General features: G+C 59.6%; 54 protein-coding genes and 2 riboswitches (1 of these 56 running past the window's edge). Of the genes, 30 read left to right on the forward strand and 24 right to left on the reverse strand.

The window, feature by feature from the left end; all coding sequences use genetic code 11:
* Positions 1-102 precede the first annotated feature (102 nt).
* Positions 103-885 carry a siderophore-iron reductase FhuF gene (gene fhuF / locus E8M77_RS10910; protein ID WP_137130677.1) on the reverse strand — a complete coding sequence of 261 codons (783 nt, stop codon included), beginning with the start codon at positions 883-885 and terminating at the stop codon, positions 103-105.
* A gap of 398 nt (positions 886-1,283) precedes the next feature.
* Between fhuF and repA the strand changes: the two genes are divergently transcribed.
* The 3 genes from repA to repC all read left to right on the forward strand — a co-directional run bounded on the left by repA (position 1,284) and on the right by repC (position 5,087).
* Entirely contained in the window at positions 1,284-2,543 is a 1,260-nt protein-coding gene (gene repA, locus E8M77_RS10915; RefSeq protein WP_137130678.1) for a plasmid partitioning protein RepA, read from the forward strand.
* Positions 2,544-2,562: 19 nt separating this feature from the next.
* Positions 2,563-3,603, forward strand: a complete 1,041-nt coding sequence (gene repB / locus E8M77_RS10920) for a plasmid partitioning protein RepB (RefSeq protein ID WP_137130679.1) — start codon at positions 2,563-2,565, stop codon at positions 3,601-3,603.
* 278 nt (positions 3,604-3,881) lie between these two features.
* Positions 3,882-5,087, forward strand: coding sequence for a plasmid replication protein RepC (repC, locus tag E8M77_RS10925; protein WP_137130680.1), 1,206 nt, complete (start codon positions 3,882-3,884; stop codon positions 5,085-5,087).
* A gap of 23 nt (positions 5,088-5,110) precedes the next feature.
* Here repC and E8M77_RS10930 read toward each other — a convergent pair whose 3' ends face one another.
* Positions 5,111-6,610, reverse strand: a complete 1,500-nt coding sequence (locus E8M77_RS10930; protein WP_137130681.1) for a globin-coupled sensor protein — start codon at positions 6,608-6,610, stop codon at positions 5,111-5,113.
* 234 nt (positions 6,611-6,844) lie between these two features.
* Between E8M77_RS10930 and E8M77_RS10935 the strand changes: the two genes are divergently transcribed.
* The 5 genes from E8M77_RS10935 (at position 6,845) to E8M77_RS10955 (ending at position 13,792) form a co-directional block, all read left to right on the forward strand.
* Entirely contained in the window at positions 6,845-7,576 is a 732-nt protein-coding gene (locus E8M77_RS10935; RefSeq protein ID WP_137130682.1) for a LuxR C-terminal-related transcriptional regulator, read from the forward strand.
* A gap of 242 nt (positions 7,577-7,818) precedes the next feature.
* Positions 7,819-9,558 (forward strand): PAS domain-containing methyl-accepting chemotaxis protein, encoded by a 1,740-nt coding sequence (locus E8M77_RS10940; RefSeq protein ID WP_246659219.1) that lies wholly within the window; start codon positions 7,819-7,821, stop codon positions 9,556-9,558.
* 509 nt (positions 9,559-10,067) lie between these two features.
* Entirely contained in the window at positions 10,068-12,266 is a 2,199-nt protein-coding gene (locus E8M77_RS10945) for an ATP-binding protein (RefSeq protein WP_137130683.1), read from the forward strand.
* The gene (locus E8M77_RS10950; protein ID WP_137130684.1) at positions 12,259-12,717 is read left to right on the forward strand and encodes a response regulator; all 459 of its coding nucleotides are present in this window, start codon (positions 12,259-12,261) and stop codon (positions 12,715-12,717) included. The genes E8M77_RS10945 and E8M77_RS10950 overlap by 8 nt, the downstream gene beginning before the upstream one ends.
* The gene (locus E8M77_RS10955; protein WP_137130685.1) at positions 12,704-13,792 is read left to right on the forward strand and encodes an HWE histidine kinase domain-containing protein; all 1,089 of its coding nucleotides are present in this window, start codon (positions 12,704-12,706) and stop codon (positions 13,790-13,792) included. Before E8M77_RS10950 ends, E8M77_RS10955 begins: the two co-directional genes overlap by 14 nt.
* Here E8M77_RS10955 and E8M77_RS10960 read toward each other — a convergent pair.
* From E8M77_RS10960 to ytfQ, 6 genes are all read right to left on the reverse strand, one after another.
* Complete coding sequence (locus E8M77_RS10960) at positions 13,748-14,140, reverse strand: response regulator (protein WP_246659220.1); 393 nt, start codon at positions 14,138-14,140, stop codon at positions 13,748-13,750. The two genes, E8M77_RS10955 and E8M77_RS10960, sit on opposite strands and share 45 nt — an antisense overlap.
* 262 nt (positions 14,141-14,402) lie before the next feature.
* A complete protein-coding gene (locus E8M77_RS10965; RefSeq protein WP_137130687.1) occupies positions 14,403-15,185 on the reverse strand; it encodes a FadR/GntR family transcriptional regulator in 783 nt (260 codons plus the stop codon).
* Positions 15,186-16,172 (reverse strand): galactofuranose ABC transporter, permease protein YjfF, encoded by a 987-nt coding sequence (gene yjfF, locus E8M77_RS10970; protein WP_137130688.1) that lies wholly within the window; start codon positions 16,170-16,172, stop codon positions 15,186-15,188. It lies immediately after the preceding gene.
* Positions 16,169-17,200, reverse strand: a complete 1,032-nt coding sequence (locus E8M77_RS10975) for an ABC transporter permease (RefSeq protein WP_137130689.1) — start codon at positions 17,198-17,200, stop codon at positions 16,169-16,171. The genes yjfF and E8M77_RS10975 overlap by 4 nt, the downstream gene beginning before the upstream one ends.
* Entirely contained in the window at positions 17,200-18,726 is a 1,527-nt protein-coding gene (locus tag E8M77_RS10980; RefSeq protein ID WP_137130690.1) for a sugar ABC transporter ATP-binding protein, read from the reverse strand. The genes E8M77_RS10975 and E8M77_RS10980 overlap by 1 nt, the downstream gene beginning before the upstream one ends.
* Positions 18,727-18,876: 150 nt before the next feature.
* Positions 18,877-19,836 carry a galactofuranose ABC transporter, galactofuranose-binding protein YtfQ gene (ytfQ, locus tag E8M77_RS10985; RefSeq protein ID WP_137130691.1) on the reverse strand — a complete coding sequence of 320 codons (960 nt, stop codon included), beginning with the start codon at positions 19,834-19,836 and terminating at the stop codon, positions 18,877-18,879.
* Between the two features lie 319 nt (positions 19,837-20,155).
* Between ytfQ and araD1 the strand changes: the two genes are divergently transcribed.
* From araD1 to E8M77_RS11025, 8 genes are all read left to right on the forward strand, one after another.
* Entirely contained in the window at positions 20,156-21,145 is a 990-nt protein-coding gene (gene araD1, locus E8M77_RS10990; protein ID WP_137130692.1) for an AraD1 family protein, read from the forward strand.
* Between the two features lie 23 nt (positions 21,146-21,168).
* The gene (locus E8M77_RS10995; protein ID WP_137130693.1) at positions 21,169-22,095 is read left to right on the forward strand and encodes a Gfo/Idh/MocA family oxidoreductase; all 927 of its coding nucleotides are present in this window, start codon (positions 21,169-21,171) and stop codon (positions 22,093-22,095) included.
* A 39-nt stretch (positions 22,096-22,134) separates the two neighbouring features.
* Positions 22,135-23,967 (forward strand): IlvD/Edd family dehydratase, encoded by a 1,833-nt coding sequence (locus E8M77_RS11000; RefSeq protein WP_137130694.1) that lies wholly within the window; start codon positions 22,135-22,137, stop codon positions 23,965-23,967.
* An 87-nt stretch (positions 23,968-24,054) separates the two neighbouring features.
* Positions 24,055-25,119 (forward strand): multiple monosaccharide ABC transporter substrate-binding protein, encoded by a 1,065-nt coding sequence (chvE, locus tag E8M77_RS11005; protein WP_137130695.1) that lies wholly within the window; start codon positions 24,055-24,057, stop codon positions 25,117-25,119.
* Between the two features lie 62 nt (positions 25,120-25,181).
* A complete protein-coding gene (gene mmsA / locus E8M77_RS11010; protein ID WP_137130696.1) occupies positions 25,182-26,747 on the forward strand; it encodes a multiple monosaccharide ABC transporter ATP-binding protein in 1,566 nt (521 codons plus the stop codon).
* Complete coding sequence (gene mmsB, locus E8M77_RS11015; RefSeq protein ID WP_137130697.1) at positions 26,744-27,934, forward strand: multiple monosaccharide ABC transporter permease; 1,191 nt, start codon at positions 26,744-26,746, stop codon at positions 27,932-27,934. The genes mmsA and mmsB overlap by 4 nt, the downstream gene beginning before the upstream one ends.
* Before the next feature lie 143 nt (positions 27,935-28,077).
* The gene (locus E8M77_RS11020; RefSeq protein WP_137130698.1) at positions 28,078-28,356 is read left to right on the forward strand and encodes a ribbon-helix-helix protein, CopG family; all 279 of its coding nucleotides are present in this window, start codon (positions 28,078-28,080) and stop codon (positions 28,354-28,356) included.
* A 24-nt stretch (positions 28,357-28,380) separates the two neighbouring features.
* On the forward strand, positions 28,381-28,635 hold the full coding sequence (locus E8M77_RS11025) for a type II toxin-antitoxin system RelE/ParE family toxin (protein ID WP_205910471.1): 255 nt from the start codon (positions 28,381-28,383) through the stop codon (positions 28,633-28,635).
* Between the two features lie 44 nt (positions 28,636-28,679).
* Here the strand turns inward: E8M77_RS11025 and purU are convergent, their stop codons facing one another.
* On the reverse strand, positions 28,680-29,564 hold the full coding sequence (gene purU / locus E8M77_RS11030) for a formyltetrahydrofolate deformylase (protein ID WP_137131075.1): 885 nt from the start codon (positions 29,562-29,564) through the stop codon (positions 28,680-28,682).
* 316 nt (positions 29,565-29,880) lie between these two features.
* On the opposite strand from purU, the gene E8M77_RS11035 reads away from it, so the two are divergent.
* Positions 29,881-31,395 carry an acetyl-CoA hydrolase/transferase family protein gene (locus E8M77_RS11035; protein WP_137131076.1) on the forward strand — a complete coding sequence of 505 codons (1,515 nt, stop codon included), beginning with the start codon at positions 29,881-29,883 and terminating at the stop codon, positions 31,393-31,395.
* 115 nt (positions 31,396-31,510) lie between these two features.
* Here E8M77_RS11035 and E8M77_RS11040 read toward each other — a convergent pair whose 3' ends face one another.
* The 4 genes from E8M77_RS11040 to E8M77_RS11055 form a co-directional block, all read right to left on the reverse strand.
* Complete coding sequence (locus E8M77_RS11040; RefSeq protein WP_137130699.1) at positions 31,511-32,068, reverse strand: TetR/AcrR family transcriptional regulator; 558 nt, start codon at positions 32,066-32,068, stop codon at positions 31,511-31,513.
* A complete protein-coding gene (locus tag E8M77_RS11045) occupies positions 32,068-32,595 on the reverse strand; it encodes an HPP family protein (RefSeq protein WP_246659221.1) in 528 nt (175 codons plus the stop codon). Before E8M77_RS11045 ends, E8M77_RS11040 begins: the two co-directional genes overlap by 1 nt.
* 163 nt (positions 32,596-32,758) lie before the next feature.
* Positions 32,759-33,136, reverse strand: a complete 378-nt coding sequence (locus E8M77_RS11050; protein ID WP_137130700.1) for a PIN domain-containing protein — start codon at positions 33,134-33,136, stop codon at positions 32,759-32,761.
* Positions 33,133-33,423: a type II toxin-antitoxin system prevent-host-death family antitoxin gene (locus E8M77_RS11055; protein WP_137130701.1), complete on the reverse strand. Its 291-nt coding sequence runs from the start codon at positions 33,421-33,423 to the stop codon at positions 33,133-33,135. The genes E8M77_RS11050 and E8M77_RS11055 overlap by 4 nt, the downstream gene beginning before the upstream one ends.
* A 261-nt stretch (positions 33,424-33,684) precedes the next feature.
* Positions 33,685-33,927: riboswitch (cobalamin riboswitch) on the forward strand.
* 185 nt (positions 33,928-34,112) lie between these two features.
* On the opposite strand from E8M77_RS11055, the gene E8M77_RS11060 reads away from it, so the two are divergent.
* From E8M77_RS11060 to E8M77_RS11070, 3 genes are read left to right on the forward strand one after another with little or no spacing between them, the layout of a single operon-like run.
* Complete coding sequence (locus tag E8M77_RS11060) at positions 34,113-35,147, forward strand: ABC transporter substrate-binding protein (RefSeq protein WP_137130702.1); 1,035 nt, start codon at positions 34,113-34,115, stop codon at positions 35,145-35,147.
* Between the two features lie 23 nt (positions 35,148-35,170).
* Positions 35,171-36,169, forward strand: coding sequence for an iron ABC transporter permease (locus tag E8M77_RS11065; RefSeq protein ID WP_137131078.1), 999 nt, complete (start codon positions 35,171-35,173; stop codon positions 36,167-36,169).
* Complete coding sequence (locus E8M77_RS11070) at positions 36,166-36,945, forward strand: ABC transporter ATP-binding protein (RefSeq protein ID WP_137130703.1); 780 nt, start codon at positions 36,166-36,168, stop codon at positions 36,943-36,945. Before E8M77_RS11065 ends, E8M77_RS11070 begins: the two co-directional genes overlap by 4 nt.
* A 44-nt stretch (positions 36,946-36,989) precedes the next feature.
* On the opposite strand, the gene E8M77_RS11075 is transcribed toward E8M77_RS11070, so the two are convergent.
* Complete coding sequence (locus E8M77_RS11075; protein ID WP_137130704.1) at positions 36,990-37,649, reverse strand: peroxiredoxin; 660 nt, start codon at positions 37,647-37,649, stop codon at positions 36,990-36,992.
* A gap of 239 nt (positions 37,650-37,888) precedes the next feature.
* On the opposite strand from E8M77_RS11075, the gene E8M77_RS11080 reads away from it, so the two are divergent.
* From E8M77_RS11080 to atzF, 4 genes are all read left to right on the forward strand, one after another.
* Positions 37,889-38,404, forward strand: a complete 516-nt coding sequence (locus E8M77_RS11080; RefSeq protein WP_137130705.1) for a MarR family transcriptional regulator — start codon at positions 37,889-37,891, stop codon at positions 38,402-38,404.
* Between the two features lie 83 nt (positions 38,405-38,487).
* Positions 38,488-39,426 carry a glutaminase gene (locus E8M77_RS11085; RefSeq protein WP_137131079.1) on the forward strand — a complete coding sequence of 313 codons (939 nt, stop codon included), beginning with the start codon at positions 38,488-38,490 and terminating at the stop codon, positions 39,424-39,426.
* A gap of 286 nt (positions 39,427-39,712) precedes the next feature.
* Positions 39,713-40,687: a threonine/serine dehydratase gene (locus tag E8M77_RS11090; protein ID WP_137131080.1), complete on the forward strand. Its 975-nt coding sequence runs from the start codon at positions 39,713-39,715 to the stop codon at positions 40,685-40,687.
* 114 nt (positions 40,688-40,801) lie between these two features.
* A complete protein-coding gene (gene atzF / locus E8M77_RS11095; RefSeq protein ID WP_137130706.1) occupies positions 40,802-42,112 on the forward strand; it encodes an allophanate hydrolase in 1,311 nt (436 codons plus the stop codon).
* Positions 42,113-42,137: 25 nt separating this feature from the next.
* Here atzF and E8M77_RS11100 read toward each other — a convergent pair whose 3' ends face one another.
* The 10 genes from E8M77_RS11100 to E8M77_RS11145 all read right to left on the reverse strand — a co-directional run bounded on the left by E8M77_RS11100 (position 42,138) and on the right by E8M77_RS11145 (position 51,511).
* On the reverse strand, positions 42,138-42,788 hold the full coding sequence (locus E8M77_RS11100) for a GntR family transcriptional regulator (protein WP_246659222.1): 651 nt from the start codon (positions 42,786-42,788) through the stop codon (positions 42,138-42,140).
* Between the two features lie 28 nt (positions 42,789-42,816).
* Positions 42,817-43,191, reverse strand: a complete 375-nt coding sequence (hpxZ, locus tag E8M77_RS11105) for an oxalurate catabolism protein HpxZ (protein WP_137130707.1) — start codon at positions 43,189-43,191, stop codon at positions 42,817-42,819.
* Positions 43,191-43,979 (reverse strand): 5-formyltetrahydrofolate cyclo-ligase, encoded by a 789-nt coding sequence (locus E8M77_RS11110; RefSeq protein ID WP_205910472.1) that lies wholly within the window; start codon positions 43,977-43,979, stop codon positions 43,191-43,193. The genes hpxZ and E8M77_RS11110 overlap by 1 nt, the downstream gene beginning before the upstream one ends.
* Entirely contained in the window at positions 43,972-44,655 is a 684-nt protein-coding gene (locus tag E8M77_RS11115) for a cysteine hydrolase (RefSeq protein WP_137130708.1), read from the reverse strand. The genes E8M77_RS11110 and E8M77_RS11115 overlap by 8 nt, the downstream gene beginning before the upstream one ends.
* A gap of 10 nt (positions 44,656-44,665) precedes the next feature.
* Positions 44,666-46,207, reverse strand: coding sequence for an ABC transporter ATP-binding protein (locus E8M77_RS11120; protein WP_205910473.1), 1,542 nt, complete (start codon positions 46,205-46,207; stop codon positions 44,666-44,668).
* Positions 46,204-46,938, reverse strand: a complete 735-nt coding sequence (locus E8M77_RS11125; RefSeq protein WP_137130709.1) for an isochorismatase family cysteine hydrolase — start codon at positions 46,936-46,938, stop codon at positions 46,204-46,206. Before E8M77_RS11125 ends, E8M77_RS11120 begins: the two co-directional genes overlap by 4 nt.
* 9 nt (positions 46,939-46,947) lie before the next feature.
* The gene (locus E8M77_RS11130) at positions 46,948-47,880 is read right to left on the reverse strand and encodes an ABC transporter permease (protein ID WP_205910474.1); all 933 of its coding nucleotides are present in this window, start codon (positions 47,878-47,880) and stop codon (positions 46,948-46,950) included.
* Complete coding sequence (locus E8M77_RS11135) at positions 47,877-48,986, reverse strand: ABC transporter permease (protein ID WP_137130710.1); 1,110 nt, start codon at positions 48,984-48,986, stop codon at positions 47,877-47,879. The genes E8M77_RS11130 and E8M77_RS11135 overlap by 4 nt, the downstream gene beginning before the upstream one ends.
* Before the next feature lie 314 nt (positions 48,987-49,300).
* Positions 49,301-50,407, reverse strand: coding sequence for a BMP family ABC transporter substrate-binding protein (locus E8M77_RS11140; protein ID WP_137130711.1), 1,107 nt, complete (start codon positions 50,405-50,407; stop codon positions 49,301-49,303).
* Positions 50,408-50,734: 327 nt separating this feature from the next.
* Positions 50,735-51,511, reverse strand: a complete 777-nt coding sequence (locus E8M77_RS11145; protein WP_137130712.1) for a DUF1194 domain-containing protein — start codon at positions 51,509-51,511, stop codon at positions 50,735-50,737.
* A gap of 268 nt (positions 51,512-51,779) precedes the next feature.
* A riboswitch (guanidine-I (ykkC/yxkD leader) is annotated at positions 51,780-51,887 on the forward strand.
* A 73-nt stretch (positions 51,888-51,960) separates the two neighbouring features.
* On the opposite strand from E8M77_RS11145, the gene E8M77_RS11150 reads away from it, so the two are divergent.
* The 6 genes from E8M77_RS11150 to E8M77_RS11175 all read left to right on the forward strand — a co-directional run.
* The gene (locus tag E8M77_RS11150) at positions 51,961-53,034 is read left to right on the forward strand and encodes a putative urea ABC transporter substrate-binding protein (RefSeq protein ID WP_137130713.1); all 1,074 of its coding nucleotides are present in this window, start codon (positions 51,961-51,963) and stop codon (positions 53,032-53,034) included.
* Positions 53,035-53,100: 66 nt separating this feature from the next.
* A complete protein-coding gene (locus E8M77_RS11155; protein WP_137130714.1) occupies positions 53,101-53,919 on the forward strand; it encodes an ABC transporter permease subunit in 819 nt (272 codons plus the stop codon).
* Positions 53,916-54,704 carry an ABC transporter ATP-binding protein gene (locus E8M77_RS11160; protein WP_137130715.1) on the forward strand — a complete coding sequence of 263 codons (789 nt, stop codon included), beginning with the start codon at positions 53,916-53,918 and terminating at the stop codon, positions 54,702-54,704. The genes E8M77_RS11155 and E8M77_RS11160 overlap by 4 nt, the downstream gene beginning before the upstream one ends.
* A 33-nt stretch (positions 54,705-54,737) precedes the next feature.
* Entirely contained in the window at positions 54,738-55,568 is an 831-nt protein-coding gene (locus E8M77_RS11165; protein WP_137130716.1) for an urea amidolyase associated protein UAAP1, read from the forward strand.
* A 13-nt stretch (positions 55,569-55,581) separates the two neighbouring features.
* Entirely contained in the window at positions 55,582-56,235 is a 654-nt protein-coding gene (locus tag E8M77_RS11170) for an urea amidolyase associated protein UAAP2 (RefSeq protein WP_137130717.1), read from the forward strand.
* On the forward strand, positions 56,235-57,671 hold the beginning of the coding sequence (locus tag E8M77_RS11175; protein ID WP_137130718.1) for a 5-oxoprolinase/urea amidolyase family protein. The gene runs 2,280 nt beyond the window's last position; only the first 1,437 of its 3,717 coding nucleotides appear in the window; the start codon lies at positions 56,235-56,237; the stop codon falls past the right edge of the window. The genes E8M77_RS11170 and E8M77_RS11175 overlap by 1 nt, the downstream gene beginning before the upstream one ends.

Here is a 57,671-nt window from a genome sequence, read left to right on the forward strand (position 1 = left end):
GCATCGGCACCGGCGACCCGTGCGCCGCAACTGCGCAGCCAGGGCAATGCTGCCGTGGCAAGCGCACAGGACTGGGAAGAGTTCTGAGGGTTGTGTGGTCAGTCAGGCGACGGAGGTCACCTCAAGCAGGCGACCGTCCGGGACCGGGCAGATTGAACCGCATCCACCAATACCGGGAACCAGATAGCGCAGGCAACAGATGCGGCGGTTTCCGATATACTCGCCTTTGCGGCCATGCGTGACCCGCACCAATCCGCGCATGGGGTTGCGCCAGCCATCCGGCCAGTGGGAAATATCGGTGACGGAGCGTGCCTGGCTGTTGCTTGCACCGTTGGAATTGCGGGCCACCTCGGCAAGGATCCAGGACAGATAGGCACTGGCATTGGTCCAGAGCGTTTTGCGCCCAAGTCTGGAATGGGATGCCATTGCCTCGATCAGCGCGTCGAGATGATCGCGGATTGCGGGGCGTAACCCTTCGAGGATGTCGAGCTTGCCATCCACATGTCCGGCATGTTTCAGTCTGAAGCCGCGCGGTAGACCGCTCTGTCTGTCGATCAGCATGTCCATATCGTCAAGTGCGAGAGGCAACTGGCGTTGCAGTTCCAGGAGTGCAATCGTCGGCGTGATCAGAAGATTGCTCAAATATTGTAGCGACCAGACCGAAACGATCGCGCGGCGATCGGTTGTCGTCGGATAGCGCGTGGCAAGCCTGTCTATCGCAGCATTGAAACTGCTTTCCTTCAGTAGGTCTCGGCAGGCCATCGCCTCCGTTCCATCGGGGACTTGCAAAAGATGGCGCCCTCTGCAGTAAGCCGAGTAGCGCCGTGCCGTGGCAGCCACGATCAGATCGCCGATATCGCGGCAGGCGGACGGATCAGGGGACATATCGGCTGCCTTTGCTGTGTGTCTTGGGGTGCTGCTTGCCCATTTGGCCAGGGCTTGCGGGCGACGCGAATGCTTTCGGTCTCAAACATGTGTCGGTTTGTCAACTTTAATTCTCGCACAATTGTTTTTGCGCGCAACACGCCTGTCTCAACCAAATATTAAATCTTCCTGGGGGTGCAGCGTTCGGCAACCTCTATGCGGGTTGACGCGACTCAGATGCTGGTTCAAGTCTGTAACGGTAATTATGCGAAGCTTGCGTGCATAGCGTTACTGAAGTCACCCTCTGTTATGAGGGTGCCTTGGCGTATAAGCTGCATTATGCGAATCAGAATCGCGTGCGGCTTTCCGCGTGAAGATCGATAGGCGGAGGACGCTCCGCAGGACAGGGGATTGCGTCAATGGCGCGTAACACGGCAAAGATTTCGACAGCACAGGGGGCAGGTGAGCCACGCCAGACCGCCGATGCCACGATTGCGGCCGATGCTCAGGCTTTGTCGGAACAGTTGAAGGCCATGCGGGAGCGTCTTTTCCCGCCGACCGCCAGTAAGACCCTGCGGGCTTTTTCTTCCGGCGAGGCTGCAAAGCTGATCGGCGTGTCCGATGGCTATCTTCGTCAGTTGTCGCTGGCAGGCGAGGGCCCGCAGCCGGAGACCGGTGCCGGTGGCCGACGCTTCTATTCGCTGGCGGACATCAATGCCCTGCGCCACCATCTGGCCGATCAGGCGCTTGCCAAGGGCAATATTGCCAAGGCCCGCTCCTATCTGCCCAGACGCAATGCAGCCGGCGGCGAGCATATGCAGGTCATATCGGTGACCAATTTCAAGGGCGGTTCCGGCAAGACGACATCTGCCGTGCATCTTGCCCAATATCTGGCGCTCAGTGGCCACCGCGTGCTGGCCATTGATCTCGATCCGCAGGCCTCGCTGTCTGCGCTGTTTGGCTATCAGCCGGAGCTGGATCTGACCGGCAATGATACGCTCTATGGTGCGATCCGCTATGATGCGGATGTGCGCCCGCTCTCCGATATCATCCGGGGCACCTATTTCCCCGGTCTCGATATCGTGCCGGGCAATATCGAGCTGCAGGAATTCGAGCATGAGACGCCGCAGGCATTGGCGCGGCGCCAGAGCGGCCAGGATTCCGGCCCGCTATTCTTTGCCCGCATTCAGGAAACATTGAAAACCGTCGCCGATGACTATGACGTTGTGGTGATCGATTGCCCGCCGCAACTGGGCTATCTGACACTCTCGGCACTCTGCGCCTCGACATCGGTGGTCGTGACTGTCCATCCGCAAATGCTCGACGTCGCATCGATGAACCAGTTTCTGTTCATGACATCGGATCTGCTATCGGTTGTGCGTGAAGCCGGCGGCACGCTTAACTTCGACTTTTTGCGCTATCTGGTGACCCGTTTCGAACCCAATGATGGACCGCAAACGCAGATCGTCGGCTTCATGCGCTCGCTGTTCGGCGATCGCGTGCTGACGGCACCCATGCTGAAATCGACGGCGGTTTCGGATGCAGGTCTCACCAAGCAGACGCTCTATGAAGTCGGCCGGGAGAATTTTACGCGCGCGACCTATGATCGCGCTCTGGAGGCGATGAACGCCGTCAATCAGGAAGTTGAAGTGCTGATCCATGCGGCCTGGGGCTGGTAACCCCAGCGGGAAGGATAACATGATGGCTGGTAGCCGGAAAAACGAACTGAAGGCCTTGTTTGCTGGCGGGCTCCCGCCTGCGGCTCCTTCACCTGCGCCCACGCCTGCGCCTGAGCGTAAGGACGTGGCAGCCGTTGCGCGCAGTTCGTCCGGTGCGATCAAGGCCATGGGCCTGTCGCTCGGTTCGATTGCCAAGGATGCCGAGGAGGTTCGCGTGCTGCGCCAGGCCTTGAGCGAAGGCGAGCGCGTCATCTCGGTGCTGCCGGAACATATCGAGGCCTCGTTTGTCGAAGATCGCTTGGAACTGGCGGATCGCGATGATGAGGATTTTTCAGCGCTGGTGGACAGTATCCGCGAGGGCGGCCAGCAGGTTCCTGTGCTGCTGCGTCCACATCCGTCCAAAGAGGGCGTCTACCAGACGGCCTATGGCCATCGCCGTATTCGTGCGGCCAAGCGCCTGGGGATTGCGGTCAAAGCGGTCATCCGGCCGCTGTCCGATGATGAACTGGTTCTGGCACAGGGCAAGGAAAATGCCGAGCGGCGCAACCTATCCTTCATCGAGCGCGCCATTTTTGCCCGCAACCTCTCCCAGCGCGGTTTTGACCGCAAGGTGATCGGCGAGGCGCTTTCGGTGCAGAAAAGCGAGCTATCGCGCCTGATGCAGGTGGTTGAGGCTGTGCCGGAGCGCTACGTGCGCCTGATTGGCGCTGCACCGAAGGCCGGACGCGACCGGTGGATGAAGCTTGGCGAATTGCTGCAGGGCAAGGATTTGCAGCTTAAGGCTGATCAGGTGGTTTCTGATCGCCGGTTTCTTGCATCCGACAGTGACCAGCGTTTCCAGCTGGTCTTCGACCGGTTGTCGGCTGTACCGGAAAAACCTGTGGCATTGGCTGAGGACCTGAAGGACAGCGCTGGGCGGATTTTCGCGCGTATGAAGCGCGACGGTCGCACAGCCCGCATAGATTTTGCCGCCAATATCGATCCGGCCTTCCTCGACGAGGCTATGGAGCTATTGGCTGAGCGCTACGAATTGTTCTTGTCGTCCCGCAAGACCGGGTAAGGGCAGGGGGGGCCCGACAACGCGGCTCCCTGGACGACAGAGACAGCGCCGCCCCTTGCGGGACGGTATCTTAGACGACGATCTGAAAGGAAATCGAGAGCAAGAAAAAAGGCCTCCAAAACGTCACCATTCCGGAAGCCCTCTTCAATGTAGCAATGAGAGAGAATCACTTCCTCGCGTCAAAGTCAAGAGTCGGCGGCATTTTTGCCGTTTCCGGCCGCTTATTTTATCGCCCATGATGTCGTTGCGGACCCGCTTGCCTCCGAATGGAGACGACCATGGTCGAAAGAATGGCAACGACGCCTTTTGGCGGCGCGCCTTTGCGCGCGAAAAATTTCGCCCTCATGACGGAAGTCGAGCGGCGTCAGGAAAAACTGCGCAGCGGTGATGGTGGTAACGACACCGGTACGGCAGAAAAATGGCAGCTCATCCGCGCGCTGACGGAAGCGCGTGAGGTTTATGGTTTGTCGGATCGGTCGATCGCGGTTCTGGAGGCTCTGACAAGCTTTCATCCACAGCGTCAGCTCGACGGTAAATCTCCTTTGATCGTATTCCCGTCCAATGCAGAACTTTCCATCCGCTGCCGTGGCATGTCGCCGGCGACGCTGCGCCGGCATATTGCAGCTTTGGTCGATACGGGCTTCATTTTCCGTCGCGACAGTGCCAATGGCAAGCGTTATTGCCGCCGGGATAATCGTGGTCAGGTTGAGAACGCTTTCGGCTTCGATCTGGCGCCACTGGCGCTACGCGCCGCGGAAGTATTTACCCATGCAGAAGCGGCACGTGAGCGCGCCAAGCGCCTGAGCAAGCTGCGCGGAGAGATTACGCTGCACCTGCGCGACATTGCCAAGACCATCGAGGCTGGCTTTGTCGAAGGCCGCAAGGGGGACTGGGATACCTTCTCGCTTCGGTTGGCAGAATTGTCCGGTCGGATTCCCCGCAATGGCGACATCATCGACTTCGTTAGCCGTTGCGAGGAACTCCTGCGCTTGCGGGCTGAGGTGGAAAATGCCTACCTCAATGCGATGTCAAAGGAAGAAATGAGCGCCAATGACTCCGTTTTTGAGCGCCATATTCAGAATTCAAATACAGACCCATCAATTGAATTAAACGGCATAGAACAAAATACCCAGCGCACCTCATCCCCTCCTCACAAACTGGAGCGGAAGTCTGTCGGTATCGGCCTGCATGATTTCCTGAAGTCTTGCCCGCAGATCGCTGACTATGCCCGCGATGGCATCAAGACCTGGGCCGACGTTGTCGCGGCCGCCGAAATTGTCCGATCGATGCTGGGTATAAGTCCAAGTGCGTGGTCGGCGGCCCGCGCCGCCATGGGGGATGTCGATTCAGCAATCGTGATTTCCGCCATCCTGGAACGTGCGGAACATATCCGCTCGCCCGGTGGCTACCTGCGTGATCTGACACGGAAGGCGGAAAACGGTCGCTTCTCGATTCATCCCATGCTTAAGGCCTTGAAGGAATAAGCAACGGTTTGTTTGCCGGCGTATCAGGCGCGGCGTCGCGCCTGATGGGGCTGGTATTGCTGGCGCGTGCTTGTTTTGAAGCGCGACAGCAATTCGAAAAGGCCGCTGCTGATGCCAACCAGGTTCTGCGTAGAGGCGCTGGTTTCTTCCATCAGCGCAGCGTTGCGCTGGGTGATCTGGTCCATGCTGCGGATGGCATTGTTGATCTCGTCGATGCCTGAGGATTGTTCCTTGGCCGAGCGGGCGATCCAGGTGATATGCTCGCTGATCGTGTTGACGCGGTCACCAATGGTCACAAGTGCCTCGCCGGTTCTGTTGACGAGGTTCACCCCTCGGTTCACATCGTTGGAAGATTGATCGATCAATTCCTTGATTTCCTTGGCAGCAGCAGCCGAGCGCTGGGCGAGTTCGCGCACTTCCTGTGCAACAACGGCAAAGCCCTTGCCCTGTTCGCCGGCACGGGCAGCCTCGACGCCAGCATTGAGCGCCAGAAGATTGGTCTGGAAAGCAATCTCATCGATGGCGCCGATGATCTGGGTCATCTTGCGGGATGATTGTTCGATATCACCCATGGCGCCGATGGCTTCCTGAACCACCTTTCCGGATCGGATGGTTTCTTCGGCCGATTCCTGCACGATGGAGTGCACTTCGCTGGTGCGCTTGGTGGCAGCGGCCGAGATCGTGGTGATTTCCTCGAGTGCCGCTGCGGTCTGTTCCAGGGCAGAGGCCTGCTGTTCGGTCCGCTTGGCCATGTCGTCGGCAGCGGAGGATATGCCGCCCACTTCTGCTCGGACCTGTTCGACTGCGGCAAAGATCTCCAGCATGGCCGAATTGAGTTCGGTTACCGACAGATTGTAGTTGGTCTTGATTTTCTCAAATTCCGGGGAAAGCTGATGGCTGACCTGTGCTGTGAGATCACGGCCGGCGAGATTGCGTAGCGCGCTATCCAGCGCTTCAAGCGCAGTCTGCTGCTCCTGCGTCGCCTTTGCCTTTTCGTTTTCCACGCGTGTGCGTTCTGATGCAAGGACATCGAGATAGATCGAGATGCCATAGTCCATATCGACCAGTGCCGCCTTGATCACTGCACTGATTTGTTCCTGGACGGCCTTTGCCTTTTTCTCTACGAAGAAACCCTTCAGCTCGGATGCGATGACGGCTTTGACGATGCCTTCGATGATGAGTGCGTAGCCGCCGATATACCAGCGCGGTTCAAGCCCAAGACGGGCATGCGTGCGCCCGACGGTCGAGACGGCGTCCACATAGGCTTCGTCATATTTGCCAGAGGCGATTGCACCCCAGTGCTTTTCCTGGCGTCCCTTGGCATGGGCAATATGCTGGGGGTTCGAAAAGAAGGAGGCCGTGTGCGGGTGTTTGCTCGCCTTCTCATAGAAGGAATCCAGCGCGGGCCCTATCGATTGCTTGATTGTTTGTTGCATGTCGGAGAGGGTACGGCGTTCGGCGTCTCCTAGTCCCACGAATGCCAGGCGTTCGTTCAACTGCTTGAGGGTATCCGTGGTCGACATCCGCTTCTCCATTCGACTTACTTGCGCAATTTCTCACATAGGTTGGAATTTAGGGATTAATCATTAAAATTAACTTACATTTGGTGGTACCGTACATTTGCTTCCCTTAAAGCTTGTGCTGATCTTCCATCCGTTGGCTCTGCGTGTCCCGAATAAAGGTGACATTTCGGGTGTCCTATTTACCGGTCGTCAATCTTTGACCCCGCTAAATGTGACAAACACTTCGGGTGCATTATGTTGAACCAACCTCTTTTCCGCCGCGCCGATAATCTCGATCAATTCGTTGATCTGGCCTCTGTCCCGCGTCACCGTTTCATCCATAACAATGCCCATATCGCCCGGCTGCGTCGGGCGGTGGAGTTTGATTATGTGATGGTGAGCGGTCTTGATATCGATCGCTACCGCTTCGGGTCGGCGCAATCGATCGATACCGATTTCCCCCCTGCATTTCTGGACGCCTATTATTCGGAAAAATTCCACCTGAGCGATCCCTTCGTGCTGGCCTCGCGCGAGGCAGAGGGTGTTGTCACCGAAAGCGTTGTGCTGAAGGGCGTTGTGCTGAGTGAACGCCTCGCCTATCTTCTGGATACGTTCAACATTCGCAATCGCACGCTGTTTCCCATTCGCCGTGGCCAGGAAGTCTATGGCTGTGTCGGATTTACCCGCGCCACGCCCTTCGATGACGATGAACTGGCCTTTCTGGGTGCCGTCGCCCAATCGACCCATACGGTCATCACCCAGCCTCTGATGGAGCGTTTCGCCGCCTCCGCACTTCGGCTATCGCCCGGTGAGATTACCTGTCTGAGGCTTGCGTCGGCAGGTCTTACCAGCGACCAGATCGCCACGCAGAGCGGCTATCAGATCGACACGGTAAACACTTACATCAAGAACGCCTCCAAGAAGGTCGGAGCGACGAACCGAACCCAGGCTATAGCAGAGGCCATTCGCAGGCGGTTGATTGACTGATTGTCTGCCTATTGTGTACTCATTTGCTAATAAAGTGTGTGATGGTGATAATCCGGGAATTGAATTTTACGCTTGTTTAAGTTCACCGATGCAAAATTGGTCTATGCAGGTGATCCGCGTGTGATCTTGCAATGGGCATGACGCCTGTCGGTTCTCTCAATGCCCAATTTCTGGACAACGACAGTCGAGTGCCTATCACCCAGACGGTGGGACCGCATTGCGTTCGTCCGTTCGGAGACTTCATGTTCATGCCCAATCCGTTTTCGTCCGACGCAAGCCGCATTCTTCAAGCCATGGACCGGTCCTTCGCGGTTATCGAATTCGATGTGTCCGGCAATATCCTGCGTGCCAACAAAAACTTTTGCGCTGCCCTCGGCTACACGCCAGATGAGATCATCGGCCAGCATCACCGCATGTTCGTTCCGCCGGATGAGGCGATGAGCGAAGAATACCGGAGCTTCTGGACGCAACTCGGCCGCGGCGACTTCCAGCGCCGGCAGTATAGACGTATCGCCAAGGGTGGACGTGAGATCTGGATCGAGGCTTCCTACAATCCCATCCTGAAGGGCGGTAAGGTCTATAAGGTCGTCAAGTTTGCGACGGATATTACGGCCATCCGTCTTGAAGCGGCGGACAATGCCGGCAAGCTTTCGGCACTGTCACGCGCGCAGGCGATCATCGAATTCACGCCGGATGGCAAAATCCTCAGCGCAAACGAGAACTTCCTGTCTGTGACGGGTTACCGATTGGATGAGATTGTCGGCCAACATCACGCGATGTTCTGTGAAACTGACTTTGCCCGCAGCCGGGATTACCAGCAGCTTTGGGCAGACTTGCATGAAGGTCATTTCCGCGCTGGCGAATTTCCACGTCGGACCAAGGATGGCAGACGGATCTACATCCAAGCCTCCTACAATCCGATCTTCGACATGAATGGCAAGGTCTTCAAGGTCGTCAAATTTGCCACGGACGTGACGGACAGGGTGCGGGATGTCGAAGCGCTCGGGTCGGGCCTTAAGGGGATGGCAGAGGGTGATCTGAGCCTCACGATCGAGACTGCCTTCATTCCGGCGCTTGAGCCATTGAGGATAGACTTTAATCAGGCAAGCGCACGGTTGCGTGAAGCGATGACCACAGTTGCACGCAATGCGACAGCCATCGCATCCGGTTCGTCTGAGGTTCAGATGGCCGCCGACGATCTGGCAACGCGAACGGAGAAGCAGGCAGCCTCAGTGGAGGAGACAGCCGCAGCGCTAGAACAGATCACCACGACTGTTGCCGATTCCAGTCGCAGGGCGACGGAGGCGGGCCTGCTCGTTGAGCGGACAAAGGACGGGGCCGAACGATCCGGGCATGTGGTGCGAAGCGCGATCACCGCGATGGATGCCATTGAAGGCTCATCCAGGGAAATTTCCAATATTATCAGCGTGATCGATGAGATCGCCTTTCAGACCAATCTTCTGGCGCTCAATGCCGGTGTCGAGGCGGCGCGTGCCGGGGAAGCCGGCAAGGGTTTTGCCGTGGTTGCACAGGAAGTGCGCGAACTGGCGCAAAGATCGGCCAAGGCCGCCAAGGAAATCAAGGTGCTTATCGGCGCCTCGGCCGGGCATGTCAGGCAGGGTGTTACGCTTGTGGCTGAAACCGGCACGGCGCTAGAGGAGATTGTCTCCCAGGTGCGCGATATCAGTGCCAATGTCGCCGCCATTGTCGAGGCATCGCGCGAACAGTCGGTCGGACTTCGCGAGATCAACCAGGCCGTCAACACGATCGACCACAGTACCCAGCAGAATGCCGCCATGGTGGAGCAATCCAATGCGGCAAGCCATGCGCTCGCCAATGAGGCGGACGGACTGTTCAAGCTGATTTCGAGATTCAGGCTCGGCGAAACAGGGAGGACGGCACACAGCCAATCCCACGCTCAGACCGGTACGCCGCGTCTGGCAGCCGATAGCGGCGCATCGCGCCAGCGGCTTTTCGCTTAACTTGCGGCCAATTCGGCTCTTTCCCCGGCCCGTCCCGTCCGGGGAAACGTCTCGACAGCCAGCGCCTAAACAAAAAGTTGTGAGGCAGTATATATTCGCGTATATGAATATTCGTTCTTTTGCATAAGAACGACCGGTTGCCGTTTACATTTCTGGCCTTCAGCCTATCTTATACCAAATCTCGATGATACGAACCTATTGCCCGGAGCGATTTTGGTTTCCGGCCAGGAGAAAACCGCAGTCGGACCTTTCGGTCCGGCGGGGATTTTCGACAAAGTCGGAGAGCAAAGGCGCCCTGTCCTCCGGATGGGACGGATTTCGTTCACCGGCACCGTCGCGATCCTCGACCGATGCCAATCGCATCGCTCTCCGGTATGCTCCTTGCCGGATGAACGTCTCCGGTCCCACGCAATGGGTTCCTATCATCGACACTTGGTACTACTGTCTTGGTCTGCCAAGTTTTGCCCCGGTTACGGGCCTGGTGCCCGTCCTGCCAGCGGAGACGCCGTGTGACTGCTCAGGATAAGGATCTGCAATCCTGTGAACAGGAGCCGATCCGCGTACCAGGTGCTATCCAGCCGCATGGTGGCTTGTTTGTGCTACGATCGGCAGACATGTGCGTTCTGCAGGTCAGTAAAAATCTTTCAGACTATCTTGGTCAGTCGATAGCGCTCGGGGCTGCGCCCTCGGGTGAGATCGCGGATCTGTTGCCGGCGCTGTCGCAGTGGTATGCGTCTGCGCAACCTTTCTATTTCACCGTGCTGGAGGATCGGAGGCTTAGCCTCGTCGCCCATCGGTCCGGCCTGCTGATCGTTGTCGAGGTGGAGGAACTTGGCGACCAGTCGCTTGATGATATCTTTCTCGGCCTGCGCAGTTTTACGCAAAGATTGTCCAGCGAGGCGGGGCTTCGGGGTTGCCTGCGCGCGGCCGCCGAGTTTGTTCACGACCTGACAGGTTTCGATCGTGTCCTGGTCTATCGCTTCGATGCCGAATGGAATGGCCAGGTGATAGAGGAAGCAGGCAATGGGCACCTTCCCTCCTATCGGGATCTGCGCTTTCCGAGCACCGACATTCCAGCCCAGGCCCGTGCGCTTTATGCCAGCAACCGTCTGCGCATCATTGCCAATGCCAATTACATCCCCGTTCCGGTTTATCCTGCCGACAATCCAGATACCGGCCAACCGCTCGATATGAGCTTTGCGCAGCTGCGCAGCGTTTCGCCCGTTCACCTTGAGTATATGCGCAATATGGGCACCGCCGCATCGATGTCTGTCTCGATCATGGTTGGCGGCAGGCTCTGGGGCCTGATTGCCTGCCATAGCTGCGATCCGCATCTGGTGTCTTATACGGTGCGCGAAACCTGTGATCTTGCTGTGCAATCGCTTGCCATGGCGATATTCGGGCTGGAGCGGGCCGAAGAGGCGGCGCGTCGATTTGCATTGGGCCAGGTGACCACGGTCCTTTTGGCGGGGATGTCTGCCTCATCGGACTGGGTAGAGGGCCTTGTTGCGATGGAAGGGGCGCTTCTGTCGCTGGTGGGCGCCAAGGGCGCTGTGGTGGTGACTGAGCATGTGTTTCGCAGTATCGGCGAAACGCCCGTGGAGGCAGAGGTTCTCAGCCTCATTGCCTGGTTGGAGACCTTTGCCGGACAGGACCTTTTTGCCACGAGTGAGTTGGCAAGCCTCTATCCGGCTGCTTCCTCGTTTGCGGCCACCGGTAGCGGTGTGCTGGCCGTGCGAATATCCGAACTGCATGCGAACTGGCTGATCTGGTTTCGACCGGAATTGCCGCGCACTGTCCAATGGGGCGGAGACCCGCACAAATATGTGCAGGAAAGCGGCCGAATTCATCCTCGCAGGTCCTTCGATGCCTGGCAGGAAATGGTGCGCATGCAGTCTGCTCCCTGGCAGGAGGCAGAACAGGCGGCAGCCCATGATCTGCGGACTGCCATCGTTGGTGTCGTGCTGCGCAAGGCCGAGGAACTGGCAGAACTGACGCGCGAACTTCAACGGTCCAACAAGGAGCTTGAGGCCTTTTCCTACTCCGTGTCGCATGACCTCAGAGCGCCGTTTCGCCATATTGTCGGCTTCTCGCAGTTGCTGCGGGACCGGGAGGTGGCGCTCGATGAGAAGTCTCAACACTATCTGCAGACCATTTCTGAGGCTGCGCTGGCGGCGGGCAAACTGGTCGATGATCTTTTGAATTTTTCGCAGCTTGGGCGTCAGGTCCTGATGCCGAAACCAGTCGATATGGACAAGCTCGTCGCCGAAGTCATCCGTTCGATGCGTCTGGCCATGGAGGGACGTGATATCGAATGGTCCGTCGAGCCCTTGCCGGTTGCCTGGGGCGATGCCACCCTTTTGCGGCAGGTCTGGTACAATCTGATCGACAATGCGGTGAAATATACTGCCCCGCGCCGGCCGGCCCGCATTTCGATTTCGGGTGAGGTGAGGGGCGATAGGCTTCTCTATCGTGTGAAGGACAATGGCGTGGGCTTCGACATGGCCTATGTTTCAAAGCTCTTCGGTGTCTTCCAGCGCCTTCAGCGCGCGGAAGATTTTGATGGCACGGGTATTGGACTTGCTCTCTCTCGCCGTATAGTAGAAAGACATAATGGAACTATCGCAGCCGAAGGCGCGGTCGATGGGGGGGCATGCTTTACCTTCGTTCTTCCGGCCACAGAAAGGAAAGATCGCGCTTTTGCCTGAACTCCGTCCGATACTCCTCGTCGAAGACAGCCCGCGGGATCTGGAACTCACGCTGGCAGCGCTTCACAAGTGCCAGCTCGCCAACGAAATCGTCATTGCCCGCGATGGGGCAGAGGCGATGGAGTATCTCACATCGAGTGGGCCCCATCACACGCGTTCGCAGGGCGATCCTGCGGTGGTTCTCCTTGATCTCAAACTGCCGAAGATGGACGGTCTGGAGGTTCTGGCGCGGGTAAAGACGGATGATCGACTTCGCCATATCCCCATTGTCATGCTGACATCGTCACGTGAAGAGCAGGATCTCGTGCGTAGCTACGAGCTCGGGGTGAATGCCTTTGTTGTAAAGCCTGTTGAATTTACGGAGTTTTTCAAAGCTATTCAGGATCTCGGCGTCTTTTGGGCTCTCTTGAACGAACCGCCACCTGGAAGCAGCCGTCATGCCAAGTCCTGACCTGCGCAGCCCCCATCAGGCCGCGCGTATCCTTTTGCTGGAAGACAGCACGCTCGATGCGGAATTGATCTGCCAGAATCTCGAGAAACTGCGGCCATCGCCGATCGTGCATCGGGCGGTCAACCGTGCCCAGTATGAGGCCGCACTCGAACAGCGGGAGTTCGATGTTATCCTTTCGGATTTCTCGCTTCCCGATTTTGACGGCATGGCGGCATTCGAAATGGCCAGCGTCCGGATGCCGGAAACTCCCTTTATCTTCGTTTCGGGTGTTCTGGGTGAGGAAGCCGCCATCGAATGTTTCCGGCGCGGCGCCACCGATTACGTCTTGAAGCAGCGGCTGATTCGGCTATCAGCGGCCGTGGAGCGGGCGTTGTCTGAGGCGTCCAAGCGAGCCGAATTGCGGCGTGTCGAGCATCATCGCGAAATTCTCGTGCGCGAACTCAGCCACCGGGTGAAGAATACCATGGCGATGGTCATGTCCATCGTGCGACGGACGGCGAAGAATTGCGGCAATGTCAATGAGTATGTGGAAAACCTCATCGGTCGGTTGCGCGCCATGGCGGATGCTCATGCGTTGCTTTTTGAAACCAATTGGAACGAGGCTCGTATCGAAGACGTCGTGCAACGCACGCTTTCGGCCTATGTGCGCGATGCGGAGCGGATTGTGCTGGACGCCGGACCCTCGACATCGCTTGGGTCCAAGGCGGCCCTCTCGTTCAGTCTGGTGCTGAACGAGTTGGTGACCAATGCGATCAAATATGGAGCTTTGAGCTATGATTCCGGCCGTATTCACCTGAAATGGACGGTCGAACCTGCAAGTCAGGGTAACAAGATCGTCGTCTTCCGCTGGCAGGAACTGGGGGGCCCGCGGGTCACGACGCCGGCGGGCGGCGGTTTCGGCACAACGCTCATACAGGGTATGATCGAATATGAGCTGCTCGGACGGGTTCAGCTCGATTTCGCGGCATCCGGATTGGTGTGTGAGTTGAGCTTTCAACTGGACAATAGCGATGGCGAACTGTCTTCCTTGTCACCGCTCGCCCGGCATATGCGGGATGAAAATGTCAGTCACTAGCCTGCGTAGTCCTTCAGGATGCCAGGGCTTGGGCAGAAGCGCCAAGCCGTCGAGCTTGGATTTCAGTTCGGGTAGTTCCGCATAGCCGCTACAGACGATGACCGGCACGCCCCGTTGCTTCAGGCAGTCGATGACCGGAAATGAATATTCACCATAGAGATTGAGATCGACGATTGCGCCCACGAGATCGAGGCGCGGGATCTGCTCCAGCGCCTGGGCGATGCGGCCGTAGGGGCCGCAGACGTGGTAGCCGAACTCGATGAGATGATCTTCCATATCCATGGCCAGAAGCATGTCATCTTCAAGCACCAGTATGGATGGGCGAAGCAGTCTGACAGGCGTGTTCACGCTATTGTTCTCTGCAGGCACCATGCTCGTTCTCGCGTAGTCTGTGCCGCGGCAAAGCGCCGTTTCAGGATCCTTGCAATCGCAGTTGTGTCTGTTCCCAGTGCGCTAACCTTGCAGGGGAGAGGGTCCGGTGCAACTAAAAAGTTTTCATGGTCAGGAATTCCCTCCAGCGCATGCCGGTATGGGCAGATGGTCCGCATTAGAGGAGGATGCGGTATCAAGGTGGCTCTGACGCTGCAAACTGAGGCGGTAAGGATGCCGTTCAGCTTCTGGTGGGGCTGGTCGCGGCTTTTGCGGTCGCAAGTTCGTCGGGATTGCCGTCGAACGATTTGTGGATGCGGGTTCGGCCAACATCGATCACGTGGCGCATGGCGGAAATCGCCTTTTCCGGATCGCGCGAAGCGATGGCATGGGCGATGCGCAGATGATTGGCGGCCACTTCGTCCAGCATTTCCGGCGATGCCGCCGGGGATGACAGGCGGAAGGATATGGCAAGCGCCGCCTCGATCAGCGCACTTGCCGAGCGCATGAAGGGATTGCCCGACATGCGCGCGATGGCGAGATGAAATTCCAGATCCACCTTGGCGATGGTTTCGGGCGTGTGGTTGATGTCATCGAATTTGGCGGCAATGGCATAAAGCGCTACGATATCATCGCTGCTGGCCCGCTCGGCGGCTGCTGCTGCTGCTGCCGGCTCCAGCGCCATGCGCATTTCGGCCAGATATTCGATGAAGGTGAGGTCCATTCCGGCATCGCAGCGCCAGCCCAGCACGTCTGGATCGAAGAAGTTCCAGTTCGAGCGGTCCAGTACCCGCGTGCCGACCTTTGCTTTCGGTTCGATCAGCCGCTTGGCGGCAAGTGTCTTCATGGCCTCGCGCAGAACCGTACGCGATACGCCAAAGCGCAGGGAAAGATCCGTATCGCCCGGCAGGATGGTGCCCTCTGCGATACGACCCGAGACGATGGCGCTGCCAAGCTCGGCGACGACATGGGCATGGCTGCTGCCGCGCTTCTTGCCGGTGATCGTCGTTTCAAGCAGTCCCACTCACATCTCCTTCAAGGCATCGGCTGCAAGCCGTCTATTGGAATACCAGATGATGCCGCGCTGCAAAGCAATGAATGCAAACAACAGGATACCAATGACGATCTTTGTCCACCATGATGACAGCGTTCCATCAAAAACGATGTAGGTCTGGATCAGCCCCTGGATGAGGATGCCGACCAGCGTTCCGGCCACCAGTCCCGTGCCCCCCGTCAGCAGCGTTCCACCAATCACGACGGCTGCAATCGCGTCCAGTTCGATCCCAACCGTCGCCAGCGAGTAGCCCGAGGACGTGTAGAGCGTATAGGCAATGCCTGACAAGCCCGACAGGAAGCCCGAAAGCGCATAGATGCCGACAATCGTGCGCCCGACGGGTACGCCCATCAGTTCCGCCGATTGCTGGTTGCCGCCGAGCGCGTAGATATTGGCGCCAAACCGTGTGCGGCTGGCAATGACAATTGCTGCGGCAAAGATGATGAGCATCAGTATGGCGGCAGCGGTCAGCCTTCCGCCACCGGGAAGGCGAAAGGAAAGGCCCTGGATGGTTTCAAAGAAGGGATGGGCAATCGGCACGGATTCGGTCGAGATGAGATAGGCTGCGCCGCGCGCCAGAAACATGCCGGCAAGCGTCACAACAAAAGGCGGAATGGAGAGGAGACGGATCATCAGGCCCATGACCGCGCCGAAGGCCGTGGATATGACCAGCACGGCGGCAAAGGCCGTCAGTGGGTGCAGGCCAGCCAAGCCGACAGTGACGGCGACGAAGACGCTGGTAAAGGCAATCACCGAACCCACCGAAAGATCGATGCCGCCTGACAGGATGACGAAGGTCATGCCAACCGCTGCAATGCCGAGAAAGGCATTGTCGGTGATGAGATTGGCAATGACACGCGTCGATAGCATGGCTGGAAACTGAATGGTGCACAGCACATAGGCGAGGAGGAAGACGACGAGTGTGGCAAGGAAAGGCAGGTTGCGGCTGCTGCTCATTGGGCGGTTTCCTTCACATCGACGCTACGGGCAGGTTGTGGTTCTCGCTTCAGAAAGCCGGACAGCAGGGATAAGGCAGGCGATTGCAGCGTTAGCACGACGATGATGATGCTTGCCTTGATGATGAGATTGAATTCCGGCGGAAAGCCCGCGACGAGGATGCCGGTATTGATCGACTGGATGATCAGCGCTCCAATGAGCGAGGCCGAGAGCGAAAAGCGCCCGCCATTTAAGGAGGTGCCGCCGATAACGACGGCTAGGATGGCATCGAGCTCCAGCCAGAGGCCGGCATTGTTGGCATCGGCGCCGCGAATATCCGCAGTGACGATGAGGCCGGCAGCCGCTGCCATCAGCCCGGAGACCGCATAGACGAAGAAAAGCAGGAAGCGCGCGCGAACGCCGGCCAGCATGGCGGCGCGCCGGTTGATGCCCGTTGCCTCGATCAGGAAGCCAAGCGCAGACCGGCGCACCAGAAGGCCAACGACAAGGGCAGCGGTCAGCCAGAGGATAACCGGGATCGGGATCGTCAGGAGCGCGCCGGAGCCGATGGCGGCAAAACTGTCATCGTTGAAGGTGAGGATGGCGCCCTCGGTGATCAACTGGGCGATGCCCCGGCCCGCCACCATCAAGATGAGCGTCGCGATGATCGGCTGGATGTCGAGAAGGGCCACGAGCGTCGCATTCCACAGTCCGCAGACAAGGCCGACGGCAAGCGCAGACAGGATCACCACGATCAGCGGATAGCCATCGGCAACAAGACTGGCGGCAATGGCGCCGCAAATGGCAATCACTGCGCCAATCGACAGGTCGATGCCGCGCGTGGCAATCACCAGCGTCATGCCCACAGTGAGAAGCGCCACCGGGGCGGCTCGCACCAGAACGTCGATCAGGCTACCGTAAAGCCGGCCATTCTGCACCGAGATGGTGAGGAAGCCCGGAGAAATCGCGGCAATCAGGGCGAGGATCGCAAACAGCGCCACCAGTTGCGGCAAAAGCCGGCGCAGTTTCTTCAAGATCAGGCTCTGCATCACGCGGCCTCCGGCTGAGAGGGCCCGGCAATCGCCAGCATGATATTGTCGGCCGTCAGCTGCGTGCCGGAAAGCTCGGCCACATGGTGGCGATCGGCAAGCACGATGACGCGGTGGGCAACAGCCGTCAGTTCCTCCAGCTCGGACGAGATAACGATCAGCGACATGCCCTCGGCGCAGAGGCGCTCGATCATCTTGAGGATTTCCGCATGCGCACCGATATCGATGCCACGGGTCGGCTCGTCGAGAATGAGCAGCCGCGGCTCGGTCGCCAGCCAGCGTGCCAGGATGGCTTTCTGCTGGTTGCCGCCCGAGAGGAACTTGATCGGTCGGTCCGGATCCGGAGGACGGATATCGAGCGAGCGGATGAAGTCTTGCGCCAGCGCTTTTTGCTGGCGCTGCGAGATCGGTCGTGCCCAGCCGGCGCGCGCCTGCATGGCAAGCGCGATGTTTTCAGCAACGGAGAAATCACCGATAATGCCGTCGGTCTTGCGTTCCTCCGGGCAGAAGCCGAACCCCTTGGCAATGGCGGCTTCCGGCGAGGTGATGGCGACGGTGCGCCCGTCAATCGTCGCCGTGCCGCTATCCGGGCGGTCGATCCCGAACAGAAGAAAAGCGGTTTCCGTGCGTCCCGACCCCAGAAGTCCGGCAATGCCGATCACTTCACCGGGACGGATGGCAAGATCAAAGGGTGCCACACTGCCGCGCTTGCCATAGGCTTCAAAGCGGATCGGCGCTTCGTCTTGCAACTGCGCATGGGGTTCAAGGCTTGCATGCCGCTCTTCCACGGCCTGCAGTTCACGCCCCAGCATCATGGAGATGAGTTCCATGCGCGGCAAGGCGTTCAGATTGCGTGTGCCGACCAGCCTTCCATTGCGCAGCACGCTGGCGCGATCGGCGATCTCGTAAACCTGGTTGAGAAAATGCGTGATGATGACGATGCCAAGGCCATCCTGCTTCAGTCGCCGCAGCACCGAAAACAGCATGGCGACCTCGTGGCTGTCGAGACTTGCCGTCGGCTCATCGAGGATCAGCACCTTGCCGGACAGATCGACCGCGCGGGCAATGGCGATGATCTGGCGCACCGCCACCGAATAGCTGGACAGGAGCGCATCGACATCGATCTCGAGCCCGTAGCGCGACAGCAGCTGCCGCGACAGATCGCGCATGCGCCGCCGATCGATAAGGCCGAAACGTCGCGGCTGGCGGCCCAGATAGAGATTTTCCGCAACCGTCAGATTTTCCAGAAGATTGACCTCCTGATAGACCGTTCCGATGCCAAGCGCCTGCGCATCGGCCACGTCTGCCGGACTGATCTCCTGTCCGTCCAGGCGAATGCTACCGCCATCGCGGCGATATACTCCGGTCAGGATCTTGACGAGGGTGGATTTGCCGGCGCCGTTTTCACCGAGCAGGGCATGGATCTCGCCTTGGTTGAGGGTGAAATCCACCCCATCCAGAGCCTTGATGCCCAGAAAGCTCTTGGCAATCGCCCGTGCTTCCAGGAGCGGCTTTTGGTTCGACATGGGCTACTTCCGAAATGACTGGACTGGATACAGGTCGGGTGCGTGCGCGAATGGATCGCGCCATAACACCGGATAAGACAAGGCCGTCACTTGCGGGGCGGCCCTGTCTCAATCAAAGGGCGCCGGCAAGCCGGCGCCGCCATGCATCGATCAGTAGCCGAGACCCTTCTTCGCCTCGTAGACCTTCATCGGGTCATCCTTGGCGGTGTAGAGCTTGGATTCGGTCTGGATCCACTTCGGCGGTTCCTTCTTGTCCTTCAGATAGGCAGCAAGAACTTCGAAGGCGGGGCCGGCCATGTTCGGCGTCAGTTCCACGGTGGCATTGGCTTCACCGGCGGCCATGGCTTTGAAGATGTCCGGAACGGCATCGATGGAAACCACCTTGATGTCGGAGCCGGGCTTCAGGCCCGCTTCCTTGATCGCTTGGATGGCGCCGACGGCCATATCGTCATTATGGGCATAAACGGCGCAGATATCCTTGCCACCACCTTCGGCCTTGATGAAGCTTTCCATCACTTCCTTGCCCTTGGTGCGGGTAAAGTCACCCGTCTGCGAGCGCACGATCTTGATGTTGGTCGTCTTGGCGATTGCCTCTTCGAAACCCTTCTTGCGGTTGATGGCGGGCGAAGAGCCGGTCGTGCCCTGCAATTCCACAACCTTGCAGGTCTTGGCACCGACATCCTTTACCAGCCATTCGCCGGCCACCCGGCCCTCATGCACCTGGTCGGACGTCACGGCCGTCAGATAGAGACTGTCGGGCGCATCGATCTGCCTGTCGAGCAGAATGACCGGGATCTTTTCCTCCTTGGCTTCCTTCAGAACGGCATCCCAGCCGGTTGCGACAACCGGAGCGATCAGGATCGCATCGACGCCCTGCGCGATGAAGCCACGAACCGCCTTGATCTGGTTTTCCTGCTTCTGCTGGGCATCGGCGAATTTCAGCGCGATGCCACGCTTTTCTGCCTCCTGCTTGGTCACGGTGGTTTCTGCCGCGCGCCAACCGGATTCTGATCCGATCTGCGAGAAGCCCACAGTCATCGACTGTGCCGAAACGCTGGATGCCAAGGCAAGGGTAAGGGCGGCCGTCAGGGCCGCAAGTGCTTGTCTCATCTTAATCCTCCCAGAGATGAAGTCAGCTACGAACAGGGGAAACTGATCATATAATATTACTTTTGAAAAGTCGAAAATTGAACACTCTTCAACAAAATGTGAGACGACCTTGAGTTAAATCGTTGCAATTGGAGGTCGTCGCCTAAAATTGCTGCACTGCACGCCAATTGCGCAGCGCGAAGAATTGGTGAGAGGCTGCTTGACAACAGGGCTTCTGCCCCAATAGTCATATTTATATCAAGGCCGCGTCGGGCGACGCGGGAGGAGGGCAGGCCTGCTGACTTGAAGGACCTGCCGCACGCGGACAATGGATTGTATAATGCTGAGACTTCTGCAGGTTGCCGTAGGTGGACAGGTGCGCGTCGTTGCCTGGGATGGCGAGGGCGAAGCACGGGTAATCGAGGGCGTGTCCTCGACCTATGAACTGGCCGAAAAGGCGATTGCAGCCGGCAAGAGCTTTGCGGACTATATCGCAGGCCTCGACAAGGGTGCCATTGTCGATCTCGATCAGGCAGCCAGCGAAGGCCGTCTCGGCATTCCCGTCACGCATGCCGATCCTGCTCATTATATTGTCGCTGGCACGGGGCTCACCCATCTCGGTTCCGCCGATGGTCGCGACAAGATGCATAAGGCGGCGCAATCTGCCGAAAAGCCGACCGATTCCATGCGCATGTTCCAAATGGGCGTTGAAGGCGGCAAGCCGAAAGCCGGTGAAGTCGGCGTACAGCCGGAATGGTTCTACAAGGGCGATGGTTCGCAGTTGCGTGCCACCGGCGAAGATCTCGTATCGCCATCTTTTGCGCTGGATGGCGGTGAAGAGCCGGAACTGGCGGCCATTTATCTCATCGGGCCGGACGGCTCGCCCTATCGCCTCGGTTTCTGCCTTGCCAACGAGTTTTCCGACCATGTGACGGAAAAGGGCAATTATCTTTGGCTTGCTCATTCCAAGCTGCGCCAGGCCTCGCTTGGACCGGAACTGATCGTCGGCGATCTGCCGGATCATGTGGAAGGCACGTCGCGCATTCGCCGCGGTGAAGAGGTCATCTTCGAAAAGCCCTTCCTGTCGGGCGAAGCCAATATGTCCCACAGTTTTGCCAATCTTGAGCATCACAACTTCAAGTATGATCTTTTCCGTCGTCCCGGCGATCTGCATGTGCATTTCTTCGGCACGGCGACGCTCTCCTTCTCCGAGGGCGTGAAGACCGAGGTGGGTGACCAGTTCGAGATTTCGGCTGCACCTTTCCGGTTGACACTTGTCAACACATTGGCAGTGGCACCTGAGTCGCCGCTCTCCATTTTCAAACTGTAAGTCGTAAATTGTAAGGTAGTCTCATGCAGCCCATCCGTCTTGCCATTGTCGGCCTCGGCAAGATTGCCCGTGATCAGCATCTCGGGGCGATCGAGGCCACCGATGGCGTGGATCTGGTCGCCGTCGCCAGCCGCAATGCCAAGCTGGAGAATGTGCACTGTTTCGCCGACATCGACGCGCTTCTGGCCGCCGATGTCGAAATCGATGCCGTGTCGCTCTGCACGCCGCCGCAGGGCCGTTTCGAGCAGGCGCGTGCAGCCCTTCTCGCCGGCAAGCATGTAATGCTGGAAAAGCCGCCGGGCGCCACGATTGCCGAAGTCTTTGCGCTGGATGAATTGGCCAAGAGGCAGGGCGTGACGCTCTATGCCACTTGGCATTCGCGCGAGGCCGCTGCTGTCGAGCCGGCCCGTGCGCTGCTCTGCGAGCGCCATATCCGCTCCGTGCATGTGGAGTGGAAGGAAGACGTGCGCCACTGGCATCCCGGCCAGGACTGGATCTGGGAACCGGGTGGTCTCGGCGTCTTTGATCCGGGCATCAATGCTTTGTCCATCGTCACCCGCATCATGCCGGAGTCATTCCATCTTGTCTCCTCCGATCTGTCCTTCCCGGAAAACCGGGCCGCTCCGATTGCCGCAGACCTTTCCTTCCGCACGGCCAGTGGCTTGTCGATCACGGCTGCGCTCGACTGGCGTCAGACAGGCCCGCAGACCTGGGATATCAGGGTGGAAACCGAGGAAGGTCCTGTCGTTCTGACGCATGGCGGCAGCCGCCTTTTCGTTGACGGCGCAGCGCAAATCGTCGAGGAAGATCGCGAATACCGCAATCTCTACCGTCATTTCGTTCACCTGGTTGTGCAGCGGCAATCGGATACGGATTTCTCTCCGCTGGTGCATGTGGCCGATGCCTTCATGCTGGGGCGCCGCCGTGTGGTCGATGCCTTCAAGGACTGATCAGCCGGACCAAATTTACTCACGCAGAAGAAGACGATCATGAGCAATTCGGACAACCAGATTTCCACCGCCATCGCAAAGGCCGGCGAAGCCCGCAAGCTGCGCTCGCGTGCCTGGTTCGACAATCCGGACAATGCGGACATGACGGCGCTCTATCTTGAGCGCTACATGAATTTCGGCCTCAGCCAGGCGGAACTGCAGTCCGATCGTCCGATCATCGGCATCGCGCAGACGGGTTCGGACCTGTCGCCGTGCAACCGCCACCATCTGGAACTGGCCAATCGCCTGCGCGAAGGCATTCGCGAAGCCGGCGGCATTGCCATCGAGTTTCCGGTGCATCCGATCCAGGAAACCGGCAAGCGCCCGACGGCCGGCCTTGACCGTAACCTTGCCTATCTCGGCCTCGTGGAAGTGCTTTACGGCTATCCGCTGGATGGCGTGGTTCTGACCATCGGTTGCGATAAGACCACGCCGGCCTGTCTGATGGCAGCGGCCACCGTCAATATTCCGGCCATTGCTCTGTCGGTCGGACCGATGCTGAACGGCTGGTTCCGCGGCGAGCGCACCGGTTCGGGCACCATCGTCTGGAAGGCCCGCGAACTGCTGGCCAAGGGCGAAATCGACTATGCCGGCTTTGTGAAGCTTGTTGCCTCGTCGGCGCCCTCCACCGGCTATTGCAACACGATGGGCACGGCGACCACGATGAATTCGCTGGCCGAAGCGCTGGGCATGCAGCTGCCGGGCTCTGCCGCCATCCCGGCGCCTTATCGTGACCGCCAGGAAATCTCCTATCTGACGGGCCTTCGCATCGTCGACATGGTCAAGGAAGACCTCAAGCCTTCCGATATCATGACCAAGGAAGCCTTCATCAACGCCATCCGGGTGAATTCCGCGATCGGCGGCTCCACCAATGCGCCGATCCACTTGAACGGGCTTGCGCGTCATCTGGGCCTGGAGCTGACGGTGGATGACTGGCAGACTTATGGCGAGGAGATACCGTTGCTGGTCAATCTCCAGCCGGCCGGCGAATATCTCGGCGAAGACTATTACCATGCTGGTGGCGTGCCGGCAGTCGTCAACCAGCTGATGACCAAGGGCCTCATACACGAGGACGCCATCACCGTGAACGGCAAGACCATCGGTGAGAATTGCCGTGGTGCGATCATCGAAGATGAAAAGGTCATTCGTCCCTATGACCAGCCTCTGAAGGAACGTGCCGGCTTCCGCGTTCTGCGCGGCAATCTGTTCTCGTCCGCCATCATGAAGACGAGCGTGATCTCCAAGGAGTTCCGCGACCGTTACCTGTCGAACCCGAACGATCCGGAAGCCTTCGAAGGCCGTGCCGTCGTGTTTGATGGTCCGGAGGATTATCACCACCGCATCGATGATCCGTCGCTGGAAATCGACGAGAACACGGTTCTCTTCATGCGTGGCGCTGGCCCCATCGGTTATCCTGGGGCGGCCGAAGTCGTCAACATGCGCGCGCCGACCTACCTGCTCAACCGGGGCGTCACCTCGCTTCCCTGCATTGGCGACGGTCGTCAGTCCGGTACGTCCGGCAGCCCGTCCATCCTCAATGCCTCGCCGGAAGCTGCGGCCGGCGGCGGTCTCGCCATTCTGCAGACCGGCGACCGCGTGCGCATCGATGTGGGTCTCGGCAAGGCCAATATCCTGATTTCCGATGAGGAAGTGGTATCCCGTTACGCAGCCCTTGAAGCGGCTGGCGGTTACAAGTATCCAAAGCACCAGACGCCCTGGCAGGAGATCCAGAGGGGCATCGTGGGGCAGATGGAATCCGGTGCGGTTCTTGAACCGGCCGTAAAATATCAGCGGATCGCGCAGACGGAAGGCATTCCGCGCGACAACCACTGACGAGGACTTGTGGCAGGGGCAGGGTGCCCCTTCCGCTACTGTTGGCGGGCTCGATGTGAGCCACGTCTCTTTTGGAGGAGAGCGGATATGAAACTGATGAAATATCTGACCACGGCTGCGATGTTCGCCGCCATGGCAATGGCTGCGCCGGCTGGCGCTGCCGATAAGGGTCTCGTTGGCGTTGCCATGCCGACCAAGTCCTCGGCGCGCTGGATCGCTGACGGCGACAACATGGTCAAGGTTCTGAAAGAGCGCGGTTATGCCGTTGATCTTCAGTACGCAGAAGACGACGTTCCTAACCAGCTCGCCCAGATCGAGAACATGGTCACCAAGGGTGCCAAGGTTCTCGTGATTGCATCGATCGATGGCACGACGCTGTCGGACGTGCTGCAGCAGGCTGCCGACCAGAAGATCAAGGTCATCGCTTATGACCGCCTGATCCGCGATACGCCGAATGTCGATTACTACGCAACCTTCGACAACTTCCAGGTTGGCGTTCTGCAGGCAACCACGCTGGTCAAGGCGCTGAAGGCTGATACTGAAAAGGGTCCGTTCTACATCGAACTCTTCGGCGGCTCGCCGGACGACAACAACGCCTTCTTCTTCTACAACGGCGCCATGAGCGTTCTGCAGCCGCTGATCGACAAGGGCACGCTGAAGGTCGGTTCCGGCCAGGTCGGCATGGACAAGGTTTCCACGCTGCGTTGGGACGGTGCTACCGCCCAGGCCCGTATGGACGCCATCCTGTCGGCTTTCTATTCCGACAAGAAGCTGAACGCTGTTCTGTCGCCCTATGACGGCATCTCGATCGGTATCCTGTCGTCGCTGAAGGGCGTTGGCTATGGCAGCGGTGGTCAGGCCATGCCGTTCGTTTCCGGCCAGGACGCTGAAGTACCGTCCGTCAAGTCGATCATCGCTGGCGAACAGTATTCCACGATCTTCAAGGACACTCGCGAACTTGCCAAGGTCACCGTCGACATGGTTGACGCTGCCATGAGCGGCAAGGAGCCGGTGGTCAACGACACCAAGACCTATGACAACGGCAAGAAGGTCGTTCCGTCCTACCTGTTGAAGCCTGTGGCTGTCGACAAGTCGAACTGGAAAGACATCCTGGTCGGTAGCGGTTACTACACCGAAGCCCAGGTCAAGTAAGGATCGCCAGTGCGGCGGCAACCCTGTCGCCGCACTTTTCTGTCCCCATCGGAGATGATGGCATGCTCGCTCCCGTCACTGCGGCCGAACGACCCCCGATCCTGGAAATGCGCCGCATTTCCAAATCCTTCGGTGCGGTAAAGGCTCTGTCAGAGGTCAGTTTTACTGTGCGCGAAGGAGAAATCCACGCGCTCGTCGGCGAAAATGGCGCCGGCAAATCGACCCTGATGAAGGTGCTGTCCGGCGTTTATCCGCACGGCTCCTACGAAGGTTCCATCCTCTTTGAAGGTGAGGAGCGGCACTTCCGCAATATCAATGAGACCGAAGCTCTCGGGATCATCATCATTCACCAGGAATTGGCGCTGATCCCGCTGATGTCGATTGCCGAGAACATCTTTCTCGCCAATGCGCCAACGCGTTTCGGCATCATCGATCGCAGTACCGTGCATGAGCGCACCAAGGCGCTTCTGGCCAAGGTTGGTCTTGCCCGCGAGGCGCCCGATACGCTGGTCACCAATCTTGGCGTCGGCAAGCAGCAGCTGGTGGAAATCGCCAAGGCGCTGTCGAAGGACGTGCGCCTGCTGATCCTCGACGAGCCGACCGCCTCGCTCAACGAGACGGATAGTGCCGCACTGCTGGAGCTTCTGAAGGAATTCCGCAACCAGGGCATTACCTCGATCCTGATCAGCCACAAGCTGAATGAGATCTCCGAGGTTGCCGATCAGATTACCGTTCTGCGCGATGGCCGCGCCGTCGATACGATGGATTGCAATGCCGGCCCGATTGCCGAAGACGAAATCATCCGCAAGATGGTCGATCGCGATCTGGAAAGCCGTTACCCGAAGCGCACGCCAAAGATCGGCGAGGTGATCTTCGAGGTCAAGAACTGGTCTGTCTATCATCCGCAGCATGCCGAGCGGCAGGTGGTGAAGAATGTCGGTATTCAGGTGCGCGCCGGCGAAGTCGTCGGCATTTCCGGCCTGATGGGTGCTGGACGCACCGAATTTGCCATGAGCGTTTTCGGGCGGTCCTGGGGCCGCAACATCACCGGTTCCGTGCGTATGCATGGCAAGGAGGTCGATGTATCGACTGTCATCCGCGCAATCGATGCGGGACTGGCCTATGTCACGGAAGACCGCAAGCATCTGGGCCTCATTCTGGCGGAGGATATCCGCAAGAACATCTCGCTTGCCAATCTGGTCGGCGTGTCCAGGCGCGGTGTCATCGATGACATTACCGAGATGAAGGTGGCGCAGGAATTCCGTGCCCGCATGCGCATCCGCAGCCATAATGTCTATCAGGAAACCGGCAAGCTTTCCGGCGGTAACCAGCAAAAGGTCGTGCTGTCGAAATGGCTGTTCACCGATCCGGATCTGCTGATCCTCGACGAGCCGACGCGCGGCATCGATGTCGGCGCCAAGTATGAAATCTATTCCATCATCAACGAACTCGCGGACGCTGGAAAAGCGGTCGTGGTGATCTCCTCTGAAATGCCCGAGCTGATCGGTATCTGCGATCGCATCATGGTTATGCATGAGGGCGAATTCGTCGGCGAAGTGGCCGGCGAAGGCGCCACCCAGGAGAACATCATGCGCGCCATCATGCGCCGCAAGGGGAGAGAAGAATGAGCACGTCCGAGACCACAGCCCCCGTACGGCAGTCCACCGCCGCCTTCCTGAAAGACAATCTGCGCGACTACGGCATGCTGCTGTCGCTCGTCGTCATTGTTCTGTTCTTCCAGTTCGCCACCGACGGCATTCTGTTGAAGCCGCTGAACCTGACGAACATCATCCTGCAGAACAGCTATATCGTCATCATGGCGCTCGGCATGCTGCTGATCATCATCACCGGCCATATCGATCTGTCGGTCGGTTCGGTTGCCGGCTTTGTCGGCGCGGTGGCGGCGATGATGATGGTGCAGTATAACTTCGACTTCGTGACGGCGAGCATCATCTGCCTGATCATCGGCGGGGTGATTGGTGCGGTACAGGGCTCTTTCGTTGCCTACCTGAAGATTCCATCCTTCATCGTGACGCTGGCCGGCATGCTGGTCTTCCGCGGATTGATGATCGCCGTGCTGAGCGGCCGTTCCATCGGCCCGTTCGACCCGACATTCCAGAAGCTCTCCTCCGGCTTCATTCCGGAATTTGTTTCGGCAGAGGGCGGCCTCTACATCACATCGCTGATCCTTGGTGTTGCGCTGGCCCTGCTGCTTGTGTTGCAGAACATCCGCAACCGTGCCCGTCGCCAGTCACATGGCGTCGAGAACGAGCCTTTCGGCTTCTTCATCGGCAAGAACATCGTCGTTCTAGCCGCCATCGGCTACATTGCCTACCTGATCTCATCGCATCGTGGCATGCCGAACGTGCTGATCATCATGGCGCTTCTGATTGCAGGCTATGGCTTCTTCACCAATCGCACGATCATCGGCCGACAGATCTATGCCGTCGGCGGCAATATCCGCGCGGCCGAACTGTCGGGCATCAAGACCGCACGCCTGACCTTCTTCACCTTCGTCAATATGGGCGTTCTGGCAGCACTGGGCGGCCTCGTCGTTGCCGCACGCCTGAACAGCGCCACCCCGAAGGCCGGCTCCGGCTTCGAGCTTGACGTCATTGCAGCCTGCTTCATCGGCGGCGCCTCGGCTTACGGCGGTGTTGGCAAGGTGACGGGTGCGGTTATCGGCGCCTTCCTGATGGGCGTCATGAACAACGGCATGTCCATTCTCGGCATCGGTATCGATTACCAGCAGGTCATCAAGGGCCTCGTGCTGCTCGGCGCCGTTTGCGTGGACGTCTACAACCAGCGTCGTTAAACATCCTCCCAAGCATGTCGACGTGATAAAGGCCGCGAACCATTCAGGTTCGCGGCCTTTTCGTTGCAATTGGCAAAAGGGCGTGCTTGCCTGGCTGACAAGTGGTAGGATTTTGCCAAGGGTAAAAGGCAAGGCAGCTGGCGATGCAAACGATGACCCGTGTTGAACTGGATCAGGATGTCAGCGAGCGCATAGAACGCTTGGCTCAGGGGCGTCGTCTTAGCGCTGCCGGGATCATGCGTGAAGCAATTGAACAGTATGTGGAGCGCGCCGAACAGGGTGAGCACATGCGTGCTGTCGCATTGAGCGCCTATGAGCGCTATCAGGCCACTGGGCAGCATGTCAGTGCAGAGGACGCGGATGCCTGGCTTGCCCGGCTGGAAGCTGGTGAGGACGCGGAAGCGCCCAGATGCCACGACTGATCTGGACGCCCGAAGCGCCTGCCGATGTGGCAAGGTTTTATCAGTTTCTGGCTGATAGCAATCGCGATGCGGCCAAATGCGCAGTTAAGCGTCATCCGCAGCAGCGTGCGACTTCTCGCAGAGCATCCGCAAGCCGGACGCCCTATGGACCAAATGCCGGACGGCTATCGTAAATGGCCTATCGCCTTCGGATCCGCCGGTTATCTCGCATTGCATCATTTCTCTGGCGAGGATGTCGTGATCCTCGCCATTCGACATGTCCGCGAGCAGCGCTACTGACTACACATTATAACTCGTGAGCCACAACGTCCTGCCAAGAGTGCTTACCCCATCCGCTCGGATGCATAGCTGCCGGGGCTTGGCGGAAAGACGATCGTGCGATTGCCATTGATGAAGGTGCGGTGGTGGATATGGGCGTGGACGGCGCGCGCCAGCACCTGCGCTTCCACGTCGCGGCCCATGGACACATAGTCTTCCGGCGACTGCGCATGGGTGACGCGTACCGTGTCCTGTTCGATGATCGGGCCTTCATCCAGATCTGCCGTAACGTAATGGGCGGTGGCGCCAATCAGTTTCACACCGCGCTCATAGGCCTGTTTATAGGGGTTGGCGCCCTTGAAGCTCGGCAGGAAGGAATGGTGGATGTTGATGATCTTGCCCGACATTTTCTGGCAGAGCGGATCAGACAGAACCTGCATGTAGCGGGCGAGTACAATGAGTTCGGTTCCCGTCTGCTCGACGAGGTCCAGGAGCCGGGCTTCGGCTTCCGGCTTGTTGTCCTTCGTCACCTTGATGTGGTGGAAGGGAATGTCGTGATTGACGATGACCTTCTGGTAATCGAAATGGTTGGAAACAACGCCGACGATATCGATCGGCAAGGCGCCGATCTTCCAGCGATAGAGGAGATCGTTCAGGCAGTGGCCGAAACGCGACACCATCAACAGCACTTTCATGCGTTCAGCCGCGTCAACGATATCGGCATCCATCGAGAACTTCTGGATGATGGGTGCAAGGCCGGAGAGCAGTGCGGCGCGGTCCACGCCTTCTTCGGAGATGAAGGAGATGCGCATGAAGAATTTCTGTGTATCGAAATCATCGAACTGCGAGGAATCGACGATGTTGCAACCCCTTTCAGCCAGGTAACCGGACAGAGCAGCGACGATGCCACGCGAGGTGGGGCAGGAAACGGTTAGCACATAGCTCTTCATCATCACTATCTCCATAGGCCCGGCAGGGGCCAGATCTGCTGTTGTGGGCGCGGGTGGCCCCGGCCGGCATGACGCTGCATTGGCAATAGCCGAGATGCGACAGATATCAAGTCCGTCTGCTTGTCCATGCTGGTCGTGGCGTTGCTTCTGCCAAGCTTACGGCGGGCAGCGCGAATTGGTGTTCCGCCTGCGTCCTTGTCCACCTCATCCCCGCCGTCCGGCTCCGCTCTCACTTGATTTCGGTCAAGGCGCTAACCTTGCGTCACCTTAAGGTCGCCCGCGGGGGGATAAATCGATGGAACGCCAGGACCAGACCATGCTTGAAGATCGCATCAGACGCCCCGCCCTTCTCGACAGGATCATGACCGCCAAGGAAGCCGCCAGCCTGATCAAGGATGGCATGGTCATCGGCATGAGCGGCTTTACCCGCGCCGGCGATGCCAAAGCCGTGCCAGTTGCCATGGCGGAGCGGGCAAGGACGGACCCTTTCAAGATCACGCTTCTAACCGGCGCTTCGCTTGGCCACGATATTGATCGAATGCTGACGGAGGCCCATGTGCTGGCCCGTCGCATGCCCTTCCAGACGGACCCAACGCTGCGCGCCGCGATCAACCGTGGCGAGGTGATGTTCATCGACCAGCATTTGTCGGAAACCGTCGAACATCTGCGCTCCAACCAGCTTGGCCCCATCGACTATGCGATCATCGAAGCGGCGGCGATCCGGCTGGATGGCGGCATCATTCCCTCCACCTCCATCGGCAATTCTGCAAGCTTTGCGATCCTTGCCAAGAAGATCATCATCGAGATCAACCTGTCGCAATCGCTCGATCTCGAAGGCCTGCACGATGTCTACATTCCGACGAAGCGCCCGACGCGCGAAGCCATTCCGGTTGTCGCCTGCGACACGCGTGCTGGCGTGCCCTATATCCCGATCGATCCGGACAAGATTGTCGGTATCGTGATTACCCAGGAGAAGGACAGTTTTTCCACTATCGAGCCGCCGGATGCCGATACAAAGGCGATTGCCAACCACCTGATCCGATTCTTCGAGGAGGAGGTGAAGATCGGCCGGCTGGACCTGACGCTCAATCCGCTGCAGGCGGGCATTGGCACGATTGCCAATTCGGTGCTGTCGGGGCTTGCAGATGGCCCGTTCCATCACCTTCGCATGTATAGCGAAGTGCTGCAGGATAGCACGTTTGATCTGTTCGATGCCGGAAAGCTGACCTTTGCCTCGGGCTCGTCGATCACGCTATCCTCGGCCTGTGCCGCCCGCGTCTATTCCGATTTCCGCCGCTACAAGGACAGGCTGGTGCTGCGCCCGCAGGAAATCAGCAACCATCCGGAAGTCATCCGCCGTCTCGGCGTCATCGGCATCAACACCGCGCTGGAAGTGGATATCTATGGCAATGTGAATTCAACCCATGTCAACGGCACGCATATGATGAACGGCATTGGCGGGTCGGGCGATTTTGCCCGCAATGCCTATCTGTCCATCTTCGTCACCAAGTCTCTGGCCAAGGGCGGTCGCATTTCATCCGTGGTGCCGATGGTGAGCCATGTCGATCACACCGAACATGATGTGGATATCATCGTCACGGAAAACGGCCTAGCGGACCTGCGCGAACTGGCGCCGCGCGAACGGGCCGAGCGCGTCATCAACCATTGCGTCCATCCCAGCTACCGCGACGACATGCTCGATTATTTCCGCCGTGCCAGCCAGCGGGGCGGGCATACGCCGCATATTCTGGAAGAGGCGCTGTCCTGGCACCAGCGCAGCCGCGAGACCGGTGATATGCGCAAACCGCCGGCGCGGGCTGCGGCGGAATAGGGTTTGGCGTCTGCCACCATTCATTTCTGAACCTCCAGCAATTGCAGCAATGCTGTAATTGCTGGATAGGCGCCTGACGAGGTAGGCGGCGGAAAGACCTATACACGACCTTTCTTCAGTCCATGCGGCATCGCTGGGCCAGACCTTTTATGATCACAGTAAACCGCTGGTCGTCATCAAGTGCACGCGCAAGCACAATTGCACCTTGAATGCCGCCGACAACCTCGGTGGCGACATTCTCGGCCTCGATTTCTGTCATGCCTGCTCGGCTTAACGCGCTGCCAAGTGCGTCAATCCAGCGCTGGAAATATCCACCTACAGCCTTCGAGAAACGATCACGGGTTTCATCCATGGCGAAGGCGCCAACCAGACAGATGCGGCGCCCTGAGTGGAAATACTGTTCGACGCTGGCAAACATGCTTTCGATTGCCTGTGCGGGTGGTTCCTGCATCAACGGGATAAAGACTTCGGTCTCGAACCAGTCCCGAATATGTCCAAGGACGGCTTCTGCCATTTCGTCCTTTCCGCCGGGGAAGAAGTGGTAAAGACTGCCTTTGCCGAGTTTGGTATGCGCGGTAATTCGCGCGATACTGGCGCCTTCGAAGCCAAAACGCCGGAAGACCTCTCCGAGAGCGGGCACAACATCATGTCGCTCGGCAATGAGGCGCGCCATCAGTTTTTCCTCGCCGGATAGATGTTTCCGCTCAATTTGTGGAACAGCGCTGCCACGCACACAAGCACGATTGTACCGGATAGCACCGGCAGGAAGAGAAAGCTGAAATCTGGATCAGTGGCAAACACCACAAGCGGATCGGCGCCGGCTGGAGGATGCGTGACGCGCAGCATTGCCATCAATGTAATGGCCAGGCCGACTGCCAGGGCTGCCGCCCACCATTCATTCGGAAGGAGAAGGCGCAGTATCAGGCCGACCATGGTCGCGACGAAATGTCCGCCAATCACATTGGCCGGCTGTGACAGAGGGCTGCCTGGAACAGCAAACATCAAAACGCAGCTTGCGCCGAACGGTGCCATAATGAGTGGGCTATGCATATAGTGGGTCAGTGCACCGACCACGCCTATGGCGATCAGGCCGCCTATCCCGGCCAGCAGCGCAGTGTGGATGGGTTGCGGGGGCTGGTGGCGAGCGAAGAAATTTTTCATATTTGTACCGATTGGTAATAGTTGTATCGATAGGTACAATGGCGGAAATCGAAATGCAAGGCCATGCTGAGTGCTCCGAGATCGCATTTGCATCTGATTGCCGTTTCAACGGTAAATTCGGGGACACCACAGGGCGGGGACTGCTGTCCTTTCCTCAGGCCCATGCGTATTTCGTCCGGCGACCAAGAGGTCGTGGGCTCTTTTACCAGACCCGTTCCTGCAGAATCGTGTCGAATGCGGTATCGAGGGAGATGAGGGCGCAGCACTCCAGTCTCGTTTGGGCGGCGAGTAGGCGGTCCCACGGGTCGCGATGCTGCCAATCAAAGGCAGCGGCGAGTTCGGCATGCAGATCGCTGATAGCGATCGTCTGCAACCCACTGGCACTCACTGCGGTGCGCAGTTCCTGGGGTTTCAGATCGAGTTTGTTCAGCCGCATTTTGTTGTTTAGTTCGTAAAAGGATACCGCGCTGACCAGGATCGTGTTGCTCTTATCCTCGATCAGTGATCGCGCTCTTGAAGACAGGCGATCACTGCCAATCGTCCACCAGTAGACGGCATGGCTATCGAGCAGGAATTTCACAACTTGCCCTCCGGCGGGAGCGGCTTGCCTTGCCAGATCCCGACCGCATCATTCCAGTCACCGGCATCAATCGCGGCCTGTTCCGCATCGGCTTCATTGAAAATGTCGTCCGGAAGGCCGCGATGGCGCAGCAGGCCGAAGGGCCGTTTGCCGCCATCGGCCGGGCTGATCCGGGCATAGACCTCGTTGCCTCGCATGATGATGATTTCTTCCCCCTGATGAGCGCGTGCCAGGACTTCTGCGAAATTCCTGCGCGCTTCGCTGATCTTGTAGCGGGTTTGCGACATTGGCTCATTCTCCGGGGATAGTGTCGCTGACGCTAACATGCGCGCTGGGGGCGTACAACATAGATGTACGCTTCTTCTGCGGCGGGGTCAGCTTCCGCCTGCGCAACGTCACCGGCTGCCAATCCACAGAGCGCCACCAGTGCCCTTTACAGATCCTCCTGTGCAGGATATTCGTAATGATATTACATTACACAATCTATGGATGGACTGATGATGCTTTCCCTTTATCGCTGTTGAGCGCTTGACGGCTGATGGCCGGGCGGCTTAACTGACCCTGATGGTTCCCCACGTCCGGCTTCGGACCGAAGGGATTAATAGGGAACACGGTGCGGATGCGTAATGCGTCTTATTCCGTGGCTGCCCCCGCAACTGTAAGCGGATGCCGATCATCCTTGTGGTGCCTTGACAAAAAGCACCATGCCACTGCGCGCCAAGGCGTGCGGGAAGGCAGATGAGAGGCGCTAACCGCAAGTCAGGAGACCTGCCATCCAAATTGAAATCCAACGTCACGGGCGGGGATGCCCGGAACAGGAGCTGACTATGACCAGAATTCGCATTGGCAAGCGACAAGCGCTTTGCCGCCACCATCATCCCGGCCGTGGCGCTGCCGGCTGTCATCGTGACGATTGACAGCCTTCGTCTTCACCCATCTTTGCCCGCCAGGGGCTTTTTCCGGGATTTTTAAAAACATGACATTCTCCATCACGCACTTTGTGCGCACGGCCGCTTGCGCCCTTTCTCTTTTGACGGGCCTTTCAGTCTCCAATGTGTCGGCGGCTGAGACCCGCTATCCTCTGACCTTGCAAAATTGCGGGCGCCAGATCACCTTTGCCAAGCCGCCGCAGCGCGCAGTCTCGCTTGGCCAGAGTTCGACGGAAATTCTCTATCTGCTCGGGCTTTCCAAACAGGTGGTTGGCACGGCCGTGTGGCTTGGCCCGGTTCTCAAGGGCTATGAAGAGGCCAATGCCACTGTGCCGCGGCTCGCCGACAATGATCCGAGCTTTGAAAGCGTCATCGGCAAGAAGCCGGATCTGGTCACCGTGCAGTTCCAGTGGCATGTCGGCCCCAAGGGCACGGTCGGCACGATCGCGCAGTTTCAGGATCTCGGCGTGCCGGTCTATACCTCGCCCTCCGATTGCATCGGCAAGGACAATTCGTCTGGCGGCGATGGCGTGCGCGCCGATGCTTTCACCATGGACCTGATCTATCAGGAAATCCGCGATCTTGCCGCGATCTTCAATGTTGGTGATCGCGGTGAAGAGGTTGTGGCTGATCTGAAGGCCCGCGAAGTGGCGGCGCGCAATCAGGTGGCCGCCGCCAAAGGCAAGCTCTCGGCCGTCTTCTGGTTTTCCAGCGCGCAACTGGCGGTCGATCCCTATGTGGCCGGCAAGAATGGGGCGCCAGGCTATATTATGGCCGCACTCGGCATCCGCAATGTCGTTGAAAGCGACGAGGAATGGCCGACCGTCGGCTGGGAGACCATTGCCAAGGCAGATCCCTCGTTGATCGTTGTGGCGCGCATGGAGCGTCGTCGTTTTCCAGCTGACGATATTTCCGTGAAGTATGACTTCCTGAAGAGCGACCCGGTCGCAAGCCTGATGCCGGCGGTGAAGGCCGGGCATGTGGTCGAGCTTGATGCCCAATCGATGAACCCGACCATCCGCACGATCGATGGCATCGAGGCGCTGGCCTCGGCGATTTCCAAGGCGGGTCTTTCGCGGTGACGCAGAGCCGGATCCCTGCACGGCTGGGGGCAGCGCTTGCTGCCCTCGTTCTTCTCATCATCGCGCTCTGGTTCGGGGCAGCCATCGGCGAGACCGCCATTCCCTTTGATGCGGTGGCCAAGACCGTCGCCAATCGTCTGTTTCAGGCCGGCTATCCGCTCGACCCGATCGATGAGGGAATTGTCTGGAGCTATCGTCTCAGCCGGGTGGTGGTGGCCGCCTGCTGCGGGGCAGCACTGTCGCTCTCGGGCGTCGTGCTGCAATCGCTGCTGCGCAATCCGCTGGCCGATCCCTATGTGCTCGGCATTTCGGCGGGTGCCTCCACAGGCGCTGTGTCGGTTGCCATTCTTGGGCTCGGGGGAGGGCTGATCGGCCTGCCGCTCGGCGCCTTTGCTGGCGCGCTCATCGCCTTCTGTCTTGTCAGCCTGCTCGCCATGCGCGCCGGGCGTGGATCGGCGGCGATCATTCTGGCCGGCATTGCCGGCTCGCAGCTCTTCCATGCGCTCACTTCCTTCGTCGTCACCAAGGCTGCCAATGCCGAACAGGCGCGGGGTATCATGTTCTGGCTGCTGGGCAATCTCTCGGGCGTGCGCTGGCCGGATGTCGGCCTGGCGCTGCCGGTCGCCATTCTCGGCCTCGTTCTCTGCCTCGGCCAGGCTCGCGCGCTCGATGCCTTTGCCTTCGGCAAGGAATCGGCGGCGTCGCTCGGCATTCCGGTGCGCCGTGTCTATGTCATCCTGATTGCCACCACGGCGATGATGACGGCGGTCATGGTGTCGCTGGTCGGCTCCATCGGCTTTGTCGGCCTGGTCATTCCGCATGCCACGCGCATGATGGTTGGCGTGCGCCATGGCGTACTTCTGCCGGCCGCCGCCATTGTCGGCGCCATTTTCATGATCGGCGCCGATGTCCTGTCGCGTATCCTGGTGTCCGGCCAGGTCCTGCCCATCGGCGTGGTGACGGCCCTTTTCGGCGCGCCGGCCTTTGCCCTTATCATGAGCCAAAGGAGGGCAAGCCTGTGAAGGTCAGTGCCCATAATCTCTGCCTGACAAGCGGTGGCGCCCAGATCGTCGAGGATATTTCCTTTGAAGTTGCCTCGGGCGAATTTTTCGGCCTTATCGGCCCGAACGGATCTGGCAAGACCAGCCTGATCTCCATGCTGGCGGGCCTGCGCAAGCCGCGGGCCGGACGGGTGGCGCTCGATGGTATCGATCTTACGGATCTTGCCCGGCGCAAGCTTGCGCAGCAGCTGGCCCTCGTGGAACAGCAGGCGGAAACTTCCGAGCGCATGAGCGCCCGCCAGGCCGTCGAGCTTGGCCGAACGCCCTATCTCGGGCTTGCCACGCCCTGGTCTCTGGCCGATGACCGGATTGTCGATCAGGCGCTTGCCGATGTCGGCATGGCGCATCTGGCGTCGCGCAACTGGCATACGCTGTCGGGCGGCGAGCGCCAGCGACTGCACATCGCCCGCGCATTGGCACAGGCGCCCCAGGTGCTGGTGCTGGACGAGCCGACCAACCATCTCGATATCGGTCATCAGATCAGCCTGCTCGATCTGGTGCGCCGTCTGGACCTCACCGTCATTGCCGCGCTGCACGATCTCAATCATGCAGCCATGTTCTGTGATCGTATCGCCGTGATGAAGGCCGGGCGTCTGGTGGCGCTTGGCCCTCCGGCAGAGGTGCTGACCGTCAAGCTGATCCGCGAGGTTTTCGAGGTCGAGGCGGTGGTCGAGCGGGGAGACGGAAACACGTGCTCCATCCGTTTTTGCGCCAGCGCAAAGCTTGCCGCGGAATAGAAAGAGAATGCGGGGCCGGCAGTTGCCTGCGGCCCCGCAATCGGTCAGGCTGCGGGCTGCTTGGTCTTACGCAGATAGGGCAGCACCGTATCGAAGGACCCGAAGCGGGTTAGCGCATCTTCGTTGGACACGGCGGCGGTGATGATCACGTCATCGCCGTTCTGCCAGTTTGCCGGCGTTGCCACCTGGTGCTTTGCCGTCAGCTGGATTGAATCGATGGCCCGCAGGATCTCATTGAAATTGCGACCTGTGGTCATCGGATAGGTAAGGATCAGCTTGATCTTCTTATCCGGGCCAATGACATAGACCGAGCGCACGGTGGCATTATCGGCGGGCGTGCGGCCTTCCGAGCTGTCGCCGGCGCTGGCCGGCAGCATGTCATAGAGCTTCGCGACCTTCAGGTCCTTGTCGCCAATCAGGGGGTATTCCACATCAAAACCGGTGGCGGTGTGGATGTCGGCTTTCCACTTGGCGTGGCTTTCCACCGGATCGACCGAGATGCCAATGATCTTGACGCCGCGCTTGGCAAATTCGCCCTGAAGCCCGGCCATGGCGCCCAGCTCCGTGGTGCAGACGGGCGTGAAGTTTTTCGGATGCGAGAAGAGTACGGCCCAGCCGTTTCCGATCCATTCGTGGAAGGAAAGCGGACCGACGGTGGTTTCGGCGGTGAAATCCGGGGCAATATCATTGATGCGCAGCGACACGGGCTTAAGCTCCAGTTGCGGGTTCTTCTACCGTCAACATAGGTAAAAGCGCCGCGTATGCGAGAACGAGTTTTGCGAATTTTCGCCCTGTGCCGCAAACTCATGCTTTTTTCTCGCAAGGTCGCTCTGCATGTGCTGTCGTTTGCGGGGTAGAGCAGACAGGCGATGCGAAACCTTTGACATTTGAAATATCGGTTCGTACAGCTTGGTAAAAATAGACCGAGGGGCAGGTTCATCGCATGGCAGACTTGGATGCAGAAGCCGTCGATATCGAGATCATCGCGCATGGTCCCAATATTCGCAGCAAGCCGGAAACGCGGCTTTGGTTGCGGCTTTTATCAACCACAAAGCTCATTTCTACGGAGATCCGCAAGCGCCTGCGGGCGGAATTTGGCGCCACCCTGCCGCAGTTTGATCTCATGGCCCAGCTGTTTCGGGAAAAGGAAGGCTTGCGGCTTGGTGAACTGTCCAAGCGTACCATGGTCACCAATGGCAATATCACCGGGCTTGTCGAGCGTCTCGAGGCAGACGGCCTCGTGCTACGCGAAACGCCGACCGGTGACCGTCGCGTCACGGTGGCGAAACTGACGCCCGAGGGTGCAAAGGTGTTTGCCGCCATGGCCGCCGCGCATGAGATCTGGCTGCGCGACCTGATGGGTGATGTCGATCCGCAGCTGATTACCAGCCTCTGGTCGCAGGTGGGCGAAATCAAGGCTTCGGCCACCAATCATATGACGGGCACGGCCGAGGATTGATCCATGCTGCGCTTGCGAAGACGGCGCGGATGCGACAATAGATGGGCATACGACTAGATCCATTTTCGGAGACGACGACCGGCATGGTAGACCTTCAGGCGATCGTGGACGACATTCACCGGACGCTGACGCCGCGTATCGGCGAAGGCAAGGTTGCCGACTACATTCCTCAGCTTGCGCGTGTCGATGCGGCGAAGTTCGGCATGTCGGTGATCGATCTGGATGGCCGTGTCTACAAGGCCGGCGATTGCGACGAACCCTTCTCCATTCAGAGTATTTCCAAGGTCTTCACCCTGACGCTGGCGCTTGGCAAGCATGGCGAATCCACCTGGAACCGCGTCGGTCGCGAACCGTCCGGCTCGGCGTTCAACTCCATCGTCCAGCTGGAACATGAGAACGGCAAGCCGCGCAATCCCTTCATCAATGCCGGCGCAATCGTCGTCAGCGATCTGGTCCTGGCCGGCCACACGCCCCGCGAGGCGATCGGCGAGATCGTCCGTTTCGTGCAATATCTGGCCGATGACACATCGATTGCGATTGATCCGGATGTGGCAAAATCCGAGACGGCGACAGGCTATCGCAATTTCGCGCTCGCCAATTTCATGAAATCCTATGGCAAGCTCACCCATGCCGTCGATCATGTGTTGGGCGTCTATTTCCATCAGTGTGCGCTTGCCATGAGTTGCACGCAGCTTGCCCGTTCCGGCCTGTTTCTGGCCGGCAATGGCAAGAACCCGATCACCGGTCATACCGTTGTCTCCAGCCAGCGGGCGCGGCGTATCAATGCGCTGATGCTGACCTGCGGCCATTATGATGGGTCTGGCGATTTTGCCTATCATGTCGGCCTGCCGGGCAAGAGCGGTGTCGGCGGTGGCATCCTGGCGGTTGCGCCCGGTCGCGCTTCGGTCGCCGTCTGGTCTCCGGGCCTTAACCACAATGGCAATTCGCTGATCGGCTCTCTGGCGCTGGAAATGCTGGCCGCCCGCACCGGATGGTCGGTGTTCGGCGCACCGGCAACCTGAACGTTCTTCCGGGAAGAACTGTTTTCCGATAATGTGTTATTTCTGATGATTTGCCCTTGTCATTTGACAGGTCTCGCATATTTGCGGATCCTGAGCCCTGCGCAATCTTGCGGGTGACCATGCCCGCACCGGAACATCCCCCTTCCCTGGGAGATGCGGCAAGGGGAGGGGGAGCGCAATGCTCCGCCTCCCCGGATTATCCGCTCTGACAAAACCATTGCCTGGCGGTGGAGAGCGTTCTAACCTCCCCGGCAATTGACTGATTTCCATGGCATTGGGGCTTGAATTGACCGATATCCGTATGATTGAAGCGGCGCGCGAGCGTCTGGCCGGCCGCGAACTGAGGACACCATTTCTGTCTTCACCCTTCCTCGACGAAATTGCTGGCCGCCGCGTTCTGGTAAAACCGGAATGCCTGCAACGCACCGGCTCCTTCAAGTTTCGCGGCGCCTGGTCGGCCATTTCGGCTCTGGAGCCTGAGATCCGTGCAAATGGCGTTCTTGCCTTTTCATCCGGCAATCATGCACAGGGCGTCGCCTTGGCGGCACGCATGCATGGCATTTCCGCCGTCATCATCATGCCCGCCGATGCGCCACGCCTCAAGATCGACAATACCCGCGCCTATGGCGCCGAGGTGGTTCTCTATAACCGCGAGACCGAGGATCGCGATGCGCTGGGTGCAGCACTTGCCCATGAGCGCGGCCTGTCTCTCATCAAGCCCTTCGATGATCCTTTTGTGATTGCCGGCCAGGGCACGGTCGGTCTCGAAATCGCCGAACAGGCGAGGCTTGAGGGGATCGGCGAGGCCGATGTGCTGGTCTGCTGTGGCGGGGGTGGTCTGACCGCCGGCATCGCACTGGCGCTCGAGGCCCATGCGCCCGGCTTGAAGGTGCGCCCGGCCGAACCCGCCGGATTTGACGATACGGCACGATCATTGGCGAGCGGCCGCATCGAGCGCAATGTGCGGCTCGGTGGGTCGGTTTGTGATGCGATCATCACGCCGCAGCCGGGAAACCTCACCTTTCCCATTACATCAAGGCTTTGCGGACCCGGTCTCGTGGTCAGTGATGACGAAGCGCTTCAGGCCGTGGTGCTGGCCTATACGCGGCTAAAGATCGTCGTGGAACCGGGTGGTGCCGTGGCGCTGGCCGCCGCTCTCTTCCGGCGGGACGAGCTGGATGGCGACGCGGTGATCGCGGTCTGCTCGGGCGGAAATGTCGATCCGGACGTGTTTCAGGCGGCTCTTGCCCGATACGCCTGACCCGCTGATCGCGTGATCCTGCATCAATCTGAAACTTGCCTCTGTTCTCAACATCAGAATGCGCTACTGTAGTGCAGGTTTACTCATTGATGCTCGATCCAGCAGGTTCCTTCGATGCAGTTGGCAGTCCGGTTCCAGCCCCGTTACGCCCTTGATGCCGTTGCCGCATTTTACGCGCAGCTGGAACCCATGCGCGACAGGTCCGTCTTCATTGCCGTGAAAAGGCGCCAGGCGGCGCTGGCCGAAGCCGAGCGGCTGGAGGGTGAAGACCTGTCGGAGAAGCCACTTTACGGGCTGCTATTTGCCGTCAAGGACAATATCGATGTCGAAGGCATGCCGACGACGGCAGCATGCCCCGCTTTTTCCTATATGCCTGCGCAATCGGCGCAGGTCGTCAAGCGGCTGGAGGAGGCCGGGGCCATTGTCGTTGGCAAGACCAATATGGACCAGTTTGCCACGGGTCTTGTCGGCGTGCGCTCGCCCTATGGTATTCCGCAAAACGCGCTACGGGCTGATCTGGTGCCGGGGGGCTCCAGTTCCGGCTCCGCGGTGGCTGTTGCCAAAGGCTTCGTCGATTTTGCGCTCGGTACGGATACGGCCGGTTCCGGTCGCGTTCCTGCCGGCATGAACGGCATTGTCGGGCTGAAACCATCGCTCGGCCTGATTTCCTCCACGGGCGTTGTGCCGGCCTGCCGGACGCTGGATACGGTATCGATTCTGGCGCGCGATGTGGATCTTGCCTTTCGGGTTCTGGAAGTCTCGGCTGGATATGATGCGCAGGACCATTTTTCGCGCGCTTTGCCGGTCCCTGTCCTGCAACGCCTGCCGTCGCGCCTGCGCATCGGTGTTCCGGCCGCCGCAGACCGGCAGTTCTTCGGTGATGAGGCGGCGGAAGCGGCCTATGCCGCAGATCTCGCCCTGTTGCAGACCCTCGGCTACGAACTGGTGGAGATCGATTTCTCGCCCTTCCATGCGGTGGCGCGCCTGCTGTACGAAGGGCCATGGGTGGCCGAACTCTATGCGGCGATCCGCTCTCTTATCGAAAACAATCCTTCAGCTCTTTTGCCGGTAACCCTCAGCATCATCGGTCCTGCGCGAAACCTCTCGGCAGTGGATGCCTTTGAGGCGCTCTACCAGTTAAAGGCACTGAAGCGCAGTATCGAGCCTGTGATGGACAGTGTGGATTGCCTGGCTGTGCCGACCATTCCCCGTTTCTATCGCATCCTGGAGGTTGCCGAAGAGCCTCTGATCCACAATGCCAATCTCGGCACTTATACCAATTTCGTCAATCTGCTCGATATGGCGGCCATCACGCTGCCGGTCGGCCTGCGCGCTGATGGTCTTCCCTCCAGCCTCACCTTCATTTCCGGGGCGGGACGAGACGGATTTCTGGCGGCGCTTGCGCTACGGATCGAACGGCGGTGAACTGGCGGCTGAACCGAAACCCGCTCTAGCCGCCCACCAGAAGATGATAGGCGTCCTCCACCTGGGCGATATGGGTGTGCATCATCCGTTCCGCCTCGGCCTGGTTGCCGCGCAGGATTGCCTCGACGATCTCCCCATGTTCGGCATGTGAGCGGGAAAGACGGCCAAGCGTTGCAAACTGCGCGCGCCGAAACGGCTGCAGGCGCTGGCGGGTCGAATGGGTGATTTCGGTCAGATAGGGGTTATGGCTGCCGTGATAGATGGCGCTGTGAAAGCGCTCATTCGCCTGAATATAGGCGTGCCGATCACCCGAGGAGACGATAGCCGCCATTTCGCCATGCAGCGTATCGAGCCCGTCGCGTTCCTGCGGTGTCATGCGCAGCGCGCTCATGCCGGCGCAGAGCGCTTCCAGATGGCCCATCAGTTCGAACATGCCGGCAAGCTTTGCCTCGTCCGGCTGGGCCACCACCGAGCGCGCATGCGGGCGCTGCTCTACAAGGCCGCTGGCCGCCAGCAGTCTCAATGCCTCCCGCACGGGCGTGCGCGAGACAGTGAATTCGGCCGCCAGCTGCGTCTCGTCCAGCACGGTGCCGGGGGCAAGATCGGCCTTGATGATCCGTTCGGCAAGCTGCCGGCGAATGTCTTCCGTCGATGTGCGAGGCGTCTTCTTCAGCACGCGCGATCCGTCTTCCTGCTGTCTCTTGTCATTCCGGCATCATGCTGACATGGGCAGCGACGACCTTCCAGCCATCGGCTGTACGCGCCCAGCTCTGCATCTGCCGGCCGATCTGGCCGGGTAGATCCGGCCGGATGAACAGCGTCGATGCCGTGGCAAAATCGCGTCCATAGGTGGTGACCACGGTGCGTTCCAGACGGCGCTCGAACGGCACTTGGCTTGACCGGAAGGCGCTGACCTCGGCAAATCCATGCTGCACATCCGCCACCCCGTAGCGCACGGTGGCCGGACTGTCGAGAAACATCGACAGCAGGGTTTCATTGTCATTGGCCAGCAGGGCTGCCTCGTAGGCTGCAAAGATTTCGGCCACTTCAGCCTGCGTTTCGGGGTGATTGATCTGCATCAGCCGGTCTTTCTTCGCGCAAGCATGCGGGTCTTCAGTTCCGTGAGAAACGGGATGTTTTCGAACTGGTCCGGCCGTACCCGATCCCAATCGACGCCTGTGGGGCGCGGTTGGCGATTGCCGGTGATGATCAGCTCGCTTTCCGTTGCCACCATGTCGAGCGGTGAATCATGGCTTTCGATCACCACATCCGCGTCATCGACGAGTTGCAGGGAATGCACGGTGGTGACGAGCGGTGTGTCTTCGCTGATAATGCCCATCTCGCGAAAGATGGCCGTTTCCAGATCTGCAAAACCTGCACCCTTGCCGGTACGACCGCCGGCGCGCGACACGGCCACCGAGCCAACCACGCAGAAATCCAGCTGTTCGATATCCTCAAAGCCGATGCGCTCGCCATGCTCGACAAAGCCCTGGGCGACGGCAGCAAGCTCGAAGGAAATGCCCTTTTCTACCAGTATCTTTGGGTCCAGCCGCAGATAGGGGAAGTCTTTCGTCAGATAGGGCACCGGTGCATAGACAGTCTTGCCCTCGTAGAGCGCGCGCAGCCGGATGGGGATCTGCGGTGCATCGGGATTGGTCTTTACTGTCCGTGCCCGTTTCCAGGCATCCGTTCCGGCCAGCCGCCAGGCGGCGACATCGGCGCCGACGAAATTCGGGATCATGCTCCAGGCAGGGCCAATGGCGACGCCATTGTCTTCAAGCGCCGTCCAGATGCGGTTTCGCACCACATCCTTTGCCGTATTGCGCCCGGCCCAGCGGCCTTGCGCTCCGGTCATCGTCTCAGGCATGGGCAAGCTCCCGGAGAATGGCGCCTTCAAGCTCTGCCAGGGGCGTTGCCCAGCCGACAATACCGCCCTGCGCGGTGATCATCTCGATGGCGGCGGTCTTGAACTGCGGAAAATAGCTTTCCGTCGCATCCTCGATCAGCAGGCATTCATAACCCCGGTCATTTGCCTCGCGCATCGAGGTCTGCACGCAAACCTCCGTCGTTACCCCGGCAAATACCAGATGCGTCACGCCCTTGTTGTCGAGGATGGACTGGATATCGGTGTTCCAGAACATGCCCTTGCCGGGCTTGTCGATGACGACCTCGCCCATGATCGGTTTCAGCGCATCAACGATCTGGTTACCCGGTTCGCCGCGCACCAGAAGCCTGCCCATCGCGCCTTCCTCGCCGATCTTCAAGGGTGCATCGCCGCGCGCGATCTTCGAGGGCGGGCAGTCGGAAAGATCCGGCAGATGCGCCTCGCGGGTGTGGATCACCGGCCATTTCTTGCGGCGAAACAGTTCGAGCAGATCGGCAACCGTCGGGATGATCGCGGCAAGCCGCGTCACATCATTGCCGAGCGCATCGCCGAAGCCACCTTTTTCGATGAAATCGCGCTGCATGTCGATGATCACCAGCGCGGTTCGGCCGGGCATGAAGGAAAACGGGTAGGGGCGTGCGGGAATGGAGATGGTCATGGATCTGCCCCTAATGGCCGGCCATATGCTGGCCAATGATGTTGCGGTCCGTCTCCTCGATGGGGGAAACGTAAGCGATCGTGCCGCCGGACATCACCGCCACGCGGTCTGCCAGTTCGAGGATCTCGTCGAGATCCTCCGACACCAGTAGCACGGCTGCACCGCGATTGCGTGCTTCCATGATCTGGCTGCGGATATCGGCCACAGAGGCGAAATCCAGGCCGAAGCAGGGATTGGCGACGATCAGCACATCCACATCACCGGAAAGCTCGCGCGCCAGCACTGCGCGCTGCACATTGCCGCCCGACAGCGTCTCGATCGGTGCATCCGGTGAGGTGGTCTTCACCCGGTAGCGGGCAATCAATTCCTCGGCGCGGGTGCGCATCGGGCCTTTCGACATCCACCAGCCAAGGCTTGCAATCGGCGGCTTGTCGAAGGAGCGGAAGGCGATGTTTTCCGCTACGCTCATGCGCGGCACGGTGGCATTCTTCAGAGGCTCTTCCGGCAGGCCGAACACTTTGAACCGGTCGAAATTGCCGCGGCTTGGCGTAAACAGCTGGCCGCGAATGGTGATTTCACCATCCGTCAGCACTCTCTGGCCAGCCAGAACCTCGACAAGTGCGCTCTGGCCATTGCCCGAGACGCCGGCAATCCCGACGATCTCGCCGCCCCTGATCTTCAGGTTGACGCCCTGTATGGCCGAAAGTCCCGCATCGTCTTGCGCGCAAAGGCCGGCAAGCTCCAGCATTTCCGGCTTGCCTGCCTGCACCGCACGGGCGGCGCGCTCGCGCACTTCCGTATCGCCGATCATCATGCGGCTCATCTCCTCGACCGGCGCCGATTTCGCATCGCCCTCGCCGGTCAGGCGGCCCCGGCGCAGCACCGAGAAGCGGTCGCAGAAGGTTTTTACCTCGCGGAACTTGTGGGAGATCATCAGAACCGTGATTTCGCCGCGATCGCACATGCCGTGCAGCAGCCCGAGCATTTCATCGGCCTCGCCGGGGGTCAGAACGGAGGTGGGTTCGTCAAGGATCATGAAGCGCTGGTCGAGATAGAGCAGTTTCAGGATTTCCAGTTTCTGCTTTTCACCGGCCGACAGCGAAGACACCGGCGCATCGAGTGCCACGCGAAAGGGCATGGTTTCCATGAAGGCATCGAGCGTGCGGCGCTCTTTCGCCCAGTTGATGATGGCTGGCGTATCGGCGCGCGAGATGACTAGGTTTTCCGCCGCTGTCAGGCAGGGCACCAGGGTGAAATGCTGGTAGACCATGCCGATGCCATGGGCGCGGGCATCGCGCGGCGAGCGGATCGTCACCTCCGCACCGTCCAGCATGACCTTGCCCTTGTCGGGCGAGTAAAACCCCATGATGCATTTGACGAGCGTGGATTTCCCCGCACCATTTTCGCCCAGCAGCGCATGGAATGAGCCGGCTGCCACATCGATGGAGACATCGCCAAGGGCTGTGAAGGCACCGAAGGTTTTCGTCATGCCGAGAGCGGAAAGCGAGGGGGCTTTCTTGAGCGAGTGGGTTTCGGTTGCCAGCGCGCTCATGAGCGACCCTCCGGCAGGGCCGCGATGAAGTCCGCCGAGTTTGATACTGCGCCGAACACGCCGCCCTGCATCTTGATCATGTCTATGGCGGCGAGATGGTTTTCCACCTTGGTGGCCGCGCAGCAGTCTTCCAGCAGCAGGCATTCATAGCCGCGATCATTGGCGTCGCGCATGGTCGTGTGCACGCAGACATCGGTCGTCACGCCGGTGAACACAATGTTGCGGATGCGCTTCATCTGCAGGACGAGTTCGAAATCGGTGGCGAGGAACGTGCCCTTGCCAGGCTTGTCGATGATCGCTTCGCCCGGTTCCGGTTGCAGTTCCGGGATGATTTCCCAGCCCGGCTCGCCGCGCACCAGAATGCGGCCGCACGGTCCCTGATCGCCGATGCCGGCGCCGATGCGCTGCGAGCGCCAGCGCTTGTTGGCCGGCAGGTCCGACAGGTCCGGCTTGTGACCTTCGCGCGTGTGAATGATCGGATAGCCCTTGGCACGCATGGCCGTCAGCACACGGGCGATCGGTTCGATCGGTGCGCGGGTCAGCGAAATGTCATAGCCCATACTGTCGACATAGCCGCCCGGCGCACAGAAATCCGTCTGCATGTCGATGACGACGAGGACGGTATTGTGCGGTCCCCAGTCGCCATCGAAGGGCCAGGGATAGGGATCGGCGTCAAGTGTCGTTGCGCCGGGGATCAGGGCATTGTCGATGCGTTCGTCGAGTGACTTCATCTGATGACCTCACTTGGTGATCGAAAGTTCGCCCGGAGCCTCACGTGCGGCGGCCTTCGAGCGGGCGGACGCAACCATGATGAAGAGCGTGAGGATGTAGGGAGCGGCGTTGAAGAAATAGTAGCCTTGAGAAATGCCGACCGATTGCAGCGAAGGGCCGAGTGCGCCGGCGGCGCCAAACAGCAGTGCGGCCAGAATGCAGCGCAACGGCCCCCAGCGGGCAAAGATGACAAGTGCCACAGCCATCAGCCCCTGTCCCGAGGACAGGCCCTGGTTCCACGAACCCGGATAGTAAAGCGACAGGAAGGCGCCGCCGATACCGGCAAGGAAGCCGCCGATGGCGGTTGCGATGAAGCGCACCAGATCGACCGAGACGCCCATGGCCTTTGCCGCCGGCGCGCTGTCTCCAGTCATGCGGATGATGAGGCCGAAGCGGGTGTTGCGGAAGGCCCACCACATGAAAATGGCCAGCGCCACGCCGACGAAGAACAGCGGGTTGACCTCCAGCGCTTGGGCAAGGCGCGGATCGCCGGTCCAGTCACCCAGATGGATGGCTTCCAGCCTGGGGGCCTGCGGCTGGATATAGGGCTTGCCGAAGAAGAAGGCGAGGCCGGTGCCAAAGCTCAGGAAGGCAATGCCCACCGCGATATCATTGACCTTGGGCAGTTTGCAGATGAAGCCATGCAGCGCACCCAGCACCAGGCCCGCGCAGCCGGCATAGAAGACGCCGGCCCAGGGGCTGCCTGTCAGAAAGGAGCCGGCATAGGCCACCATGGCGCCCAGCACGAGGCTGCCTTCCAGCCCCAGATTGATGCGGCCGGATTTCTCCGTCAAGCATTCGCCGAGCGCCACGAACATGAAGGGGGTGGAGACGCGGATCGCGCCGCCGAGCATGGCAATGAGCGCGGTGACCAATGCGCCGTCGCTGATGGTCTCGTTCATGTGCGTTCCTCCGCGCGTTTGGGCTGAAAGAAGGGAATGCGGCCGTAAAAGGTCTCGCTGGTCAAAAGCACGACGAAGATGAGACCCTGCAGCACCAGAACCGTCGCATCCGGCATGCCCATGCGCCGCTGGATGACGCCGCCGGCAGCAGCCAGCGCGCCAAACAGGATCGCGACCGGAATGACGGCAAGCGGCACCTGACGGGCGAGAAAGGCCACGAGAATGCCGGTAAAGCCATAGCCCGCCACGAGCGAGGCATTGGCCTGTCCATGCACGGCGGCCACCTCATAGAAACCGGCAAGCCCCGCGCAGGCGCCGGCCAGCAGGCAGCAGACAACGATGAGTTTTCCGACGGGAAGCCCCTGGGCAAGCGCTGCGCGCGCATTGCCGCCGGTCACACGTGCGGCAAAGCCGAACGTGGTGCGTGTCATGATGACATGCAGGGCGACGGCGAGGATAAGGCCGGCGGCCAGCCCCCAATGCACATCCGTACCGGGAATGGCACCGATGCGATAGGCATCGCCGATCGGCATGGTGGAGGGCTTGTTGGCCGATGCCGGATCGCGAAGAACCCCTTCGACGAAGAAGTTCATCGTGGCGATGGCGATATAGGATAAAAGCAGCGAGGAAATGGTTTCGTTGACGCCGCGGTAATAGCGCAGCCATCCGGCAAATCCGATCCACAAGCCGCCGGCCAGCATGGCGGCCATGGCCATGAGTGGCAGCGTGAGGAAGGGTGGCACGCCGGCCGTCACCAGCGGAATGGCAATCGCTGCCGCGGAAAGCCCGCCCAGCACCAGCGCGCCTTCACCGCCGATCATGGTCAGCCCGATTCGGGCGGGAATGGCAAAGGCAAGGCCGGTCAGAATGAGGGGAGCCGCCCGCTGCAGCGTGTTTTGCAGCGAGAAACTGGAGCCGAAGCCGCCGACCCAGATCAGTTGGAAAAACATCAGCGGCGATTTGCCGAGCGCAAGCAGAAAGAGCGAGAACAGCAGTGCCGAGACGGCAAGCGCTGCCACGGGAATGAAAATGGATTCGGCAAATTTGAGCGTGCCGATGCTGGGTCGGCGCTTCATCGACGCCATCGAAAGAGGTTGAACCGTCATGTCTGCCACCTGCACTCTCCTCTCTCATTGGCGATCTGCCCGGAGGATGGGCGAATCTGCCTTTTGATGGTTGGGCCGGTTGATCTGGCCCACGCCGCTGGCGAACCTATTGGCGGCGATCACTTTGGGCTGAAGACCCCCTCTGGCCTGCCGGCCATCTCCCCCACAAGGGGGGAGAAGACTTGCTGCGCCGCCTTGCCCAAATCAGTACAACGACGTTGCGGCAGGGTAGCCCCTCCCCCTTGTGGGGAGGGGTTGGGGAGGGGTTTTGATCCATGTCCAAAGCCCGGTCCGTCTGTCCTTCGCAGGCTAGCTCAGGTGATCGAGCCCTGAACGCCCTCCAGCAGCCAGTTCATGCCGTCGAGATAGGGGTCGTAATTGTCATAGGTCTTATCGACGACGACCTTGCCCTGGTTGTCCTTCAATGTGCCCTTGTAGATCGGCGCGCCAGCCTTCAGGGCGGCCATTGCCGCATCGGCTGCTTTCTTCGCCGCGTCGGTTGCACCGGCGCCATAAGGTGTGGAACGCAGCATGTCCTTGTCGAAGCCGCCGACGAGGAAGTTCGGCAGCGTTTTCTTGGCGGCGATATCGGCGGCAAACGACTTGTAGATCGTCTCCCACTTGTATTCGGCGCCGGTGATGAAGCCCTTGGGCGCCAGCGGTGCCTGCGAGGCATTGTGGCCAAGGCTTTTCACGCCGCGGGCTTCTGCCGTTTCGATCACCACTTTGGGGCTGTCGACATGGCAGGTCACGACATCGCAGCCGGCATCGACCAGCGCATTGGCAGCCTCGGCTTCGCGCACCGGCATCGACCAGTCACCGGTGAAGATGACGCGTACGGTGGCGGCCGGATTGACCGAGCGTGCGCCTAGGAGAACCGAGTTGATGTTGGAGAGAACCGAGGGAATTGGCTTTGCGGCAACAAAGCCGATTTTGCCGCTGGCCGAGGACAGGCCGGCTGCCACGCCGTTCACATAATGCGCCTGGTTCAGATACGGGAAGTAGGAGCCGGCATTCTTCGGATCCTTGTCCTTGCTCCACAGCGGGGCGGCGTGACGGAACTCGACGTCTGAATGCTTCTTGGCAAGATCGACGACAAAGGGATTATAATAGCCGAATGAGGTGGCCAGGATGAGGTTGGCGCCATCCAGATTGATCATCGACTCGATCGACTTGGAAACGGCATCCGTTTCCGGTACGTTTTCCTCTTCGATGACCGTGACGCCGGGGACTTGCTTCAATGCAGCGGCGGCTACCGCATGCGCCTGGTTCCAGCCGAAATCATCGCGCGGGCCGACATAGACGATGCCGACGGTAACGGCGGCCTGAGCCCGCGCCAGGCTGAAGGGCAGGGCGCTGGCCGCGACACCGGCCAGACCGGTTTTCAAGAGTGCACGGCGAGACATTTCAAAGCGTGACATTGGCAACTCCCCTTTTGTTTGGATCCGTACGGACCTTTCTTCAGGAGATAAGCAAAGGCTGTGCCACGCGCAGTATTGGCTTGTGAAATACTCAAGTCTTTGAAATTGTTGGCGAGGCTAGGGGAGGGGTGGCTGCCAATTTGGCCATATAATGAGCAAATTTTTAACGTGGTTTATAAATTAGGCAATTAGTTCCTTGTTGCATACAATTGGAAGTCGATGAAGTCGCAGTTTTGGCGACGTGCTTTTATGCGTCGTAGGGTGGTTCTCACTCTCTGTCAGGCTGACTTGGCTTTGATGCGGGGTCGCGGTCTTGCTGGAACCTCGTCAGCGGTCGAGGAATTGCTGCCATTGAATTTCACCGATCAGGCAGTCCATCTTCGGCTCGGTGGCGATGCGTTGCACCAGCGGTTCCGGCTGTCGGTCGCTGACCTCCAGCACCAGCTTGCGGCGGATGGCGGTGGCAAAATCCTTGGCGTCACGCACCGGCAGGACGAAGGAGCCTGGCCCGCCGATGACGCAATCCTTGTAATACTTGTCGAGGCCGCTCGATGTGCCAGAGGGGCGCAGCATGATGGCAAGCCCGTTGATGATGATGCCGGCCTCCACCGCCTTGTCGCGTACCGGCTCGACGGCTTCGCCAATATTGTTCGGTCCGTCGCCAGAGACATCGATCACCCGGCGCATGCCCTGGAAGTCGTTGTTCGTGAGGGCGGTGGCACCATAGCTGATGGCAGCGGAAATCGAGGTGCGGCGCTGCGTGTCGATCGGCCGTGCCGCAAGCTTGTCGGCAAAGGCCTTGGCATCCTCGGCGTTCTCGATCACCTGCCAGGCAAGCACTGAGCTTTCATCCACCTCGCCCGCCCATTCATAATAGGTAATGGCGATCTTGCCGATCAGGCCGCCGCGCACGGCATTGATGAAATCCGGGTGGTTGAGCGCGCTGACATAGCCTTCGCGCTGTATGCGGACCTCCTCATAATCCATGGATCGGGATGTATCGACGGCAAGGACGAGTTCCACGTCCACTTGATTTCCGGAAAGCGCGACCGTTTGAGACTGTCCGCCGGTGAGGCTGAGGAGCATTGCAAGTGTGGCAAGCATGGCATTCCCGTCACAAGCACTCGAATGACCGGAACTGTAACACAGGTTTCACAAAGGGCGATCAGGCTGCCGGATCAAAATGTCACGTTTCAGTGAGTGCTGATGAATGACGTGTAAACGCTCACTGCGCGCCTGATGCATCTTTTGTCGAATTGCATATTAGTTAGGCATTTCTGGATGTATTGTGTGCAGGATTGGCTTTTGAAGCCGGTCGAACCCCGCATTTCTGGCCGTTTGCGGTTGGCACGGCTGTTGCATCGGCCCTGGCAGAGTTAGCAGCTAGGGTTCCGGCATCAAACGATGTGACTGGTCCGAGAGCGGCTACCGGCGGAGAAACATTCCGCCGGGTGCACGGCGGGACAAAAGCCCGGGAGACCTCGCAAGCCAAGGGATTGGCGCGATGGTCCATGCCGATCCCTCTTTGAGATGAGCCAAAAGGGGAATTGCACATGCAGACGTTTTCAAAGCTTCTTTCCATGACTGCGCTTTCGGCAGCGCTGATGCTGTCCGGGCTTTCGGCGGCGCAGGCCGCGCCCAAGAAGGATTTCAAGGTTGCCTGGTCGATCTATGTCGGCTGGATGCCCTGGGGTTATGCGGCCGATCACGGCATCGTCAAGAAATGGGCCGATAAATACGGCATCAATATCGAGGTTACCCAGTTCAACGACTATGTGGAATCGATGAACCAGTACACGGCCGGCGCCTTTGACGCCGTGACGCTGACCAATATGGATGGTTTGTCCATTCCAGCCGCCGGCGGTGTCGATACCACTGCCGTCATTGTCGGCGATTTTTCCAATGGCAATGATGCCGTGATCTTGAAGGACAAGGCGAGCCTTGCCGATATCAAGGGCCAGAACGTCAATCTGGTTGAGTTCTCCGTCTCGCATTATCTGCTCGCCCGTGCGCTGGAAAGCATTGGCGCCTCCGAGCGCGACGTGAAGGTGGTCAATACGTCTGACGCCGATATGGTCGCCGCCTACCAGACCCCGGATGTCAGTGCCGTCGTCACCTGGAACCCGCTGGTCTCAACCATTCTGGAAAACAAGTCGGCCAAATCCGTATTCGACAGCTCGAAAATCCCCGGCGAAATCATGGATTTGATGGTCGCCAATTCGGATGTGTTGAAGGATAACCCGAATTTCGGCAAGGCGCTGGCCGGCATCTGGTATGACACGATGAAGGTGATGACCGCCGACAGCGCCGAAGGCAAGGCGGCCCGCACGACCATGGGCGCGGCCTCCGGCACGGATCTCGCCGGTTTTGAAGCGCAGATGGCAGCCACCAAACTGTTCGATAAGCCAGCCGATGCCGTTGCCTTCACCACCTCGCCGAACCTTCCCAAGACCATGGATCTGGTGCGCACCTTCCTGTTTGAAAAGGGGCTTCTGGGCAGTGGTGCTGCGTCTGCCGATGTCATCGGCATTGAAATGCCGGATGGCAAGGTGCTGGGCGACAAGGCGAATGTGAAGTTCCGCTTCACGGCGACCTATATGGATGCCGCCGCCAAGGGCGCTCTCTAAGCCTTGTTTTGAAACGCAGGCGCATTCATGCGCCTGCCCCTTTCGCCAAACATCAAAGAGATGCCGATGCGCTGGATCAATTCACGCCCCGGAAATGGCGCTCGCCTGGCCCTTGCCCTCCTGCCATTTTTGGTGGTGGCGGTGGCCTATATGGTGGGCTCTGTCGAGCGGCTGGCGGAAAACCCCAATGACAAGCTGCTGCCGGGACTGGCAGCCCTGGGCGATGCCATCAACCGCATGGCTTTCGTTCCTGATCCGCGCACCGGCGATTATCTTCTCTGGTCGGATACGGGTGCAAGCCTCACGCGGCTTGCCGCAGGGCTTGGCATTTCCACCGCGATTGCCCTGCTGCTTGGCCTTGTGATCGGCATCCTGCCGTTTGCGCGCGCTGCCCTTTCGCCCTTTGTCGGGGCAATTTCCATGGTGCCGCCGCTGGCGCTTCTGCCCATCCTCTTCATCGTGATGGGACTTGGCGAGGCGTCCAAGATCGCCCTCATCGTGATTGGCGTTGCCCCCATCATGGTGCGCGATCTGGCGCTGACGGCGCTGTCTCTGCCGCGCGAGATGATCGTCAAGGCCGAAACCTTGTCGGCCTCGTCCTGGCAGATAGCGCTGCGCGTCGTGCTGCCGCAGATCCTGCCGCGCCTCATCACCACGCTTCGCCTGCAGCTTGGCCCTGCCTGGCTGTTCCTGATTGCAGCCGAAGCGATTTCTTCTGATAGCGGGCTTGGCTACCGCATCTTTCTCGTGCGTCGCTATCTCTCGATGGACGTGATCTTTCCCTATGTGGTGTGGATCACGCTGCTCGCTGTCTTGACCGATTTCCTGCTTGATCGGCTGCGCATTGCCGTCTTCCCCTGGTCTGAACTGGAGAAGGGCAAATGAGCGCGCTATCCGTGAAGAATCTCTGGAAGGAATATGGCGACCAGATCGTTCTCGAAAATGTCTCTATCGAAATTGAGACGCGCGCCTTCGTGGCGCTGGTCGGCCCGTCCGGCTGCGGCAAATCTACCTTCCTGCGCATGCTGCTTGGCCAGGAGGTCCAGACAAGAGGCGAGATCCTGCTGGATGGGCAGGCTCTGCCGAAAGAGCCGGGGCCAGATCGTGGCGTCGTCTTCCAGCGCTATTCGGTGTTTCCGCATCTGACGGTGCTCGGCAATGTGATGTTCGGCAAGGAATTGCAGGCCTCGCGCCTTGCTGCCCGCCTGTTCGGCTCCGTCCGCCGCGTGGTGGAAGAGGAAGCCCGTGCGATGATTGCCGCTGTCGGCCTGATGGGGTCGGAGGATAAATACCCGGCGCAGCTTTCCGGCGGCATGCAGCAGCGTCTGGCGCTGGCACAGGCGCTCATCATGCGGCCAAAGGTTCTGTTGCTGGATGAGCCCTTCGGCGCGCTCGATCCGGGCATTCGCGCAGAAATCCACGTGCTGATGAAAAAGCTCTGGCACGAGGCACCGATGACCGTGGTGATGGTGACGCATGATATGCGCGAGGCCTTCACGCTTGCCACCCGCGTGGTTGCCTTTGAGCGCCCACGCGACCGGCCTGAGGAAAAGCTGCGCTATGGCGCAACGATTACCCGCGACATCACCATCTGGCCGCCGAGACAGGCAGGTCAGGCTTCCCTTTTTCGCCCAGACCGGGACGGCCCGGTCTCTTCAAAGGGTCAATAGCCGGGACGACCCGGCCGACATCCACTGGAGATGATGATGCATATCCGACGTTCTGAAGAGGAAATCGCCGCCAACCGGGCGCGTTACGAGGAACACCAGCAACAGGGGCTGAACTCTGCGCCGCAGGCGCTGCCGGGCAAAAGCGAAAAACCCGCGCCGGCGATTGCCGAGGACCGGATCATCCACCGGGAAATCATCCCCGGCGGTTGGTACTGGTCAACCCGCGTGAAGGCAAACGAGGTGCTGCGTATTGCGCTCGACGAGGGCTTCTCGACGCTCTCGCTGATTGCCTGGAACGCAGCCGACACCACCGAGCGGCTGAACCTGCCCGATACGGTGAAGGTGCAGTGGACGACCGGGCTTGGCAAAGGCCGGGTCATCTTTTCCGATATGGGCAAGGTGATGTTCTCCATCGTGGAAGACAGCTGCGGCGCCCATGATGTGCTGATGGGTGGCTCGACGGCCTCTTCCAATGCCAAGAAATACCCCGGTGCCAATGGTCCGGCCCTTCGCAACACGCGTGATAATTTTGTGCTTCTTGCCACCAAGGCCGGTCTCGATAAGCGCGACATTCCGGCAGCGCTCGCGCTCTTTGCCCCCGTGCGTGTCGATGCGGAGGGAAAATTCCTCTGGAGACCGGAGCTTGTGAGCGACGGTGATTACGTGGACCTGCGCGCCGAGATGGACATGATCGTCGGTTTCTCCAACTGCCCGCATCCGCTTGATCCGAACCCGGTCTATGCGCCAAACCCGGTGACCGTCACCCGCCTGTCCGCATCCGAGCCTGTCGCTGATGATCTCTGCCGCACAGCCACCCCCGAAGCCCATCGCGGCTTTGAAAACAACGCATTTGCGGCTCTGTGAGAGGAGAGAAACCATGACCCAGTTCATCCAGACCTCTGCCTCCCGCACGCTGAAGAATACCGTTCAGGACCATTACATCGCTGCCGAAGCGCCGTTTTCGACCGTGGTGAAGAAGGGCCAGATCCTGCGTATCGAGGACACTTACGGCCAGCAGGCCATCGATACGCTGTTTTACAATGCCGATGATTTTTCCGAGCGTTATTCCAGCCAGGACACGATGCGCGAGCAGGGTGCGGCCTATATCTCCACCGGCACGAAGATCCTCTCGTCCGAAGGCCGGGTGATGGCCACTATGACCGCCGATACTTGCGGGCGCCATGATACCTCTGCCGGCGCCTGCTCGTGTGAGAGCAATACCGTGCGCTTTGGCCATTACACGAAATACCTGCATGCCTGCCGCGACAATTTTGTGCTGGAAGTGTCCAAACACGGCATGAGCAAGCGCGATGTGGTCGCCAATATCAACTTCTTCATGAATGTACCGATCGAACCCTCGGGCGAAATGACCATTGTAGACGGCATCTCGGCGCCCGGCGACTATGTGGAGCTGAAGGCGGAGATGGATGTGCTGCTCGTCATTTCCAACTGCCCGCAGATCAACAATCCCTGCAACGGATTTGACCCGACACCGGTGCGCGTGCTCGTCTGGGAGGGTGAGGACGCCTGATGTTTCAAAAAGTCCTGATCGCCAATCGCGGCGAAATCGCCGTGCGGGTCATCCGCACGTTGAAGAAGATGGGCATTGCGTCCGTTGCCGTCTATTCCGATGCCGACCGGTTTTCCAAAGCCGTGCTGATGGCCGATGAGGCCGTGCGGCTCGGCCCGGCCCCGGCGTCCGAAAGCTATCTCAATGTCGAGGCGGTCATTGCCGCCTGCCGTGAGACTGGCGCAGAGGCCGTGCATCCCGGCTACGGGTTCCTGTCGGAGAATATCGGCTTTGCCGAGCGGCTGAAGGCCGAAGGCATTGCCTTCATTGGACCGAGCCCGGAAAACATCGCCGATTTTGGCCTCAAACACACGGCCCGCGCCCTTGCCAGGGCGAGTGGGGTGCCGCTTCTTCCCGGTTCTGACCTGCTGGGAAACCGTGAGGAAGCACTGACCGCAGCTGACGAGATCGGCTATCCGGTGATGCTGAAATCCACCGCCGGCGGCGGCGGTATTGGCATGCAGCTTTGCGATACGCCAGAGGCGCTGGCTGCCGCCTTTGACAGCGTGCAGCGCACGGCGAAATCCAGTTTCGGCGATGCTCGCGTCTATCTGGAACGCTTCGTCTCCAAGGCCCGTCATGTGGAAGTGCAGATCTTTGGCGATGGCAAGGGCCGGGTGATTGCGCTCGGCGAGCGTGATTGTTCGCTGCAGCGGCGAAACCAGAAGGTGATCGAGGAGACGCCGGCGCCCGGCCTCTCCGAGACCGTGCGTTCAAGGCTGCATGCGGCGGCCGTGGCGCTTGGCAAGCAGGTCAATTACGCCTCTGCCGGAACCGTCGAGTTCATCTATGATCCGGCACGCGAGGAGTTCTACTTTCTCGAGGTGAATACCCGCCTCCAGGTGGAACATCCGGTAACGGAAGCCGTGTTTGGCGTCGATCTCGTCGAATGGATGATCGCCCAAGCCGCTGGCGAGGATGTGCTGACCGGCAAGGAAAACCTGGTGCCCAAGGGTGCGGCCATCGAGGCGCGCATCTATGCGGAAATGCCGCATGCCGGCTTTCGTCCCAGCGCCGGCCTGCTGACCGAAGTCGTGTTTCCAGAAGGCGTGCGCGTTGATGGCTGGATCGAGACCGGAACGGAGGTCACGCCTTTCTACGATCCGATGCTCGCCAAGCTGATTGTTGCGGCAGACACACGTGAGGCGGCAATTGCGGCTCTCTCCGATGCGCTGGAAAAAACCGCGCTATCGGGCATCGAGACCAATCTGGATTATCTGAAGGCGATTGCTGCCTCCGATCTGTTCCAGAGCGGCGATGTGGCAACGACGGCGCTGAAAGATTTTCACTTCGTCCCCGACGTGATCGAGGTCGTGGCGCCCGGCGCGCAATCCAGTCTTCAGGAACTGCCGGGCCGGCTCGGCCTCTGGCATGTCGGCGTGCCGCCGTCGGGGCCG

It is taken from the genome of Rhizobium sp. FY34, assembly GCF_005222845.1.
GTDB lineage: Bacteria > Pseudomonadota > Alphaproteobacteria > Rhizobiales > Rhizobiaceae > Neorhizobium.

Coding starts and splice junctions, on each gene's coding strand:
- E8M77_RS10980 (WP_137130690.1), bottom strand. CDS start 18,726: ATGTCGAACCAAAAGCCGCTCCTGGAAGCACGGGCGATTGCCAAGAGC.
- E8M77_RS10930 (WP_137130681.1), bottom strand. CDS start 6,610: ATGTCGACCACGGATACCCTCAAGCAGTTGAACGAACGCCTGGCATTC.
- E8M77_RS10975 (WP_137130689.1), bottom strand. CDS start 17,200: ATGCAGAGCCTGATCTTGAAGAAACTGCGCCGGCTTTTGCCGCAACTG.
- ytfQ (WP_137130691.1), bottom strand. CDS start 19,836: ATGAGACAAGCACTTGCGGCCCTGACGGCCGCCCTTACCCTTGCCTTG.
- mmsB (WP_137130697.1), top strand. CDS start 26,744: ATGAGCACGTCCGAGACCACAGCCCCCGTACGGCAGTCCACCGCCGCC.
- E8M77_RS11055 (WP_137130701.1), bottom strand. CDS start 33,423: ATGTCGCAAACCCGCTACAAGATCAGCGAAGCGCGCAGGAATTTCGCA.
- E8M77_RS10955 (WP_137130685.1), top strand. CDS start 12,704: ATGCCAAGTCCTGACCTGCGCAGCCCCCATCAGGCCGCGCGTATCCTT.
- E8M77_RS11120 (WP_205910473.1), bottom strand. CDS start 46,207: ATGAGCGCGCTGGCAACCGAAACCCACTCGCTCAAGAAAGCCCCCTCG.
- E8M77_RS11145 (WP_137130712.1), bottom strand. CDS start 51,511: ATGCTTGCCACACTTGCAATGCTCCTCAGCCTCACCGGCGGACAGTCT.
- E8M77_RS11150 (WP_137130713.1), top strand. CDS start 51,961: ATGCAGACGTTTTCAAAGCTTCTTTCCATGACTGCGCTTTCGGCAGCG.
- atzF (WP_137130706.1), top strand. CDS start 40,802: ATGCAGTTGGCAGTCCGGTTCCAGCCCCGTTACGCCCTTGATGCCGTT.
- fhuF (WP_137130677.1), bottom strand. CDS start 885: ATGTCCCCTGATCCGTCCGCCTGCCGCGATATCGGCGATCTGATCGTG.
- hpxZ (WP_137130707.1), bottom strand. CDS start 43,191: ATGCAGATCAATCACCCCGAAACGCAGGCTGAAGTGGCCGAAATCTTT.
- E8M77_RS11020 (WP_137130698.1), top strand. CDS start 28,078: ATGCAAACGATGACCCGTGTTGAACTGGATCAGGATGTCAGCGAGCGC.
- purU (WP_137131075.1), bottom strand. CDS start 29,564: ATGAAGAGCTATGTGCTAACCGTTTCCTGCCCCACCTCGCGTGGCATC.
- E8M77_RS11170 (WP_137130717.1), top strand. CDS start 55,582: ATGACCCAGTTCATCCAGACCTCTGCCTCCCGCACGCTGAAGAATACC.
- repC (WP_137130680.1), top strand. CDS start 3,882: ATGGTCGAAAGAATGGCAACGACGCCTTTTGGCGGCGCGCCTTTGCGC.
- E8M77_RS10940 (WP_246659219.1), top strand. CDS start 7,819: ATGTTCATGCCCAATCCGTTTTCGTCCGACGCAAGCCGCATTCTTCAA.
- E8M77_RS11140 (WP_137130711.1), bottom strand. CDS start 50,407: ATGTCACGCTTTGAAATGTCTCGCCGTGCACTCTTGAAAACCGGTCTG.
- E8M77_RS11035 (WP_137131076.1), top strand. CDS start 29,881: ATGCTTGAAGATCGCATCAGACGCCCCGCCCTTCTCGACAGGATCATG.
- E8M77_RS11040 (WP_137130699.1), bottom strand. CDS start 32,068: ATGGCGCGCCTCATTGCCGAGCGACATGATGTTGTGCCCGCTCTCGGA.
- E8M77_RS11155 (WP_137130714.1), top strand. CDS start 53,101: ATGCGCTGGATCAATTCACGCCCCGGAAATGGCGCTCGCCTGGCCCTT.
- E8M77_RS10935 (WP_137130682.1), top strand. CDS start 6,845: ATGTTGAACCAACCTCTTTTCCGCCGCGCCGATAATCTCGATCAATTC.
- E8M77_RS11160 (WP_137130715.1), top strand. CDS start 53,916: ATGAGCGCGCTATCCGTGAAGAATCTCTGGAAGGAATATGGCGACCAG.
- E8M77_RS11110 (WP_205910472.1), bottom strand. CDS start 43,979: ATGCCTGAGACGATGACCGGAGCGCAAGGCCGCTGGGCCGGGCGCAAT.
- E8M77_RS11125 (WP_137130709.1), bottom strand. CDS start 46,938: ATGAAGTCACTCGACGAACGCATCGACAATGCCCTGATCCCCGGCGCA.
- yjfF (WP_137130688.1), bottom strand. CDS start 16,172: ATGAGCAGCAGCCGCAACCTGCCTTTCCTTGCCACACTCGTCGTCTTC.
- mmsA (WP_137130696.1), top strand. CDS start 25,182: ATGCTCGCTCCCGTCACTGCGGCCGAACGACCCCCGATCCTGGAAATG.
- E8M77_RS11025 (WP_205910471.1), top strand. CDS start 28,381: ATGTGGCAAGGTTTTATCAGTTTCTGGCTGATAGCAATCGCGATGCGG.
- chvE (WP_137130695.1), top strand. CDS start 24,055: ATGAAACTGATGAAATATCTGACCACGGCTGCGATGTTCGCCGCCATG.
- E8M77_RS11000 (WP_137130694.1), top strand. CDS start 22,135: ATGAGCAATTCGGACAACCAGATTTCCACCGCCATCGCAAAGGCCGGC.
- E8M77_RS11130 (WP_205910474.1), bottom strand. CDS start 47,880: ATGAACGAGACCATCAGCGACGGCGCATTGGTCACCGCGCTCATTGCC.
- E8M77_RS11115 (WP_137130708.1), bottom strand. CDS start 44,655: ATGACCATCTCCATTCCCGCACGCCCCTACCCGTTTTCCTTCATGCCC.
- repA (WP_137130678.1), top strand. CDS start 1,284: ATGGCGCGTAACACGGCAAAGATTTCGACAGCACAGGGGGCAGGTGAG.
- E8M77_RS11085 (WP_137131079.1), top strand. CDS start 38,488: ATGGTAGACCTTCAGGCGATCGTGGACGACATTCACCGGACGCTGACG.
- araD1 (WP_137130692.1), top strand. CDS start 20,156: ATGCTGAGACTTCTGCAGGTTGCCGTAGGTGGACAGGTGCGCGTCGTT.
- E8M77_RS11165 (WP_137130716.1), top strand. CDS start 54,738: ATGATGCATATCCGACGTTCTGAAGAGGAAATCGCCGCCAACCGGGCG.
- E8M77_RS11135 (WP_137130710.1), bottom strand. CDS start 48,986: ATGACGGTTCAACCTCTTTCGATGGCGTCGATGAAGCGCCGACCCAGC.
- E8M77_RS10995 (WP_137130693.1), top strand. CDS start 21,169: ATGCAGCCCATCCGTCTTGCCATTGTCGGCCTCGGCAAGATTGCCCGT.
- repB (WP_137130679.1), top strand. CDS start 2,563: ATGATGGCTGGTAGCCGGAAAAACGAACTGAAGGCCTTGTTTGCTGGC.
- E8M77_RS11080 (WP_137130705.1), top strand. CDS start 37,889: ATGGCAGACTTGGATGCAGAAGCCGTCGATATCGAGATCATCGCGCAT.
- E8M77_RS11060 (WP_137130702.1), top strand. CDS start 34,113: ATGACATTCTCCATCACGCACTTTGTGCGCACGGCCGCTTGCGCCCTT.